The organism is Chryseobacterium echinoideorum, assembly GCF_007474535.1.
Classification (GTDB): Bacteria; Bacteroidota; Bacteroidia; order Flavobacteriales; family Weeksellaceae; genus Chryseobacterium; species Chryseobacterium echinoideorum.
On sequence record NZ_VKNW01000007.1, the window covers coordinates 173,015 to 230,685 of the forward strand.

At 34.8% G+C, this 57,671-nt stretch carries 57 protein-coding genes (2 of these 57 running past the window's edge); 14 read left to right on the plus strand and 43 right to left on the minus strand.

The features are described from left to right. Positions 1–424, minus strand: partial view of a peroxiredoxin gene (locus FOL89_RS10760; protein ID WP_144282802.1) — the 5' portion only. 212 nt of this gene lie to the left of the window's left edge; 424 of the gene's 636 nt are visible here — the first part of the coding sequence; the start codon lies at positions 422–424; the stop codon falls past the left edge of the window. Between the two features lie 96 nt (positions 425–520). Between FOL89_RS10760 and FOL89_RS10765 the strand changes: the two genes are divergently transcribed. Further along, positions 521–1,393 (plus strand): mechanosensitive ion channel family protein, encoded by an 873-nt coding sequence (locus FOL89_RS10765; protein ID WP_144282803.1) that lies wholly within the window; start codon positions 521–523, stop codon positions 1,391–1,393. A gap of 84 nt (positions 1,394–1,477) precedes the next feature. Here FOL89_RS10765 and purF read toward each other — a convergent pair whose 3' ends face one another. The 8 genes from purF to FOL89_RS10805 all read right to left on the minus strand — a co-directional run bounded on the left by purF (position 1,478) and on the right by FOL89_RS10805 (position 7,771). Next, positions 1,478–2,977 (minus strand): amidophosphoribosyltransferase, encoded by a 1,500-nt coding sequence (gene purF / locus FOL89_RS10770; protein WP_144282804.1) that lies wholly within the window; start codon positions 2,975–2,977, stop codon positions 1,478–1,480. Positions 2,978–3,021: 44 nt separating this feature from the next. Then, positions 3,022–3,402, minus strand: coding sequence for a four helix bundle protein (locus FOL89_RS10775; RefSeq protein WP_144282805.1), 381 nt, complete (start codon positions 3,400–3,402; stop codon positions 3,022–3,024). 37 nt (positions 3,403–3,439) lie between these two features. Beyond that, a complete protein-coding gene (gene purC, locus FOL89_RS10780; RefSeq protein ID WP_144282806.1) occupies positions 3,440–4,159 on the minus strand; it encodes a phosphoribosylaminoimidazolesuccinocarboxamide synthase in 720 nt (239 codons plus the stop codon). A 32-nt stretch (positions 4,160–4,191) separates the two neighbouring features. Further along, positions 4,192–4,887: a DUF3307 domain-containing protein gene (locus tag FOL89_RS10785; RefSeq protein ID WP_144282807.1), complete on the minus strand. Its 696-nt coding sequence runs from the start codon at positions 4,885–4,887 to the stop codon at positions 4,192–4,194. A gap of 1 nt (position 4,888) precedes the next feature. Beyond that, positions 4,889–5,494, minus strand: coding sequence for a SatD family protein (locus tag FOL89_RS10790; protein ID WP_144282808.1), 606 nt, complete (start codon positions 5,492–5,494; stop codon positions 4,889–4,891). A gap of 333 nt (positions 5,495–5,827) precedes the next feature. Continuing rightward, entirely contained in the window at positions 5,828–6,331 is a 504-nt protein-coding gene (locus tag FOL89_RS10795; RefSeq protein WP_185146967.1) for an endonuclease V, read from the minus strand. Between the two features lie 4 nt (positions 6,332–6,335). After that, a complete protein-coding gene (locus FOL89_RS10800; RefSeq protein ID WP_144282810.1) occupies positions 6,336–6,701 on the minus strand; it encodes a VOC family protein in 366 nt (121 codons plus the stop codon). A gap of 17 nt (positions 6,702–6,718) precedes the next feature. Next, on the minus strand, positions 6,719–7,771 hold the full coding sequence (locus tag FOL89_RS10805; protein ID WP_144282811.1) for a M28 family metallopeptidase: 1,053 nt from the start codon (positions 7,769–7,771) through the stop codon (positions 6,719–6,721). A 135-nt stretch (positions 7,772–7,906) separates the two neighbouring features. Between FOL89_RS10805 and FOL89_RS10810 the strand changes: the two genes are divergently transcribed. Next, on the plus strand, positions 7,907–9,046 hold the full coding sequence (locus FOL89_RS10810; RefSeq protein WP_144282812.1) for an aminotransferase class I/II-fold pyridoxal phosphate-dependent enzyme: 1,140 nt from the start codon (positions 7,907–7,909) through the stop codon (positions 9,044–9,046). Positions 9,047–9,097: 51 nt separating this feature from the next. Here the strand turns inward: FOL89_RS10810 and FOL89_RS10815 are convergent, their stop codons facing one another. The 11 genes from FOL89_RS10815 to pepE form a co-directional block, all read right to left on the minus strand. Beyond that, complete coding sequence (locus tag FOL89_RS10815) at positions 9,098–11,833, minus strand: sodium-translocating pyrophosphatase (RefSeq protein ID WP_144282813.1); 2,736 nt, start codon at positions 11,831–11,833, stop codon at positions 9,098–9,100. A gap of 171 nt (positions 11,834–12,004) precedes the next feature. Next, positions 12,005–12,616, minus strand: coding sequence for an inorganic pyrophosphatase (locus FOL89_RS10820; protein WP_144282814.1), 612 nt, complete (start codon positions 12,614–12,616; stop codon positions 12,005–12,007). A gap of 21 nt (positions 12,617–12,637) precedes the next feature. Next, the gene (locus FOL89_RS10825) at positions 12,638–13,150 is read right to left on the minus strand and encodes a DUF7935 family protein (protein WP_144282815.1); all 513 of its coding nucleotides are present in this window, start codon (positions 13,148–13,150) and stop codon (positions 12,638–12,640) included. 36 nt (positions 13,151–13,186) lie between these two features. After that, the gene (locus FOL89_RS10830; protein ID WP_144282816.1) at positions 13,187–14,119 is read right to left on the minus strand and encodes a phytanoyl-CoA dioxygenase family protein; all 933 of its coding nucleotides are present in this window, start codon (positions 14,117–14,119) and stop codon (positions 13,187–13,189) included. Between the two features lie 70 nt (positions 14,120–14,189). Beyond that, the gene (locus FOL89_RS10835) at positions 14,190–15,098 is read right to left on the minus strand and encodes a hypothetical protein (protein WP_144282817.1); all 909 of its coding nucleotides are present in this window, start codon (positions 15,096–15,098) and stop codon (positions 14,190–14,192) included. Next, positions 15,095–15,772: a RadC family protein gene (gene radC, locus FOL89_RS10840; RefSeq protein WP_144282818.1), complete on the minus strand. Its 678-nt coding sequence runs from the start codon at positions 15,770–15,772 to the stop codon at positions 15,095–15,097. Before radC ends, FOL89_RS10835 begins: the two co-directional genes overlap by 4 nt. A 26-nt stretch (positions 15,773–15,798) precedes the next feature. Next, positions 15,799–16,371, minus strand: a complete 573-nt coding sequence (locus FOL89_RS10845) for a murein L,D-transpeptidase catalytic domain-containing protein (protein ID WP_144282819.1) — start codon at positions 16,369–16,371, stop codon at positions 15,799–15,801. A gap of 4 nt (positions 16,372–16,375) precedes the next feature. Beyond that, positions 16,376–17,044 carry an ABC transporter ATP-binding protein gene (locus FOL89_RS10850; protein ID WP_144282820.1) on the minus strand — a complete coding sequence of 223 codons (669 nt, stop codon included), beginning with the start codon at positions 17,042–17,044 and terminating at the stop codon, positions 16,376–16,378. A gap of 52 nt (positions 17,045–17,096) precedes the next feature. After that, complete coding sequence (locus tag FOL89_RS10855) at positions 17,097–18,251, minus strand: sensor histidine kinase (protein ID WP_228444899.1); 1,155 nt, start codon at positions 18,249–18,251, stop codon at positions 17,097–17,099. Between the two features lie 5 nt (positions 18,252–18,256). Continuing rightward, entirely contained in the window at positions 18,257–19,630 is a 1,374-nt protein-coding gene (gene dacB / locus FOL89_RS10860; protein WP_144282821.1) for a D-alanyl-D-alanine carboxypeptidase/D-alanyl-D-alanine endopeptidase, read from the minus strand. Between the two features lie 66 nt (positions 19,631–19,696). Next, positions 19,697–20,389, minus strand: a complete 693-nt coding sequence (gene pepE, locus FOL89_RS10865; protein ID WP_144282822.1) for a dipeptidase PepE — start codon at positions 20,387–20,389, stop codon at positions 19,697–19,699. A gap of 123 nt (positions 20,390–20,512) precedes the next feature. Between pepE and fsa the strand changes: the two genes are divergently transcribed. Then, a complete protein-coding gene (gene fsa, locus FOL89_RS10870; RefSeq protein WP_144282823.1) occupies positions 20,513–21,166 on the plus strand; it encodes a fructose-6-phosphate aldolase in 654 nt (217 codons plus the stop codon). A gap of 75 nt (positions 21,167–21,241) precedes the next feature. Here the strand turns inward: fsa and FOL89_RS10875 are convergent, their stop codons facing one another. Beyond that, positions 21,242–21,670: a DoxX family protein gene (locus FOL89_RS10875; protein WP_144282824.1), complete on the minus strand. Its 429-nt coding sequence runs from the start codon at positions 21,668–21,670 to the stop codon at positions 21,242–21,244. Positions 21,671–21,735: 65 nt separating this feature from the next. Continuing rightward, entirely contained in the window at positions 21,736–22,611 is an 876-nt protein-coding gene (gene era / locus FOL89_RS10880; protein ID WP_144282825.1) for a GTPase Era, read from the minus strand. Between the two features lie 123 nt (positions 22,612–22,734). Between era and FOL89_RS10885 the strand changes: the two genes are divergently transcribed. Continuing rightward, positions 22,735–23,061 (plus strand): DMT family transporter, encoded by a 327-nt coding sequence (locus tag FOL89_RS10885; RefSeq protein WP_144282826.1) that lies wholly within the window; start codon positions 22,735–22,737, stop codon positions 23,059–23,061. Positions 23,062–23,106: 45 nt separating this feature from the next. Beyond that, the gene (locus FOL89_RS10890) at positions 23,107–23,808 is read left to right on the plus strand and encodes a T9SS type A sorting domain-containing protein (RefSeq protein ID WP_185146968.1); all 702 of its coding nucleotides are present in this window, start codon (positions 23,107–23,109) and stop codon (positions 23,806–23,808) included. A 36-nt stretch (positions 23,809–23,844) separates the two neighbouring features. Here FOL89_RS10890 and FOL89_RS10895 read toward each other — a convergent pair whose 3' ends face one another. The 6 genes from FOL89_RS10895 to FOL89_RS10920 all read right to left on the minus strand — a co-directional run bounded on the left by FOL89_RS10895 (position 23,845) and on the right by FOL89_RS10920 (position 30,172). Beyond that, the gene (locus tag FOL89_RS10895; protein WP_144282828.1) at positions 23,845–24,612 is read right to left on the minus strand and encodes a class I SAM-dependent methyltransferase; all 768 of its coding nucleotides are present in this window, start codon (positions 24,610–24,612) and stop codon (positions 23,845–23,847) included. Continuing rightward, on the minus strand, positions 24,613–25,422 hold the full coding sequence (gene map, locus FOL89_RS10900) for a type I methionyl aminopeptidase (protein ID WP_144282829.1): 810 nt from the start codon (positions 25,420–25,422) through the stop codon (positions 24,613–24,615). Positions 25,423–25,553: 131 nt separating this feature from the next. After that, complete coding sequence (locus FOL89_RS10905) at positions 25,554–25,985, minus strand: BT0820 family HAD-type phosphatase (RefSeq protein ID WP_144282830.1); 432 nt, start codon at positions 25,983–25,985, stop codon at positions 25,554–25,556. A 96-nt stretch (positions 25,986–26,081) separates the two neighbouring features. Then, positions 26,082–27,059: an acyl-ACP desaturase gene (locus FOL89_RS10910; RefSeq protein WP_143883695.1), complete on the minus strand. Its 978-nt coding sequence runs from the start codon at positions 27,057–27,059 to the stop codon at positions 26,082–26,084. A gap of 225 nt (positions 27,060–27,284) precedes the next feature. Beyond that, a complete protein-coding gene (gene gpmI, locus FOL89_RS10915) occupies positions 27,285–28,826 on the minus strand; it encodes a 2,3-bisphosphoglycerate-independent phosphoglycerate mutase (RefSeq protein ID WP_144282831.1) in 1,542 nt (513 codons plus the stop codon). A gap of 110 nt (positions 28,827–28,936) precedes the next feature. Next, the gene (locus FOL89_RS10920) at positions 28,937–30,172 is read right to left on the minus strand and encodes a DUF2268 domain-containing putative Zn-dependent protease (protein ID WP_144282832.1); all 1,236 of its coding nucleotides are present in this window, start codon (positions 30,170–30,172) and stop codon (positions 28,937–28,939) included. Between the two features lie 80 nt (positions 30,173–30,252). On the opposite strand from FOL89_RS10920, the gene FOL89_RS10925 reads away from it, so the two are divergent. Then, a complete protein-coding gene (locus FOL89_RS10925; RefSeq protein WP_144282833.1) occupies positions 30,253–30,576 on the plus strand; it encodes a translation initiation factor in 324 nt (107 codons plus the stop codon). Between the two features lie 2 nt (positions 30,577–30,578). Here the strand turns inward: FOL89_RS10925 and FOL89_RS10930 are convergent, their stop codons facing one another. From FOL89_RS10930 to FOL89_RS10940, 3 genes are all read right to left on the minus strand, one after another. Beyond that, the gene (locus FOL89_RS10930) at positions 30,579–31,481 is read right to left on the minus strand and encodes a leucine-rich repeat domain-containing protein (RefSeq protein ID WP_144282834.1); all 903 of its coding nucleotides are present in this window, start codon (positions 31,479–31,481) and stop codon (positions 30,579–30,581) included. 64 nt (positions 31,482–31,545) lie between these two features. Then, positions 31,546–33,693, minus strand: coding sequence for an alkaline phosphatase PhoX (locus FOL89_RS10935; protein WP_144282835.1), 2,148 nt, complete (start codon positions 33,691–33,693; stop codon positions 31,546–31,548). A gap of 137 nt (positions 33,694–33,830) precedes the next feature. After that, complete coding sequence (locus FOL89_RS10940; RefSeq protein WP_144282836.1) at positions 33,831–35,672, minus strand: cytochrome-c peroxidase; 1,842 nt, start codon at positions 35,670–35,672, stop codon at positions 33,831–33,833. Between the two features lie 134 nt (positions 35,673–35,806). Here FOL89_RS10940 and FOL89_RS10945 point away from each other — a divergent pair, with 134 nt between their 5' ends. Beyond that, a complete protein-coding gene (locus tag FOL89_RS10945; protein WP_144282837.1) occupies positions 35,807–36,661 on the plus strand; it encodes a nucleoside phosphorylase in 855 nt (284 codons plus the stop codon). Between the two features lie 51 nt (positions 36,662–36,712). Here FOL89_RS10945 and FOL89_RS10950 read toward each other — a convergent pair whose 3' ends face one another. Continuing rightward, positions 36,713–37,858 carry a hypothetical protein gene (locus FOL89_RS10950; protein WP_144282838.1) on the minus strand — a complete coding sequence of 382 codons (1,146 nt, stop codon included), beginning with the start codon at positions 37,856–37,858 and terminating at the stop codon, positions 36,713–36,715. Between the two features lie 290 nt (positions 37,859–38,148). Here FOL89_RS10950 and FOL89_RS10955 point away from each other — a divergent pair, with 290 nt between their 5' ends. Continuing rightward, on the plus strand, positions 38,149–38,448 hold the full coding sequence (locus tag FOL89_RS10955; protein WP_144282839.1) for a hypothetical protein: 300 nt from the start codon (positions 38,149–38,151) through the stop codon (positions 38,446–38,448). Positions 38,449–38,573: 125 nt separating this feature from the next. Then, complete coding sequence (locus tag FOL89_RS10960) at positions 38,574–39,383, plus strand: enoyl-ACP reductase FabI (protein ID WP_089741198.1); 810 nt, start codon at positions 38,574–38,576, stop codon at positions 39,381–39,383. A gap of 237 nt (positions 39,384–39,620) precedes the next feature. On the opposite strand, the gene uvrA is transcribed toward FOL89_RS10960, so the two are convergent. Together uvrA and FOL89_RS10970 are read right to left on the minus strand one after the other, a co-directional pair. Then, positions 39,621–42,455: an excinuclease ABC subunit UvrA gene (uvrA, locus tag FOL89_RS10965; RefSeq protein ID WP_144282840.1), complete on the minus strand. Its 2,835-nt coding sequence runs from the start codon at positions 42,453–42,455 to the stop codon at positions 39,621–39,623. A gap of 191 nt (positions 42,456–42,646) precedes the next feature. Then, positions 42,647–43,717, minus strand: a complete 1,071-nt coding sequence (locus tag FOL89_RS10970; RefSeq protein WP_144282841.1) for a branched-chain amino acid aminotransferase — start codon at positions 43,715–43,717, stop codon at positions 42,647–42,649. A gap of 85 nt (positions 43,718–43,802) precedes the next feature. Between FOL89_RS10970 and mnmD the strand changes: the two genes are divergently transcribed. Further along, positions 43,803–44,477: a tRNA (5-methylaminomethyl-2-thiouridine)(34)-methyltransferase MnmD gene (gene mnmD / locus FOL89_RS10975; RefSeq protein WP_144282842.1), complete on the plus strand. Its 675-nt coding sequence runs from the start codon at positions 43,803–43,805 to the stop codon at positions 44,475–44,477. Between the two features lie 101 nt (positions 44,478–44,578). Continuing rightward, positions 44,579–45,001, plus strand: coding sequence for an NUDIX domain-containing protein (locus FOL89_RS10980; protein ID WP_144282843.1), 423 nt, complete (start codon positions 44,579–44,581; stop codon positions 44,999–45,001). Here FOL89_RS10980 and FOL89_RS10985 read toward each other — a convergent pair. Continuing rightward, entirely contained in the window at positions 44,988–45,401 is a 414-nt protein-coding gene (locus FOL89_RS10985; RefSeq protein ID WP_144282844.1) for a hypothetical protein, read from the minus strand. The two genes, FOL89_RS10980 and FOL89_RS10985, sit on opposite strands and share 14 nt — an antisense overlap. A gap of 6 nt (positions 45,402–45,407) precedes the next feature. Then, a complete protein-coding gene (locus FOL89_RS10990; RefSeq protein ID WP_144282845.1) occupies positions 45,408–46,112 on the minus strand; it encodes a DUF4294 domain-containing protein in 705 nt (234 codons plus the stop codon). Between the two features lie 54 nt (positions 46,113–46,166). Between FOL89_RS10990 and chrP the strand changes: the two genes are divergently transcribed. Next, positions 46,167–47,243 carry a chryseobasin maturation metalloprotease ChrP gene (gene chrP, locus FOL89_RS10995; protein WP_144282846.1) on the plus strand — a complete coding sequence of 359 codons (1,077 nt, stop codon included), beginning with the start codon at positions 46,167–46,169 and terminating at the stop codon, positions 47,241–47,243. 33 nt (positions 47,244–47,276) lie between these two features. Beyond that, entirely contained in the window at positions 47,277–47,927 is a 651-nt protein-coding gene (rpe, locus tag FOL89_RS11000) for a ribulose-phosphate 3-epimerase (protein ID WP_144282847.1), read from the plus strand. 72 nt (positions 47,928–47,999) lie between these two features. Here rpe and FOL89_RS11005 read toward each other — a convergent pair whose 3' ends face one another. The 6 genes from FOL89_RS11005 to FOL89_RS11030 all read right to left on the minus strand — a co-directional run bounded on the left by FOL89_RS11005 (position 48,000) and on the right by FOL89_RS11030 (position 54,344). Next, positions 48,000–48,626 carry a DUF4082 domain-containing protein gene (locus FOL89_RS11005; protein ID WP_144282848.1) on the minus strand — a complete coding sequence of 209 codons (627 nt, stop codon included), beginning with the start codon at positions 48,624–48,626 and terminating at the stop codon, positions 48,000–48,002. A gap of 342 nt (positions 48,627–48,968) precedes the next feature. Beyond that, positions 48,969–49,949 carry a hypothetical protein gene (locus FOL89_RS11010; protein WP_144282849.1) on the minus strand — a complete coding sequence of 327 codons (981 nt, stop codon included), beginning with the start codon at positions 49,947–49,949 and terminating at the stop codon, positions 48,969–48,971. 3 nt (positions 49,950–49,952) lie between these two features. Continuing rightward, positions 49,953–50,879 (minus strand): hypothetical protein, encoded by a 927-nt coding sequence (locus tag FOL89_RS11015; protein WP_144282850.1) that lies wholly within the window; start codon positions 50,877–50,879, stop codon positions 49,953–49,955. A gap of 80 nt (positions 50,880–50,959) precedes the next feature. Beyond that, on the minus strand, positions 50,960–52,156 hold the full coding sequence (locus FOL89_RS11020) for a hypothetical protein (RefSeq protein ID WP_144282851.1): 1,197 nt from the start codon (positions 52,154–52,156) through the stop codon (positions 50,960–50,962). An 87-nt stretch (positions 52,157–52,243) separates the two neighbouring features. Then, the gene (locus FOL89_RS11025) at positions 52,244–52,849 is read right to left on the minus strand and encodes a hypothetical protein (protein ID WP_144282852.1); all 606 of its coding nucleotides are present in this window, start codon (positions 52,847–52,849) and stop codon (positions 52,244–52,246) included. Positions 52,850–52,991: 142 nt separating this feature from the next. Next, complete coding sequence (locus tag FOL89_RS11030) at positions 52,992–54,344, minus strand: tetratricopeptide repeat protein (RefSeq protein WP_144282853.1); 1,353 nt, start codon at positions 54,342–54,344, stop codon at positions 52,992–52,994. A gap of 399 nt (positions 54,345–54,743) precedes the next feature. On the opposite strand from FOL89_RS11030, the gene FOL89_RS11035 reads away from it, so the two are divergent. Further along, on the plus strand, positions 54,744–55,190 hold the full coding sequence (locus tag FOL89_RS11035) for a KTSC domain-containing protein (RefSeq protein ID WP_144282854.1): 447 nt from the start codon (positions 54,744–54,746) through the stop codon (positions 55,188–55,190). A gap of 182 nt (positions 55,191–55,372) precedes the next feature. On the opposite strand, the gene FOL89_RS11040 is transcribed toward FOL89_RS11035, so the two are convergent. After that, positions 55,373–57,671: the 3' portion of an efflux RND transporter permease subunit gene (locus FOL89_RS11040; RefSeq protein WP_144282855.1), read on the minus strand. 890 nt of this gene lie beyond the right edge of the window; the window shows 2,299 of its 3,189 coding nt (coding positions 891–3,189); its start codon lies off the right edge, out of view; it ends in the stop codon at positions 55,373–55,375.

Here is a 57,671-nt window from a genome sequence, read left to right on the forward strand (position 1 = left end):
AAGCCGGATAAGTAATAATAAGCCTTACTTTTTTTTCTGGATCAATAATTAAAAGAGAACGAACTGTAGCCGTAGCCGATGCATTCGGATGAATGAAATCATACAGTTCAGAAATTTTTCGATCTTTATCTGCTATAATAGGAAACTGCACTTGTGTATTCTGAGTGTCATTAATGTCTTCAATCCATTTTATGTGATCTTCTACTCCATCTACACTTAATGCGATAACTTTCGTATTCTTTTTTTCAAATTCAGACTGAAGTTTTGAAGTAAAGCCAAGCTCTGTAGTACAGACAGGCGTAAAATCTGCCGGATGAGAAAACAAAATTCCCCATGAATCTCCTAAGTATTCGTAAAAATCAATGGTACCCAAGCTGGATTCTGCGCTAAAGTCCGGTGCTGTATCTCCTAATTTTATTGACATAATATTTTGTTTTTATTAGTCTACAAATTTAATAGACTTTTTGTAACCGACAAAATAATTCAAAGAATATTTTATATTTTTGCTAAAAAATAAGGTATGGATACAACCAGTCGCAGCTATTATGATATGATCTATCGGGTATTGGAAAATTGGTATGTGAAATTTGCACAGTTTACACCAAAGTTAATAGTTGGGATAGTTGTATTTTCATTTTTCGTGATGTTTAGTAAATACCTGAGCAAAACTGCAGTAAATGTTATGCACAGAATTTTCCCCAATAGTAAAAAGGAAGACTCTGTTGTAACTATCATCGGAATTTTTAGGTTTATCATCATGCTTCTGGGAACTTTTATAGCCCTTGAAATCATGGGATTCAGCAGTTTATTGTGGAAGTTCATCGGGAGCTTGGGAGTTGCAGGAATTATTGCCGGAGTTGCTTTAAAAGATCTTGTATCAAGCATGTTTTCAGGAATGCTCATTGGTATAGATAAAGCGTTTAAAACAGGGGACTATATCACAATAGGAAATTATTCCGGAACGGTGCAGGATATTGGTTTTCTAACCACAAAAATCATTACCGACGACGGCAAAAAAGCATATATTCCGAATCAGGTTATTTTCAATGCTCCTTTTTATAATATTTCCGCATCTCCTCAAAGAAGGATTATATTAGACTTCGAGATTCCTGCAGATGAAGATATTCACAAAGCACAAAATAGCATTTTAGAAGTAATCAGAAATCTACCTTATGCAGACCGTCCCGAAACAGCAGAAGTTAATTTTACCAATTACAAACAGGGAAATTTTACTTTACAGGTGAAATTTTGGCTCGCGATCGGCGCCAATATGATTCAAGTGAGAAGTAATGCTTTATCACAGATAAAAACAAAATTAGACGAAATTAAAATTCCTTTGGTAACTCCTACAAGCATTAATATCGTGGGTGATCCGTTGACAAATGATCAATAATTTTATCTCATTCAAAACCTTGTCAAAACAAAAAAGTTTATTGAAACAATTTCAATAAACTTTTTTAATATGAATATCTGATCTTTAATTAAATAATTCCACTTCCTCACCTTTTCCTACCGGATATTCTTCTGTAAAACATCCGAAACAGTGATTGGCAGAGCCTAAAATTTCTTTTAAATTTTCAACACTCAAAAATTCTAAAGAATCAACTCCCAGATATTTTCTCAGCTCTTCGGTAGTCATATTGGCAGAAATCAGATCATCTTTTGAAGGAGTATCAATGCCTAAATAGCAAGGGGCAATAATCGGCGGAGAAACACTTCTGAAGTGAATTTCTTTTACTCCTGCTTCTTTCAGAATTTTAACCAATCTCTTAGAAGTAGTTCCACGAACTATTGAATCGTCAATGATCACTACTCTTTTACCTTTGATTTCAGAAATAATAGGATTCAGTTTCAGGTTTACTACCCTTTCTCTCATTTCCTGAGTCGGTACGATGAAACTTCTTCCGATGTATCTGTTTTTAATTAAAACAGGACGGAAAGGAATTCCTGAAGCCTTAGAAAAACCAATTGCAGCTGGAACTCCCGAATCAGGAACTCCAATCACTACATCTGCTTCCACAGGAGCCTGATGCCAAATTTTCTCACCGGATTTTTCTCTGATTTCGTAAACATTGATGTTTTCTAATGTAGAATCGGGTCTTGCAAAGTAAATATATTCAAACGAACAGATTCTTTGTTTTCCTTTTTCTTCATTCACCATATAAGAATTTAGTTTTCCAGGTTCGTTTTCATTGGTATAAATGATTTCTCCCGGTAAAATATCTCTTACATATTGAGCGCCCACAGCGTCTAAAGCTACAGATTCTGAAGCTACAACGTATGTTTTTTCGTCAACTGCTCCCAAAACCAAAGGTCTGATTCCGTTGAAATCTCTGAATGCAAAGAATTTGTTTCTTGTCATTCCGACAACAGAATATGCTCCTTCAATTTTTTCCATCGTTGCTTTGATCGCTCCACGAAGTCCAAGATCAAGATTTTTCTGAATTAATCTTAAAATAACCTCAGAATCTGAAGTTGCTCTGAAGACAACACCTTCAGCTTCCAATTCTGTTTTTAATTCTCTCGCATTGGTTAAGTTACCATTATGAGCGATCGAAAGTATAATCTGATCATATTCGTTTTTGGCGAAAAATGGCTGAAAATTATATTTCTTTTTGTCTCCTGCCGTCGTGTAACGAGTGTGACCGATGGCAGAATTTCCCATAAAAGTTTCAGGATCTGCGATCTCTTTATAAACATCCAAAACCAAACCTTCATCTTTCATGTTGGTGATTTTTCCTTCTTTCAGAACGGAAATACCACAAGCTTCCTGCCCTCTGTGCTGTAGAGCAAAAAGCCCGAATTGTGAAAGAGAAAACGTATCCAGATCATTATCAGAATACATTCCGAAGATACCACACTCCTCATTCGGAGCGTCGAATCTTTCTTCTTCCTGCGTTCTGAAAAGATTTCTTCCGTAGGTTTGAGTTTCAAATTGTTTTAAATATTCACTTTTATGAATGTCTAAACTTTTCATTTTTATTTTTTCTAAATTAGAAGTTAGATATTAGATGTTAGAAATTAGTCTAAGTTAACTTCAATTATAATTTTTAAACTTGTCTTTAATGAATAAATCATTTTCTGTATCTCAGCTAAAAGTGCTTTTAAAGGAACTATCTTAGTTTCAGAAATAAAATTTAAATCTATTAATAATTGTAATTGAGTCTGTAATTCATAAGTAGACCCAAATGCAATCCCAAGAAATTGATAAAATTCATTTTTACTATTTCTCCCTGCTCCTTCTGCAATATTTGAAGGTATTGAAACTGCACATCTTCTGATTTGAGAAAGTAAGCCAAACCTTTCATCATTTGGCAAATCGGCAGTAACCAGATAAACTTCTTTTACTAAAGTCATTGATTTACTCCAAACTTTCAAATCTTCAATTCGGTGCGATTTCATACTAAATTCTAATATCTAACCTCTAACTTCTCAAACTTTACTTATTAAGTAAAGTTTTCAATCTGTTGTAGATCTCAACGTAAGCTTCGGTAACTTCACCAAGATCTCTTCTGAATCTGTCTTTATCCAGCTTCTTCATGGTATCTTTGTCCCAAAGTCTGCAAGTATCAGGAGAAATTTCGTCAGCGAGAATGATTTCACCATCAGCCGTTTTTCCTAATTCGATTTTAAAATCAACTAAGATGATGTTCATTTTGTCGAAAAGATCAATCAGGATTTCGTTGATGTCTGAAGTCAATTCATACATTTCATCAAGCTCCTCATACGTTGCAGCGCCTAAGAAAACAGCATGATGATCGTTGATGAGCGGATCTCCCAATTCGTCTTTTTTGTAGCAGATATCGAAGATGGTAACCGGAGATTTAATTCCTTCTTCTACTCCTAATCTTTGAGCCATGCTTCCCGCAGAATAGTTTCTTACCACCATTTCCAAAGGAATGATAGATACTTTTCTTACCAACTGCTCTCTTTCGTTCAGTTGTTTAATGAAATGAGTCCTAATCCCTTTTTCATTCAGGTATTCAAAAATAAGAGTGGTGATTGCGTTGTTCATCTCTCCTTTCAAATCAACAGACCCTCTTTTCTGAGCATTAAATGCGGTAGCATCGTCTTTGAAACGTACTACTACTTCATTAGGATTATCGGTAGCAAAAACCTGTTTTGCTTTGCCTTCGTACAACATTTCTTTCTTTTCCATTTCTAAAATTACTTTTTATTAGATTGATATATTTATTTAATTAAAATTCCTGTTAAAACTGCTATTCCGAAACTTAAAAGAGTTCCGATGAGAACATATTCGGTCAGTTTTCTCTGTTTTGCCTGAGCCAGATCACTGAATCTGAATACAGATTTTGCAGCGATCATAAAACCTACTCCTTCCCAATGATTAACAACAATAAAGGTAAAAATCAGTAACCGTTCTAAAATTCCTATATATTTACCTGCATCTGACAAAGAGTCGGTTTCTACATTGTCTTCAGTTTCCGTTACCGGAGTCCAGGATGACAATAATGTTTTGATAAAAATAGAAGCCGGTACCGTTAAAAATAACACTGCCATGACTATTTTTAAAAATTCCTGATTTTTAATAAAACCGAAATCAAATTCTTTAAAATAAAAGGAAATCCCTGCAATCACCGCAATATGCAAAAACTGATCAACAAAAAACCATATCTTTTTGGTTTGAATATTCTGAAAACTTAATTTGCACAAGTCAATAATGAGATGGGTAATTCCTACCAAAATGGCAATCCACCAAAGTTTACTGTTCCAAAGGAAAATAAAGCTTAATATGGTGTGAATCAGAATATGTAGGTATAAATACTTACTTTTCAGTTTTTTATTTTCTTTCTCTGCAACCCATGAATTTGGCTGAAGAATAAAGTCTCCAAGTAAATGTGCCAATATGAGCTGAACAAAAATCATCTTACAGTTCTGAAATTTTCTTTTTAAAATATTGATTGGTTTCTATGATGAGTTCGTAATTGGCACGCTTCAGCCTTTGACTTACAGAAGACTGAGAGATATTGAACTTTTTAGCTAAATCTTCCTGCGTGCTGTTGGGATTCATAATCAATTCGTGAACAATTTCTGAAGTAGCCATTGTCCAGTTATCAAAATCTTTTGATGCCCATTTTAGTAAAATATTCAGGTCACGGTCAACACCCTCATTAGAAGTTTTTATAGAAACAGTATGCCCGTCACTTTTCAGGTCATTTAATAATCTTCCGGAATTTACGTATGCAGATCCGTTGGATTCTGTAATTTTTTCAGAAGAAAAATTTTCGTGTCCGATGCCAATGGCAATTCTCACATCTAAATTTTCCTGGCTTTTGATTAATGATTTTATGGCTAAGAAATACCAGAAAACGTCATCTATACTGCATTTTAGCTGAAACTCATCACCTCTGTAAATTTCCCATGTCTGTGGTGTGCTTCCCCAGCTTTCGAGAAGGTTTTTAAGTCTGGTAATCCATACTTCTGTCGCAGACTGTTGCGAGTTGATAATATCTCCGGTGATGACGGCAATCATTCTGCAAATATAATCATAATTACTTATAAATAAAAAATATAAGTTTAAAAGCTAATAATAATATTTTATGATGCTATTTGCTTATATTTTTTATTTGTAAAATGTAAATTTTAACATTCAGTTTATATACTTTCTCAATATTTATCTCTACATTTACTATATAAAACAAATCAAATGTATCTAAATTTTGCTTTTTTCGGTTCCGAAATTGCAATTAAATTTAAAATAAAAATTTAAGCACAGCATCGTCGGCTGTGCTTTTTGTTGCTGTCTAATTTAAAAAATGAGATGTATTTATCTACTGGATCCGCTTCTAAAGAGCGGATTCTTTTATTAAGTGATTCTGGTTAACTGATCTAATTTTTTTAAAAGTGCCGGGATTCTGAATTCACCCTGCATTTCCTCAATTTTTAGTTTAATTTCTAAAATATCAGTTCCTGCAACGGTAAGATATAGCGGAGTTTTACTTTCACCTCTATAAACTTCTATTCTATTGAAGTCATCTTGGGAAAATTTATTTTTCGCAATTCCGACAACGGGATATTTTTCGTCCAGCTCTTTAAACAAATAACCGCCTAAACCCAATTTTCCATCTGAATTTAAACTTACATACCCATCAACAAGTATAATATCACCTTTATTCAAATTAATTTTCTTCAATAAATGAAGAATACACGGCAACTCTCTCTTGTAGAAGGCACCACTTTCATAATCAGCGGTAATAGCTATATTTTCTGTATAAACGGCAGCTTCTTCTTCAGAATTCCAGTTTTCAAAAGCGATACAGACTGTTTTAGCAAAATTTTCGTAATAATAAGTATCGAAAGCGTAAATCATATCATCAATTGAAAAATTCTCCGAAATGCCATAGAATACCTGAGGGATCATGCAGGAAACATTCTTTACCCCAATCCATTACCTTTATCTGAACCAATTTAACTGTAGGGTATTTCTCCTGCAAATTCAATGAAGATAATTCTTCCCAAAACTCATCAGTATTTTCTACTTCTACAAAGATCATTGTATTATCAATCCACTCTTTTGCATAATAATCCTGCAGATAGAAAGCAAGGCTCCCCTTTTTGAAAACTGAAAGTTTAGGCTGAAGAATATTTTCTTCAAAACCTAAATTTTTGTAAAACTCTCTGCTGACAGCAAAGTTTTTAGTCCCGATAAATGGGCGTATTGATTTGATATTCTGTTTCATAGGTCAATTTCAGAAAACTATTTTCTATCTACAACAATTCTGTCTTTGCGGTTTGCCAGTTCCCATGCAGTTGCAAAAATAAGCTGAGTTCTCTTCTGCAAAAGAGAAAAATCTATTTTTTCTACATCATCTGTAGGCTTGTGATAATCTTCATGAATTCCATCAAAGAAAAATGCAACAGGAATATTATTTTTAGCAAAATTATAATGATCAGATCTGTAATACAATCTATCCGGATCTTTAGGATCATCGTATTTATAGTTCAACTCAAGATTATTGGTCGCTTTATTGGCTTGCTCGTTAATTACTTTCAGCTCCGAGCTTAGCATTTCCGAACCAATTACATAAACATAATTCTTCCCTCTATTTTCGGGATCATCACGACCAATCATATCAATATTGAGATCTACAACAGTATTAGCCAATGGAAAAACAGGATTATCCGCATAATATTCAGAACCAAAAAGCCCATGCTCTTCTCCCGTAACATGAAGGAAAAGAATTGATCTTTTCGGACCATTTCCTACCTTTTTAGCAGCCTGAAAAGCTTTTGCAATCTGCATCACAGCAACAGTTCCGCTTCCGTCATCATCGGCTCCATTGTAAACAATACCATTTTTGGTTCCTACATGGTCATAATGAGCAGAAATAACAATAATTTCTTCAGGCTTTGTGCTTCCTTCAATAAAGGCGAGAATATTTTCGGAATCGGGTAAATTCCAACCCCCTCTTTGTTTCATATATGAGGCTGGAACTTTCTGATAATAAGAACCCAGCTGTTTTGGATAAGAAATTCCTAAACCTTTATAAAAATTAATAATGTACTCACCTGCTTTTTTCTGTCCCGGACTTCCTGTGTCTCTTCCCTCCATTTCATCAGAAGCAATTACGTTTAAGTTATTCTTTAGGTCTTCTATTTTAATCTCCTGATAAGCAGAGTTAAAAGATTTATTATTTTCATAATTACTTGAAGTTCCAGATCCAGATTTTTTCGAATCGTCTGAAATGTTTGCAGATCCACAACTGCTTAAAATTACCAAAGATAAAAGTGGTATTAATATTTTTCTCATATTAAATATTTGTTTAAATAGATGACTGTATTCAATAAAATTGATCCGGTTGCTCTAAAAGTTATGAGTCTAAAAATACTAAAAATATTTTACCTGCATTACCGAAACTATTTTTTTATATATTTGGTAAAGCCTATGATAAATAATTACGGATTTAATGATTTTACATTTTTCACTGAGATGTCTGAACTTGCTTTAAGACATCAAAGCTATGATTTGTCATTAGGTTTACCTGATTTTGAAGTAGATATTCGTTTACGCAATTACCTTAAGGAAGCAGCAGATTATTGCTCACACAGTTACGAATCGCTTGCTGGAAATGAAATGCTCATTGAAGGAATTATTCGCCTTCATGCCAAAAGAAAGCATAGTTTAATTTTAAACCAAAATGAAGTCAATATTGTACCCTGTTCTACATTTGCATTATTCACTTCTTTAAAGTCAATTTTAGATTTTGGGGACGAAGTTATTGTTATTCAGCCATCTTATTACACTTATGCACCTTCAATAGTCATTAATGGCGGAATTCCGGTGTACTATAATATGGAAAGAGATTTTAGCATAGACTGGGAAAAACTACAAAAATGTTTTTCAGATAAAACAAAAGCAATTATTGTAAATTCTCCTCAGAATCCAACAGGTAAAATATGGAAAAAAGCAGACTGGGATCAGCTTTACGAATTGATAAAAAACCGAGAAATTTATTTAATTTCAGAAGAAATTTATGATCTTTACTGTTATGATTCCGTGGATCATTACAGCTCGTTCCTTCACCCCGAACTAAAAAAAAGAACATTTTGCATCTTTTCATTTGGAAAAATGTTTCATTCAACCGGTTGGAAGGTAAGTTACCTTTTATCGGATAAAGATCTGCTTAAGAATTTCAGAAGTTTGCAGCAATATATTTCTTACAGCAGCAATGCGCCTTGTCAATATGCTATTGCACAATATTTAAAGGTTTTTGAGCCTGAAGAAAACCAAAAAATGATGCAGCATAAAAGAAATATTTTCACAGATCTGATTCAGGAAACTCCACTTCAAGTTGAATCTAAGGCAGAAGGGGGATTCTTTCAGATTGTAAATTTCAGAAATGTGAATAAGACAATGACTGATGTAGAATTTTCGAAATGGCTTACAGTAGAAAAAAAAGTCTCCTGCCTGCCTTTATCTGCGTTTTATACTTCCAGACAAAATTCAGATTATATAAGATTCAGTTTTGCCAAAAAAGACGAACTTATCATTCAGGCATTAGAGCATCTCAAGAAAAACCTATAAAAAATAAAAGCACTGCGGATATGCAGTGCTTTATAATCAATTTATTTTTATTTAGTAAGCTAGAACCCGTACATCTATACGTCTGTTTTTAGCTTGGCATTCATTACTCTCATCCATTGTGCAGACAGGGAATTGTGAACCATACCCTTCTGCTTCTATTCTATCTCCTGAAATTCCCATTTCTAATAGTTTAAGTTTCGCAGTTTGGGCTCTAAGATTAGAAAGTTTCAAATTGGTATCCTCACTTCCTGAATTATCCGTATATCCTCCGAGTTTAACTCTTAGTTCAGGATAAGCATTCATGATTTCTGCCAGATTTTTAAGCTGGTTTTCCGAACCTGTTTTTAAGTCACTTGATCCGCTTTCAAAATATAAATTTTCTATCGTAAACCATTTTTCAGGATTTAATAATTCTTTATTCTTTTTAGCCAATTCACTATTCAGATAGAAAAGCTGGCTGTTTTCACCTAGAGAAATTGTATTTCCATTGCTGAGTTTTACTTCTTTAATCTGTCCTGTTTCATAAACAAAATCACCAAATTCATTTAGCTTTCCTTTGATAATTTCAGGAGAAGACATTGGTTGATAATTTACATTTTCAGTATTTATGATAGAATTGGTATTAGCTCCAGTAAGGCTTTCTATTTTTGCTTTTCGGTCGGCATCAATTTTATCCTTGTGTAAAACCGCTAAAGTAGGCGCAATCACAAGTGAGACAATCGACATTAGTTTAATTAAAATATTCATAGAAGGTCCAGAAGTATCTTTAAACGGATCACCCACCGTATCACCAGTTACAGAAGCTTTGTGAGGTTCAGAACCTTTGTAGTAAGTCTGTCCGTTGATATCAACTCCTTTTTCAAAAGATTTTTTTGCGTTATCCCAAGCTCCTCCAGCATTATTCTGAAAGATTCCCATTAAAACTCCTGATACTGTTGCACCGGCCAAAAATCCTCCTAAAACTTCAGGTCCGAAAATAAATCCTATCAATAGTGGAGATGCAATAGCGATAGCTCCCGGAAGCATCATTTTTTTGATGGAAGCATCGGTAGAAATAGCAACACACTTTTGATATTCGGGTTCTCCCTTCCCTTCTAAAATACCCGGAATTTCTCTGAACTGTCTTCGTACCTCTTCCACCATTGCCATCGCAGCCTGCCCAACTGCTGTAATTGCCAGCGAAGAAAAAATAAACGGAATCATTCCACCTACAAAAAGCCCCGCCAAAACATCTGCTTTATAAATATCAATACCATCAATTCCTGCAATACCGACAAACGCTGCAAACAAAGCCAAAGCTGTTAACGCTGCCGAAGCAATAGCAAAACCTTTTCCCGAGGCTGCAGTTGTATTTCCTACAGCATCCAGAATATCTGTATTTTCCCGAACTTCTTTTGGCAATTCGCTCATCTCGGCAATTCCCCCTGCATTATCTGCGATAGGCCCGAAAGCATCTATAGCAAGCTGCATTGCTGTTGTAGCCATCATTCCTGCCGCGGCAATAGCAACCCCATAAAGTCCGGCACATAAATATGAACCATAAATTCCGCCTGCTAAAACAATGATCGGTAAAAGTGTAGATTCCATTCCCACAGAAAGTCCACCGATAATATTGGTTGCATGACCGGTAGAAGACTGTCTCACAATACTTGAAACAGGTCTTTTTCCCATTGCAGTATAATATTCCGTAATGATACTCATTAAAGTTCCTACAACCAGACCAACAATGATAGCTCCGAACACTCCGTTTTTGGTAAATTCAAACCCTCTTAAAATCATTTTCTCTGGCAGCAAATAAGTAACCAGAAAATAAGATGCAATTGCTGTAATCACAATACTGCTCCAGTTTCCTAGATTCAGAGCATTTTGAACATTTGAAGTAGATGCACCCTCGTTGTCATTAATTTTAACAAAAAAAGTTCCGATAATAGAAAACAAAATTCCCGTTCCGGCAATAAGCATCGGTAATAATATTGGAGCAAATCCTCCAAATGCATCTACCGAAACCGTTTCTCGTCCTAAAACCATTGTTGCCAAAACTGTAGCTACATAAGAACCAAACAAATCAGCTCCCATTCCGGCAACATCACCTACATTATCTCCTACATTATCTGCAATTGTTGCAGGATTTCGCGGATCATCTTCAGGTATTCCTGCTTCAACTTTACCTACCAAATCGGCTCCAACATCGGCTGCTTTTGTATAAATCCCGCCTCCGACTCTTGCAAATAACGCAATAGATTCTGCACCTAAAGAAAACCCCGTAAGAATTTCAATAGTTCTTTCCATCTCATGAGAATCTACAGGTGAATTGGGCGCAAAAATCTGCTTTATAATCAGATATAATGCTCCTAAACCCAGAACTGCCAATCCGGCAACTCCCATTCCCATTACAGAACCTCCAGTGAAGGAAACCTTCAAAGCTTTAGATAGAGAAGTTTTTGCAGCTTCTGCAGTTCGCACGTTTGCTTTAGTAGCGATCTTCATTCCGATAAATCCAGCCAAAGCAGAAAGTACAGCCCCAATTACAAAGGAAACACCGATACTCCAGTGTGAATTGGCATTGCTCATTCCCATGAATGCTAAAAGAATCGCAACAATGATGACAAAATAAGTAAGAATTCTGTACTCAGCTTTCAAAAAAGCCATTGCACCATCAGCAATATATCCGCTGATCTGCTTCATTTTTTCGTTTCCTGCATTTTGCCGGCTTACCCAGTTGCTTTGAATAAAAGTGTAAAGTAATGCAATAACGCCAAAAATTGGCACTAACATAAATAAGCTCATAGTTTAATATTTTTTTGGTAATAGATTTTTAAATATAATAAATTATTTCCATAAAACATTCTAAAACATTATGACTTATTAATAATAACACTAAAATTTTCAATTCATTATATAAAAAAAGCAGATGATTTGCTCATCTGCCATATTGAAAATTTTGAAAATTTCTAAAAATTAACCTCCGAATTTTTCAGAATAGTCTCTTTTGGATGCTTCGATTACTTTTTTTGCGTGATCTGCTCCATAAACTTCCTGAATTCTGCATTTTGCAGGCTCATCCGGCAAGTTTTTGTAAGTAAGGAAATAGTGCATCAAACGGTTAACTTCAGCTGCCGGAAGTTCAGAAATATCTCTGAAATGACCAAATGCATGATCGTTGATCATTACCGCTACAATTTTATCATCAGCTTCACCTCCGTCAATCATTTTGAATCCTCCGATTGGAATAGCCTCCATCAAAAGACCGCCAGCGTGGATATTATGAGAGCTTAGAACACAGATATCCAACGGATCATGATCACCCATTGTTACATCACTTGCACCGCTTTCAACAGCAAGTTTCATTACTTCATTGTGACAGTATGTTCTTGGAACAAAACCATATAATGCAGGAATAATGTTTGAAAATTTCTGAGGTCTGTCTACTTTTAGATAACCCGTTTCTTTATCAATTTCATATTTGATAGTATCTGAAGGAACTATTTCTACAAAAACATTAACAATATTTGGCGAATCTTCCCCTGCAGAAATTCCGTGCCATGGATGCGCTTTAAAATTTGGAATCATTATTTATATTTATTTTTTTAATTAGGCAATTATTAAAATTTCTCGTCTTAAATCTTCAATCGTTGCTCCGATAAAATCGTTTTCATTCATATAATTCATAATGAAAACAGTTTTAAACTCATTAAGATCAGGATTATTGTTTAGACTTTCGTACGTTTTGTGCAGCAGATCAATAATGGCATTTTTAGAATCAACAATATTCTGCCATGAGTTTTTGGTAATATACAACTGCTGCGACGCATTATATTCAAATTCTTCGATGATGGTTTTTTCGGTAAGAAAAATAAACTCATGTATCGCCAGATCTTTGTCAAATTTCTGAATAAGATTGGAAGGTTTTATTCTTTCTAAAAAGAGGGTCATCCTTTCATAAGAATGAGTCTTGTTTTCGGAGTTCGATTTTACAGAAAGTAACTTTAATTCCTGATTTTTTAAATTAATGTAGGTATAAACAAACTGCCTGAGCAAAACCAAAAAAGGAATTGCAATAACTAATGCCGCAGCATACGGAAAATACTCTGAAAAGTCTGACATAATTTAAGGATGCAAAATTAATAATATTTTATGAATTTACAGCTCAAATAGTGCAGGTCTTTGGGTAACCTCATGATAACAGACACTTTTTGCATCAAAATAATGGTAAACAAGGCTTTTCCGCGTTCTGTTTTTATCTAAATGGGGCTCTCCACCGTGTAAAATATTGGCATGCCATATCAAAAGATCTCCCTTTTTTGCTCTGAAAATCTCTTTTTTCAGTCCCAGTTCTTTTACTTTTTCTTCAAGAAATTCTTCGTAGGCTTTGTAGCTTTTTTTTCCAATTTTCAGCGATGTTCCTTCATTATCATAATCAGAATTTAAAAAGTAGGGAAGCTTATGACTTTTAGGAATGTAATGTAATGCACCATTGCTTTCATCCACATCTTCAAGAGCAATCCAAACCCCTAATAATCCGCCTAAAGGATAAGTTGTCATGTGAATGCTGTCTGAATGAGTTTTCTGCTGGCTTCCGTTGATAAAATTGATACTTTGAAAAAGTTTAGCATCTCCATCCATTAAGACAGATAAAAATTCGAGTAGTTTTTTATCATTTCCGATATTTTTTAAGATTTCAGAATGATGAATGACAAACATCAGCTTTCCGGCATATCGGAACTTGATAATTCCGTCTTTCAGAAGCCTGTCTATCTCGCTGTTGATCTGATCTACAGTTTCCGATGAAAGATAATTCCGAAGTACGAGAAATCCGTTTTCATCAAAACCCTGTGCGCTCAGTTTGTTTTCTTCAGATAGATTTTTATAAAATTCAGTATTATAAAGCTTTTGAGCATCAAACTGCCTTTCATGATGAGGAAGATGTGCAAAATCTTTGCTTGAAATGCTGGAAAAATAGCTTTTATCAATTCCGTATTTTTTATAAAGCGGAATATTATGCTCCAATTTTTTTTTGTTGAAAAAATTATAGATGATGTAAGGAAGCTTATACTGACGAATTTTATTAAGCATTTTCTATGATTCAAAAACAGATATAAATGTAGGAAATAATATTTACAAAGAAGTTTAAGACTCCATTAAATTACGATTTTATGATAAATTTCAATTTAAGCATTTTTCTGATGAGCTGTTTCTTTGAATATTCTAATAAACGATACGGACGCAATTCCGGACGAAAGCCCCGAAAAAACTCTTCCACATTGGGAATTTCGCCTCCTTCAAAATCGAAAATTCTATTGCCGATATTCTCTTTTATAGCATGATCAATCAATACGGAAGCTCCTGAAATTTTCACATATTCTTTGTCATTGAAAGTTCCTAAAAGCGCAGCTGTATCATCATCAATGTAGGTAATAATGGTATTGATTATTTTTCCGTGAAAACAGAATGCAGTAATTTCAATACAATTTTCATCCGCCATCTTTTTAAAAATACTCAAAAAAGAATCAATATCCTCTTCTTTGCTTGCTCCCAAAAAGTTTTGTCTGATAAAACTTTCAGATTCACTGAAACTTATTTTTTTGATTTCAGAATGACTGATCACTTCCTCATCAAGCCTTAGCTTTCTTTTTCTTTTGGGTGAATATCCGGAATATACTTTCTGATAATCTTCTGGAGTAATAAGAAAATTCTTTTTCGTTTTTAGATGAGTTTTAAATTGATTGTATTCATTAAAAGTATAAATCCTGATCAGATAATTCTGTTCCAGAAAGCGTAGAAAAGCTTCATTCATATCAACATCATCTGCTTTGGAAAAAATACCGAGCTGCTGACAAAGCATCGGGTTATGAACGATTTTTTTACCCAATTTAATGACATACGGAACCGGCATTACAGCTTCATAATCTTTATAAACCAAAAGCTCCCATTTCTTATCAGAAGTAATATCTAAAAATAATCTTGTTGCAGAATATTTCCGCTGAACGGAATTTTCAAGACAATTTGAATATTTATCAAAATCAATTTCGTGATACTGTAATCTTTTAATCATAATAAACCTTCATCGGCAAAGCTAAGATAAGCGTTTTGAGTAATAATCAAATGATCCAGAAGCTGAATATTCATCAGGTTTCCGGCATCTTTTATTTTTTTGGTAATATTAATATCTTCGGTACTTGGTTTTTTGTTTCCTGAAGGATGATTGTGTGCCACAATAATTCCCGTCGAAAAATGTTCTAAAGCTGTTTTAAATAAAACTCTTACATCTACAATCGATTGACTGATTCCGCCCTGTGTAAGCTGTGCAATATGTATGACTTTATTGCTCTGATTCAGAAAAACAGCCCAAAATTCTTCTGTTCTTAAATCGGATAAGTGAAGTTTCAGGACATTATAAGCATCTAAACTTCCGGAGATCTGAGGTTTTTCGGGAATTTCCTGGGCGGCCCTTCTTCTTCCGATTTCCAAAGATGATGCAATTGTAATTGCCTTCACTTCTCCTACGCCTTTAAATTTCATTAAATCTTTAATCGTAAGCAAACTGAGCTGATGCCAATTATTGTTTACAGAACCTAAAATTTTTCTTGCCAATTCAACAGCAGTCTCATCACGGCTTCCGCTTCCCATAATAATCGCTAAAAGTTCAGAATCCGAAAGCGCATTTCTACCTTTCAGCAGAAACTTTTCTCTTGGTCGGTCATCTTCAGCCAAAAATTTTATAGACATTTTTTTGTGTTTTTATCAACACAAATTTAGTAAAAAGCATATAATATTACAGGCTTTTTTGATGAATCCAGAAATTTTGCGGTTTCTTGAAAGGCTTTTTTTGAAAGCATCGGACATCCTAAACTCAAACAAGCAGACCGAGAAGATTCCTGATCAGGAATGCAGCTATAAGAATGCAAAACAATGGCTCTCTGCCTCGCATTGCTGTTGCTGGAATCCAAACCTTTCATTCGGTATGATTTTCCAAACTTTCCTTCATAGCTTTCCTGAACTTCGTATTTCCCTAAAGAGGATTGGTAAGAGTTTTCTGTATTGGAAAAACGCAGTTTATCTGAATTGGGAATCACAGAACCTGATCCATGAGAAACGATTGCTTTTTGTAAAACTTTATCATTTTTCAGATCATAAACAATGTATCTGTATTTACCTGAATGGATTTTAAAATTGATGAAAATTGCGAGATCCTGATTATAATTTTTATTTTTCAGAAAACTTTTCAGTTCGGTAATTTTTTCTTTTGGTAAAACATCCTTTTTTTCCTGAGCTTTTCCAGCATTACAGGATAAAAAAAATATAAATATATAAACTAAAAATCTCACAGAATTATTCTATAATCATTCCATCTTTCATCACCAGCTTCCGATCGGTAATTTCCGCAAGTTGCGGATTGTGGGTTACAATGACAAAAGTTTGGTTGTATTTATCTCTCAGATCAAAGAAAAGACGGTGAAGATCATCAGCATTTTTTGAGTCCAGATTTCCGGTTGGCTCATCTGCATAGATAATTTTCGGAGAATTGATCAACGCTCTTGCTACTGCTACTCTCTGCGCCTCTCCTCCTGAAAGCTGATTGGGTTTATGATGCAGTCTTTGTGCTATTTTAAGATCTTCAAAAAGCTGATGTGCTTTTTCTAAGGCTTCTTTTTCGCTGCTTCCTGCAATTTTAGTAGGCAGCAACACATTTTCTAAAGCAGTAAATTCAGGCAGCAATTGATGGAACTGAAAAACAAAACCAATATTCTGATTTCTGAATTTTGAGATTTGCTTATCATTCATATTGATAAACGATTCTCCGTTCAGGGTGATTTCTGTATCGTAATTTTTAGGATTTGACGGGCTGTCTAATGTTCCTAAAATCTGAAGCAGTGTAGATTTTCCAGCACCTGACTCTCCTACAATAGAAACAACCTCCCCGGTTTTTATGTGAATATCAACTCCTTTTAATACCTCCAGATCTCCATACGATTTATGGATGTTTTTTGCTTTAATCATGTTTCAAAAATAGTGAAATTTTTGCTTTTTGCCTTTCGCTTTTATTCTAAATTTATTTCTTGATCAAAATCCTGAAAGTACTTCCTTTTCCTACTTCAGTCTGAGAAATTCTGATGTCGCCGTTGTGATATTCCCGCACCACTCTTTTAGCTAAGCTAAGACCTAATCCCCAACCTCGCTTTTTAGTAGAATATCCAGGTTTAAAAGCATTATTTGCCTGATACTTCGTCATTCCGCTTCCGTTGTCTTTTACTTCTACCAGAATATTTTTGTTTCGTTCAAACACCGACATCTGCAAAATACCTTCTCCCTTCATAGCATCTACAGCATTTTTTACCAAATTTTCAATCACCCAGCTCATCAGAATTTTATTGTGGGGAACCAAAATATTATACGTAGGAATCTGCAACGAAAAATTGATTTTTTTTGAAATTCTTGTTCTCAAATAATCAAAATTTTCCTGAATAGTTTCATTAAAATTCATATCATTCAGCTCAGGAACCGAACCTATTTTTGAAAATCTTTCTGAAATAGTCCTTAGTCGTTCAATATCCTTTTCTATTTCTATAATACCGTCCGAATCGGGATTTTCCAGTTTCATAATTTCCATCCAGCCGATCATTGATGATAGCGGAGTTCCGATCTGGTGTGCCGTTTCTTTTGCAAGTCCCGCCCACAAATAGCTTTCATCAGTTTTCTTAACCGTTCTTAAAAACCAAAATGAAAAAAGAAAATAACTCAAAACAAATAATCCCAGCAAATAAGGTGAATACTGAAGATAATTAAGCGCTTTGGAGTTGTCGTAATATACAAACTGATCGTTTCCGCCTGTCACCTTTATCTCAATAGCAGGATATTTTTTTTCCATACTTTTGGCAAGAGCAACCACATCTTTGGTTTCAGAGCCCAACTCTTTTGGTAAATTTTTAAATTCAATAACCTGATCATTTCTATCTAAAATAATAACAGGAATGGTGGTATTTGAGCTGTAAATATTCAGCAATAACTCCTGAACTTCCAGACTGGGTGTGACTGCATCCTGCTGGAATTTGATGGCATTAACCAAAATATCAACTCTTTTAATCTCTTCTCTTTTCAGATAATTGATGACCAAAGTAGAGGATATAACAATTGAGATCACCACAAGAGTCATCATCGCAAAAATAAACCAGTTGTTTAACCTGCCTAAAATGGTTCTTTTCTTCAATATTTTTATTTTAAAACATTTAAAATTTTCTGCAGTTCTGCACTTCCACTTCCCTGAAAATTATTGATAATGATAGAATATACATATTTCTTCCCGTCTTTTGATGTATGATATCCTGCATAAGATTTGGTATCTCTCATTGTTCCGCTTTTCATTTTCATCCCATTATCCTGAGTTGGAAAGCCCTCATAATATGTATCAAACCAAGGTTGTTTTTTAGCATAAATCAAAGCCTGAACTTCAGCTTTTGCCGAAACATAATTCTGTGGAGAAAGCCCGCTTCCATCGGCAAAATTAATCATATTGGGATTGATTCCCTTTGACTTCCAGAATTCTTTTAAAAAGGAAATACCACTTTTAAAACTCGGGTTTGATTTTTTTTCTTTCCCTAAAGTTTTGATTAAAGTTTCACCATAAAGATTCACACTTTTTCTCAAAAACCAATAGACAATTTTATCTAAAGTTGGTGACTGATAATTTAAAATAATATTATTTTTGGGTGCTTCTAGCGTCTTTTTTCCTTCAATTTCCAGTTGTGAGCTTGTCATTACTCTACCTGAAAATTCAACTCCTGATTCCCGCAACCATTTTATCGCCTCAACACCCAATTGTAAAGGCGGGTTGGGTACAGATCCTGAAACAGTAGTCACTTTTCCCGCAGGTAAACTTCCGTTGATTAAAGCGACATCTGAATGAGGGGCAGTAAAAATCAAACTCTGATCAGAATTTCCAGCTGCTTTTAAATCATTCAGCCATTTGATTCCTTCCAGAGGATACGAAAAACTTTTAAAATCGGTTCCGCTGATATTGATATCAAACTGGTTTTCACGCCAGTTTACACCCCAGACTCCGGCTCCGTAATAATTTCCCAGATCATCCCATGGCCACCCTCCCGGAATGGTCTGATGGTCAAAATAAGAATCGTCTATAATCAAATCACCTGAAATCTTTGTAATTCCTGATTTTCCAACAGCTTCCAAAAACTTTTGCTTAAAGTTTTCCGGTTTATAGCCATTATATCTCCAGCTACCTAAAGTGGGATCACCATTGGAGGTGATGTACAGGTTTCCGTTCAGATTTCCATCTGAAATTTTTCCTGAATAGGAAGATGTGGTTGTATAAGTATAATTATTACCTAAAATTTCCAAAGCAGCTGCAGCAGTAAAAATTTTTTGTGTTGAAGCTGTGGAAAGACCTTTATTTCCGTTGAATTCATAGATCAGATTTCCGCTTTCATCGGCAACGTAAAACGATATGTTTGATGAAATTGCCGAAGAAGAGTTCATCAGGTTTTTTGTAACATTGTCTAATTTCTGCGCGGTGTTTTGAGCAAAAATAATTTGCGTGGAAAGAATAGATATAATGAGTACGTTTTTCATTTAAAAAAATTAATAAATTAAAAATGCTTCAACTTTTCTCAGCATCATGGGTATATTCATACAAAATTACAATTTGCTTTGCGCCTCAATTTCGTAAGGTTCTTTATTTTTCTCAAAAATTCTTGTCAGTTCGCTGCCTTCAACGGTAATTTTATCTCCTATTCTTCTGATCCAGTTTCCTTCACGAAGACCTACAACTTTACTATCGTTTTGCGTTAAAAATTCTTTAATTCTGGTTTCTCTTGTTTCTCCGTTATGCTTCAAATCAGGATTCGGATCAAGATAATGAGGATTGATATTGAAAGGAACCAACCCCATGCATTCAAAACTTGATGGATAAACGATCGGCATATCGTTGGTTGTTTTCATGTTTTGTCCTCCGATATTGCTTCCGGCACTGCAACCAAGATAGGGTTTTCCGTTTTCTATATTTTGTTTTAGAACAGACATTAGATTTTCTTCATGTAAAGTTTTAACCAGCAAAAAAGTATTTCCGCCGCCGGTAAAAAATGCTTTTGCAGAATTGATTGCTTCAACTTTATTTTCAAATTCATGCAGACCTTTTACTTTAATATTTAATGTTTCAAAAAAAGATTGTGCTTTCTGGGTATATTCTTCATGAGAAATTCCTCCGGGTCTTGCAAAAGGAATGAAAATAATTTCATCTATCCCATCGTAAAGCTTTATTAATTCTTCTTTTAAATATTCCAAATAATTTCCGCCAAAAACTGTAGAAGTTGAAGCCAATATGATATTCATGATATAATTTAAGATTAAATTTATTTCTGATGAAAACAAAGATAATTAAAACTAATCATTTTCTTGATGAAACCATGAATTACAAAGGAATGATTATCTTTGTGCGAATAAATCTATAAACGAATGAAATTTTTTATTGACACTGCCAATTTAGAGCAGATTAAGGAGGCGAAAGACCTTGGAATTCTGGATGGTGTAACGACCAATCCTTCATTAATGGCTAAAGAAGGAATTCAGGGGGCTGAAGAAATCAAAAATCATTACAAAACGATCTGCGAAATCGTAGACGGAGATATTTCTGCCGAAGTGCTTTCTACAACGTATGAAGAGATGATCAAAGAAGGTGATGAACTGGCGGCAATCCACCCGAATATTGTGGTAAAGATCCCAATGATTAAAGACGGAATTAAAGCTTTAAAATATTTTTCAGATAAAGGTATTAAAACCAACTGCACATTGATTTTTTCTCCCGGACAAGCTCTTTTGGCAGCAAAAGCCGGCGCAACTTACGTTTCTCCTTTCCTCGGAAGATTAGATGATATTACGACAGACGGTTTAAATTTAATTCAGGAAATCAGATTGATTTTTGATAATTATATGTATGAAACTGAAATTTTGGCTGCTTCTATCCGTCATTCTATGCATATTATAGATTGTGCTAAAATCGGTGCAGATGTTATCACTTCACCACTTTCTCCAATTTTGAGCTTGCTGAAGCATCCTTTAACGGACAGCGGACTGGCTCAGTTTGTAGCAGATTCTCAAAAATTAGCTTAAATTTATTTTAAGAATAAAAAATCCCGAAACATATTTTAATGCTTCGGGATTTTTATTTATATCAAACAAGTTAGATTACCATTCAGAAGCTCTTCTTCTTTTTTCGATCATGTGATCTACAGAAACTTTACCCGCTCCCAATGAAATAATAATCAGATAAATTGAAAGATACAAAAGACTCATCTCTCTTTTATCGAAAGGATCTGATGAGTGTACTACAAATGCTGCTATCATCATGGTGAAAACCAGGAAACCTGCCGCAACTCTTGTGAAAAGTCCTAATATGATAAAAATTGAACAAACAAATTCAGCAAAGACTGTCAATCCTAAAGTTATTTTCGGACCTAATCCTATAAAATCAAAAAATTGTATATCTCCTCCTTCAATCAACATCTGAAGTTTGGGAAATCCGTGAGAAATCATCGCAAATCCCACCAATAATCTGACCATAAAAATAACAATATCAAAAATTAAAGGATTGGTTTTTGAGTTAAAATAGCTCATTGAATAAAATTTAATTTAAAGATAATAAAATCTATTAATACAACGATGGATATTAGGTTTTTAGTTTACCGGTAACCAAAATTCTTAAGGTCACGATCGTTTTTCCTCCAGTCTTTTTTTACTTTGACGAAAAGGTTGAGATGAATTTTTTTGGCAAAGAATTTTTCTAAGTCAATTCTCGCTTCGGTTCCCACTTTTTTGATAGCTTCACCTTTATGCCCGATTAAAATTCCTTTTTGGGTATCTCTCTCTACATAAATAATAGAATCAATAAAAATAATTCCCTCTTTTTCTTTGAACATTTCAGTTACAACTTCTACCGAATAAGGAATTTCTTTATCATAGTTTAAAAGAATTTTCTCTCTGATGGCTTCATTTACAAAAAATCTTTCTGGTTTATCAGTATACATATCTTTATCGTAGTACGCCGGACTTTCCGGAAGCATTGATTTTAGCTTTGGAAGAATGATATCTGTATTGAAAGCATTTAATGCCGAAATAGGAAGAATTTCAGCTTTCGGAATTCTTTCGTGCCACTCCGTTACCAATTTTTCCAAACCTTCCTGATTCGTTTGATCTACTTTGTTTAGCAAAAGTAACACCGGAACCGGAATTTTATTCAGCTTATCAATAAGAAATTCTGAAGGTTCAGCCTTATCGGTAACGTCTACAATAAAAAGAAAAACATCAGCATCCTGCAAAGAATCTTTAACGAAATCCATCATTTTTTCCTGAAGACCGTATTTGGGATCCAAAACTCCCGGTGTATCAGAAAATACAATCTGTAAGTCTTCCTCATTATAAATTCCAAAAATTCTATGTCGTGTTGTTTGGGCTTTTTGTGTTACAATTGCAAGCTTCTCTCCCATCAGCTGATTAAGAAGAGTAGATTTTCCCGCATTTGGTTTTCCAACGATGTTTACAAATCCTGCTTTGTGCATTTATTTTGTTTAAAGTTTAATGTTCTATGTTTAAAGTTTTACAAAGTTACTAAAACAAAATTTGCCTGCCTTCATCATTATATTTAAAAGGTTTATTTTTGGCATTTGAAATAAAGATAAATTATGAACTGGATCATTCTAATCATTGCAGGACTTTTTGAAGTAGCATTCGCATCATGTCTCGGAAAAGTAAAAGAAACCACGGGAAACGAAATGTTCTGTTGGTTTGCAGGATTTTTGATTTGCTTAACAATCAGTATGTTATTATTAATCAAAGCTACCCAAACTCTTCCCATAGGTACCGCTTATGCAGTCTGGACCGGTATTGGAGCTGTAGGAACCGCATTGGTCGGAATTTTCTTTTTCAAAGATCCTGTAAGTTTCTGGAGAATATTCTTTATCAGCACTTTAATTGGTTCTGTCATCGGATTAAAAGCAGTTTCTCATTAACGCTTTCTTAAAAAAATGTTTATAACTTTGGTAAAAAATAATACCATGAAGAAAATTTTATTCTGTCTTACTCTCATTGGCGGATTGATTTCCGCACAAAATCCTGAACTTTTCAGCAACAGCTGGTATATTTCCCAAATCCAGATAAGCGGACAGACGACCAACTCACCCGCTATGAGTCAAAGTATTGTTTCTTCATCATTTATGCAAAACGGATCTTTGTATACTTTTAGCTCAAGATATTTCAATACCGCAGGTGTACAAATAGTTTTCTCGCCAACTCAAAATTCTTTTACAAAAACTGACGGAGGTTGCACTTTAGTAGATTATTGGGGAAGTAATTGGCAGAATGCAAGACCTTATGATCAGAAAAACTGTGATTTTTATTTGTTTGCCAATGGAACTGTTTTTAATTATGAAATTCTGAATAATGGAACTGCAAAAACATTGATCATAACTAATCCTACCAACGGTAATCAAGTATTTTACAACAATTCTTTTCTCAGTACCAAAGAAGCTTCCGTAAAAAAAGCGTTTAAAATATTTCCAAATCCAGTCTCAGAATTTGCTATGATAGATTCTGTCGAAAAAAATCTTGCTTTGAAGATTTATGATATTTCAGGTAAGATATTATTTGAAACGCTCACTTCGGGGCAACTGCAAAAAATAGATATGAGTAAATTCCCAAAAGGACAATATATTCTAAGTATTGAAAATCATACATCTGAATTTATCATCAAAAAATAATAAAAAAGAGACCTCAAAATTTGGTCTCTTTTTTTATTACTTTTTAATTACAACCGGTAAAATTTCATTTTTTCTTAAACCATATTTTTTGACTTCTTCATCAGAAAACTTTTGAGAATAATAATTGGCTTCAGCTTCAAATCCTGCATTTCGCAAACGGTCAAAATAATCCATCCCATACCAACGAACATGGTCGTACTGTCCAAAATGTTTCTGCCTTTCTTTAGGATCTGTAATAGAAAAATCTTCATATGTTTTTTCCAGAGAATTTTTCATAGGAACCTGTAAAATTCCCCAACCTCCGGGTTTCATTACACGATAAAGCTCCTGCATGGCTTTTGAATCATCCTGAATATGTTCCAGAACATGATTGCAAAAAATAATATCAAAACTTTCATCGGGAAAGGGCAAATCTAAAATATCTGCTTTCACATCTACAATCGGAGAATATAAATCTGCCGAAATATAGTTGATATTGCTCATTCTTTTGAATTTTCTTAAAAATTCCTGTTCGGGAGCAATATGCAGAACTTTATAATTCTTAATAAAAAAATCGGTTTCATTCTGCAGATAAAGATACATTTGACGATGTCTTTCCAAGCTTAAAGTTCCTGGAGACAAAGCATTTTCTCTTTGTTTACCATATCCGTAAGGAAGAAATTTTCTGTATGATCTGCCGTCAATAGGATCAAAAAACTGATCCCCTTTAAAAAACTGATAAATAAGCGGACGCGCCCAGACACTCATCTGAATAAGCATCGGACGGGGAATTTTATTAAGCAAAAACTTTGTCAGCTTTTTCATTTAAAAATCTAGTTGAAAAGCTTTTTCTTCATCAGTCACAATTCCTAAAGCTTCATAAATATACTGGAAAGTAGACAGCAAAACCGGTTTACCGTTAATTACCGCCACATCATGCTCAAAGTGGGCAGAAGGTTGATTATCTAGTGTAGTAACCGTCCATCCGTCGTTATGGAACTTTACTTTTTCTGTTCCAAGGTTGATCATCGGCTCAATAGCGATAGTCAAACCATCTTTGATTACTTTTCCGCTACCTTGTCTGCCGTAATTCGGAACCTGAGGATCTTCATGCATTTGTCTTCCTACACCATGCCCAACAAGCTCCCTTACAACTCCATATCCTTCTTTTTCACAATGTGCCTGAATTGCATGAGAAATATCTCCTATTCTTTTTCCTCTTACACACTGCTCAATTCCTTTATAGAGAGATTCTTTAGCAACTTTTAATAATTTTTTGGTTTCAGGTTTTACTTCGCCAATTTCAAAAGTATATGCATGATCACCTACAAAACCATTGAGAATGACCCCGCAATCTACAGAAAGTATATCTCCTTCTTTTATTTCTTCTTTGCTTGGAAAACCATGCACCACCTGTTCGTTAGGAGAAATACACAGTGAATAAGGAAACCCACCGTATCCTAAAAAAGCAGGTTTCGCACCATGATCTTTTATAAATTCGTGTGCTAATTTATCTAAATGCAAAGTAGTAACTCCTGGCTTGATTTCTTTTGCTAACATTCCTAATGTTTTGGAAACCAGTTGAGCGCTCTGCTTCATCAGACGAAGTTCGTCTATATTTTTTAATTGAATCATTTATTTTTGATGTTAGATATTAGATGCTAGATATTAGTTTTAAATAACAGCAAACATCTATATTTTCTGACAAGTAAATTTGAAATATAGTCTAGAATTATTTTCTAATTACTAACTTCTAATTTCTTGATTTACCAGAACAGTCCTTTTTTCTTTTCTTTTTTAAGTTTTGAGTAAGCCAAAACCTCTTTACCTTCAACCCGAAACTCAATTCTCTCATTGATGATATTGTAGATTTCTCCCCATCCGGGAAAACCTCCCAAGTTTCTATCATCTATAAACCAGTCTGCATCAAGCTTTCTTGACTGGGTCTGAGGATCAAAAACTTCCCCTTCAAAACTAGAGTTGACTGCATAAAACTCAATACCATTTTGTCTGCAGAATTCTACAGCTTCATCTAAAGTCTTGCCATGTCTATACGTCCAAAGTATCAATCTGAAGCCTTGAGACTGAAGTTTTTTGAGTGTTTCGAAAGCGAAAATCTTAGCTTTACCAATTGCCGGATAAGCATCGTCTACGATAGTTCCGTCAAAATCAACAGCAATTTTCTTATTATTTAACATTTTGTTGCGTTTTTAGCTTTGCAAAGATATGAAATAAATAAAAGAGTGCCGAAAAACTATCAGCACTCTCTTTTATAATTTAATGTTAAAAACATTCTAGTTTTTTACCCAACTGAATTCAAACTGTAAATCCGGTGTAGAAAGCCTATCTGTAATTTTCTGAAGCCTTGAAGGAAGTTTCATTAAATACTCCTGTGCTTTTTCTGCTTTTTCGGTAAGACCTGTTACATGCTCTATTTTCCATTCATCAAGAAGTTCTTTCATGATATTAATGTAATCCTGACCTGTATAGACCATACATCTTTGCGCTGCATCTGAAAAATGTCCCCAAAGTTCTCCTGCTTTCTGACCAGATTGTCTCATCATGTGTGCAGGCATCACGATTTTTTTTCGCATCATATCTTCAAAAGCCAGAATCATCTCCGAAGGATCCAATTCTAAAATTTTGGTTACAAAATGCTTATAAGCTTTGGCGTGTCTTGCTTCATCTGCAGCAATCACTCCGCACATTTTCGCTAACTTACCGTTTCCTGACTGTTTTGCCAAGGTTCCTACTCTTCTATGGGAAATATTGGTTGCTGTTTCCTGAAAGCTTGTATAAACAAAATTTCTGTAAGGATCCATGCTGGTTCCTAAATCAAAACCGTCACTGATAAGATATTGTGTAGTGATTTCAACTTCTCTCATATTTACCCTTCCACAAAGATAAAGGTATTTGTTGAGCAGATCTCCGTGTCTGTTTTCCTCAGCAGTCCATGATCTCACCCAGCTTGCCCAGCCTACTTTTTCTTCCTGATTGACGCCATCAACTCCCATTAACCATGATTCGTAAGACGGTAAAGCTTCTTCTGTAATACAATCACCAATTAAGGTAACGAAAAGATCATAAGGCATTTCGCGTGCAAAGGTCTGAATCTCGTCTAAATCGTGTTTGAAATCTTCGCTTGAAGGATCAGGTAAAAAATCTGAAGGTTGCCATATTTTTTCTATCGGAGTCAAAAATTTATCAAGAAAAGAACTGACTTCCTTCTCCAAAATACTCATTACCTCTTTTCTTACCAGCTGATTGTACATTTAAAAATAAAATTTATAATTTACAAAGATATGATTTATTTATTATTTGGGGCATAATATTGTATGTATCTCATATGATGCCTGACATAAATCATTAAAAATAGCATTACTACTAAAGTTTGCTTATTGAAACCTTTTTAATTAACATAATAATAAAAAAATTTTACACAAACAAAATTAAACGCGTTCTTATTGTAACGCTATTTTACGATTATTATTTTGTATTTAAGATACCAAAATATCTCCTGTCATTACTGCAGGAATTTCAATACCCATTGTATGTAATATAGTAGGAGCTACATCCCCCAATTTTCCTGGTTTCAGTTTCCATTCTTTATCTTTATCCATAACAATCAAAGGAACCAGATTGGTTGAATGCTGTGTGTTGGGTGATCCGTCTTCATTAATCATTACATCAGAATTACCATGATCTGCTAAAATAAAGACCGCATATCCTTGCTCATAAGCCATTGTGGCTACTTTTTCTATACATTGATCAACAGTTTCGGCAGCTTTTACAGCAGCTTCAAAAACACCGGTATGACCTACCATATCTGTGTTAGCAAAATTTAAACATATAAAATCTGCTGTTTTGTTTTCCAGCTCAGGCAAAATAGCATTGGTAATTTCGTAAGCTGACATTTCCGGTTTTAGATCGTATGTAGGTACATCTTTAGGACTTGGGCATAGTAATCTTTTTTCACCGTGAAACTCTTCTTCCCTGCCTCCGGAAAAGAAAAATGTAACATGAGGATATTTCTCCGTTTCAGCAATTCTGATTTGTGTTTTACCGTTTCTTTCCAACACTTCTCCCATTGTTTCTTTCAAAACTTCTTCGTCAAAAACAACATTTACATTCTGGTAAGTCTTGTCATAATTGGTAAGCGTAATGTAATGGAGATCCAATTTATGCATGAAATATTCAGGCATATCATGCTGGCAAAGTACCTCGGTGATTTCTCGCCCTCTGTCTGTACGGAAGTTGAAACAAATTACCACATCATGATCTACTATCTTTCCTATCGGAACAACATTTCCAACCTGCGTTGTATTTACAACCACGATTGGTTTGATGAATTCATCTGTCACATTTTCTTCGTAGGAAGCTTTTATTGCCGTAACAGCATCTGTAGTCTGAAGACCAATACCTTCCACCATAGCGTCATAAGCCAACTTTACTCTTTCCCATCTTCTGTCTCTGTCCATCGCATAATATCTTCCGATCACAGAAGCCAGTTTTCCTGTCGTCTGGAGCATATGATTCTGAAGTTCCTCAATAAAACCGAGTCCTGAGTGAGGATCACAATCTCTGCCGTCTGTAAATGCATGAACGTATACATTTTCATTTAAACCAAATTCTTTGGCTGCAGATAATAAGCCTTTTAAATGATTAATATGTGAATGTACTCCGCCGTTAGAAACTAAACCGATGAAATGCACATTTTTATTTTCTTTTTTTGCATAAGCAAATGCCTGCTGAATAACTTCTTCGTGTCCTAAAGTTCCGTTTTCTACTGCCATATTGAGCTTCACCAGATTCTGATAAACAACCCTTCCTGCTCCAAGATTCATATGTCCCACTTCGGAATTCCCCATTTGTCCCGCCGGAAGCCCTACTGCTAAACCGCTTGCTTCTAAAGTTGTATGAGGGAATTTTTGATAACAGCTATCTATAAATGGTGTATTTGCCTGAGCCAATGCTGAAACATTAGGATTTGTTCCTAAGCCCCACCCATCCAGTATTGCTAATATTGCTTTTTTTGACATTTTAAATTTATTTAACAAACAAATTTATTGATTTTAAAGCGAATTGAAGAATTTGCAGGACTTAAATTTATATGAAAATATTACTGACTTTGACAGATTGAAACCATTGTTTAATTCTTATAACCTTTTATCTGATAACGTATTGTTTTTGAAGGTAATGTTTGTATTTTTATATTGTTGCCTTTATCAATTCCTGAAACTTCAGCTTCATTTTCCCAATTGCCTTTTGTAAATTTTAATTGTGCAGGAAGGTGAATTTTTAAGGTAATGTATCTTTGGTAGTTGCTTTTTCTTTTTAATTTCAAAGAAGAGGGATTCCAGCTTCCCAGTTCCGGCTGATTTCCGGTAATATAAATTTCATCATTTTTGTCAGGAACATTTACTATAAAAGTTACTTCATGAGTTTCGTCAGAATATTCTTTAAAAAAATCATCGAATTTTGAATTTTTATTTTTAGTGTATTCTCTGATGTAAGGACCCAGAAAACCGCTTTCTTTGAGAAACAATAAAGGATTCTCTATATTAAGAATATTGTGAATTGCTTTGTGTTTGTCTGACTGCTTTTCAAAATAAGCTTCAGTAATTTTGTAGCCAATCCAGTATCCCAAATCATTAGGTCTGTTATCTTTCCCACTTGTTCCGTAAAGCCAATCCTGATAATCGTCCTCCTTCAATTTTGTTACAAATTCCTTATAAAGTTTCTCAGAATTTGCTTCTCCATATTTAAAATGTGCGTTGCTGATGTTTTCTCCGGATACCAATTCGCTTACAAAATCTGCACTGCCTTCAGTCAAAGATTGCTTCAATAAAGAATCATCTCCTTTATTATTCTGCTGAAAATGAATCAGCTCATGTGCAATAAGTCCGGTAATTCCGTTAAGATCTTTAAGCTTTTCCGTTCCGATAATTATTCCGTCCTGGGAAACCGTACCTCCGGAATTAAAACGTCCGTAAACAAAATATACCGGTGGAAATTTAGCTTCAGGATACCAATATTTCAATGCGCTGTATATAGCTTTTATCCTTTTTTCTTTAGAACTGATCTCAGACAAGACATTTTTACTTTTAATATAATCTTCTTTCCTATGTTTTACCATGGCATATAAAGAGTCGGCATTCAATATCCTATAGGGTGTGAAACCTTTCACTCCCGGTGAGCCGTTTTTCATGTATTCTTCAAAAGGGTTACTTTTTGAGGTTTCCATAGCATCAAATGCTTTCCAGAAGTTTTTAACATCTTTTGTTTCAAATACAGCATTCAGAGGGCTTTCTGAAAACCCTGACTGCGCTTTTGTCATGCCGAAAGACAATAATATGGCTGCTAAAATGTAAATTATATTTCTCATAAAGGTAGAATTATTATAAAAGGACAATTAAATATAAGGAAAGGTTACATCCAATTACAAATAATTTTTAATTTTGCTGTATGGACTTACGTGATCAACTCAAAAACCTCTTCCCGGAACATCAAGAACAGGATTTTCAAATGCCTGAAGAAGAATTTAAGCAAAAAGAACCTTTGGTCTGCAAATTTGAAAAAAAAGGCAGAAACGGAAAACCTGTCACCATCGTTGAAGGTTGGGAAGGAAGTGAAGAAGATCTGAAGAAAATTTCAAAAAAAATAAAAACCACACTAGGAATCGGTGGTTCTGAGAAAGACGGGACAATCATTATACAAGGTGACAACCGGGATAAAATAATGAATATCCTGAAAGAAATGGGCTATAAAACCAAAAGAGTGGGCGGATAATTTTAAAAATAGATTTGTGTCTGAGGCATCAATTCTCTTAATTTCTTAATAGTTTCCTGATTCATTGGATTTCCTGCTAAGATTAAGGTTTTCAGATTTTTGAGCTTACTAAATTCTTTCGGAAGATCTTTAAGCTGATTATTTGCGAGATTCACACTGACAACAGATTTCAGTTTTTTTACATTTTGTGGAATTTCCTTAATCCTGTTATCACTTACATTCAAAAATTCTAAATGTTCCGATTCAAAAAGCTTTTCAGAAAGGCTGATAATTGAGTTATGCTGTAGCTCCAGATATTTCAGTTTTTTCGGAAGCCTTACATTACTGAAATCATTAATCTGATTAGCAGAAAGATTCAGATATCTTAAATTTTCAATCACGCTCAGATCATGACTGATAAAACTGATCTGATTGGATGACAGATTGATTTCTTCAAGTCCTTTTATTTTCAGTAAAACTTCAGGGAATGTTGTGATATTATTGGCATCAAACTGTACTATTTTCAATTTTTGAAGATTTGCCAGATTTTCATTGATTTTTACCAGCTGATTGAGATTCATAGAAAAGTTGGTAAGATTTTTCAGGTTTCCGATCTCGTCAGGAATAAATTTGATATTGTTGGAGTTGATATTCAGAATTTCAAGCTCATTAAGCAAAAAAATTTCCTGATCAATTTGCTCAAGGTTATTTCCCATTAAATTCAGAAAAAAAAGATTTTTGAATTTCGATATTTCGGGAGAAACATTATAAATTCCTTTATCTCTGAAGCTCAAACTGTAAACTGTATTTGTACCAGCCAATGCTTCCTGAATATCTGTAAATGTAGGATATTTAAGGGGATCAATCTGTGCATTGATTTTAAAAAAAGCAAAAAAAGTAATTGTGAGTAGAAACAGGTTTTTCATATTCTATCAATTAAAAAGCCACCGACAAAGAAACTGCCGGCAGCCGTGAAAGAAAATTAGTAATTTATTTTTTGAGGATTTTTACCGTTTTCTGGAATCCTTCTGCTTCGATATTAAGCATCAACACTCTTGTTGTCTGGAGTTGTGTTGTAAAATCCAGCTCTAAAGAAGTATTTGATCCGTTGAAGGTTTTGCTGTATACAATTTTACCCTCCATGCTATAAGCGGTTACCGAAAGATTTTTCAATGCTTTTGGCGAATTGATTTTTACAAGTCCGGCAGTAGGATTTGGTGATACTGTTACATCTGACTGAGCAACAGTTTCCGTTGTTCCAAGAACCTGCTGATTTCCTAAAAATTGTTTAAGAGCGATAACCATGGTTGCAGATTTACCTCTGTAATCAATTGTATTTCCTGTTGCATCAATATCAGTAGAAATTGTAGAACTCGGATGCTGAACAGAGAAGAATCCGAATTTGTGATCTGGTGTAAACGTTAATCCTGTTGGTTCTGATCCTGCCGGCATAGAAGCAAATAATCTTACTTTCGGATTTGCCTGAGTATGATCCGGAGCAACTACCCAGATGTAGTTTTTGCCACCGTCCTGAAGCACCCAAAGATTACCAAGCTCATCAAAAGTAAGGTTATCATTTCCATCTCCCCATGTTTCGGTTTTTACCCCCTGTAGAGTGTTGAATGAATATTGTGTGCTGAGTCCCCCGACAAATGTTTCTACCTGAGAAACTGTGGTTCCGTTATCCTGAAGACGGTAAACTTTATTCAAACCTTTTGCGGCAAAGTAAATCTTACCGTCAATCGGGCTGATCTCTACATCTTCTACTCCATTGAACTGAGTTCCGCCTAATGACTGCGCCAATGTTGACGTGTTGTTTTGGTCTGCTTTTGTTTTATTCGGAATCTGAATCCAGCTTCCTGTAGTGGTTACAGGATTTCCGCTTGATAATCCCTGATCTAGTTTTAATACATATAAATTTCCTGAACTAAGGTTATTGGGAGTATCCATCACATATTTGTAAACCATATGAGTTCCGCCATCTTCCCCATAATACGCAGTAGTTCCGGCATTATTGATAACTACATTTTCATGGTTCATAATTCCCATCTGCCAAAGTTTTCCTTTGCTGCCATCCGTATTGGTTGTAATTACCTGTGCTGTTACCGGATCTATTTCAATCAGCCAGCCGTAATCTCTGTAACCGTCTGCGTTGGTATCATTTCCTGTTACCGATTCTTCCGCAGTAACAATTGTTCCCCAAGGAGTGACTCCTCCAGAACAGTTTCTGATGGTCTGAACCAGACTAGGAGCAGAAAAACTAACTCCTCTTGACTTGCTCAACTGCCAAAGTTTTGTTGTGGAATTATAATCAATTTCAGCTATCGTAACTCCTCCCGGATTGGTCTCGTGGTTTACGGACAGATAACCATCTGCACTGCTTGAGTTTTTTGGTACATATCCTGTAAAGTCATTCAGACCACCTATCATTCCTCCACCTTCGGTATAATTGTCGCCTTCTTTCAAAATCATCTGAAATGCGTGGTCTGCAGGAATAATGAGTTTAGAAGTCTGGCTTGTAGGTACAATAGATGTAAAACAGCTGATATGCGTTCCCGTACATGTATTAACCGGCGGCGTTACAGGCACGGTCGTTTTCAGATAAGCATCTATTGTCAGATCAGAACTTGTGGTACTTCTGTTATGCAATTCAATAGAAATTCTGTTGACACCCTGTAGAAATTTATTTTTCGGAATGGTAAAAAGATTAATTGCAGTCTCCGCGGCTCCGTCTATGGTAGTACTTGAAAACGTATTGTGGGTAACAGTTCCTGAAGGCATATTGTCTCTTATCACTTCCTGACCATTCAGATACACAATAATACCATCGTCTCTTCTCACCCCAAATTCCATATTGTCACTTAAGTCTGCAAGATTTACCGTAAAATCTTTTGCAAAATAGGCTGTAGTCAATCCCGAACTAATTGTTGTAGTTACCGGATCACCATACCCTAAAGGTCCGTTTCCGGAAGCCCAGGAAGTAATATTGTAATCTGCATTTTTCCATTGAGCCGGCAACGCCACATTGCTGTCATTGTAGCTCCATGATGATCCTTGTCCGAAAATGGTAGTCTGCGCATGAATCAGTGAGCCTGCCATTGATGCAAGCATAGCAACTGTAAGTAGTTTTTTCTTCATTTTAATACTTTTTATTTTTACTGTTGCAAAACTATCTGATCTTTGCCAAGTCTTTATTAATAAGGTTTTAAATAAACTCATTCAAAAATTAACAAATCAAAAACTGAATATTACGAGGATTAAATTATTGTTAAAATCTATTTCCTTTCAGAGTTTACTTTACTTATATCCGTAAGTGAATTAAGGAAAGAAATAAGCTGCTGCTTTTCTTGAGACGAAAGATTCAGTTTATCTGCAGGTAAAGTCTGATTATTTATCTTAAAACCCAAACCTTCTGCACCGCCTTCATTATAAAAATCTACAACTTCTTCCAGTGTGCTGAATGCTCCATTATGAAAATAAGGTTTCGTGAGTTCAATATTTCTTACCGACATTGTTTTAAAAGAATTTTCATAAATCCAAGAGTTTTCTTTTTTCACGTTACTGTTGATTCTTCCTTTGTCAGCATCTATCTCAAAAGGAAATTTCTGAATTGGATTTTTTGTCACGCCCAAAACTTCAGATTCATTTTCATTAAAAAAAGGAGGAACAAGTCCTGAAAAGTGAGGTGCAAAATGGCAGGTTGCACAATTGGCTTTTCCCATAAAAAGATTATATCCCTTTTTTACATCTTCAGAAACCTCCAGTTCATTTCTCATAAAACGATCAAAATCACTGTCAAATGAATAGAGCGATGCGACATAAGAACTTAATGCCTTAGAAAAAGTTTTTTGATTGATTTCTGAGTTTTTATATGCTTTTCTGAATGCTCTTTTATAGTCTGAATCTGCCTTAAGCTTCTTAATGATGCTTTCATAGCTTGTATTAAACTCATCACTGTTATAAATTACATGTTCAGCCTGCTGCTCAAGATAAAACGCCCTCATATCGTAAAAAAATCTCTTCGCAAAAACAGCATTATAAAGAGACGGAGAATTTCTGAGAACCGTTTTCCCCTCAATGTTACTCAAAGATTTTGGTTGTAGATCTGTAAAAGCGTTTTCCGGTAAATGGCAGCTTGCACAGCTCATTTTTCCGTTATTGCTTAATGTTTTGTCGTAAAAAATTCTTTTGCCCAGACTTCTCAGCTCATCATTATCTTCAGAATCTTTCAGAAGTGTATAAAAATATGGATTCAGAAAATCACTGCTGAAAATATTCTTACTGGAAGGATTCCAGCCTGAAAATTCCTTTAATTCATCCGCATTTCCATCCCACTTTCCCATTTCTTCATAAATTGGCTGAAGATGTTTTTTGTAAAATTCAATTCGGTCAAAACTTTCAAAATCTGTATGAGAAGAAAGATAAGCAATGGCATCAGAAAGCATCCGATCTGCTTTTTCTGTTGCGAAGTTTCGGAAATACAGCTCGTCTTTGATGTATTTTTTTATTCCCAGTAAAGCATGTTCCGCTTCCTCTGAAATATTGAGCGAGCCGGGAGTATCAAATCCGGTAAGTCCTAAGGTGTAAATCCTGATCAGCTCAATCCGTAAAGGAAGACTTTTATTGACCCCTCTGCTGAGTCCGTTTTTGGCTGAACTCAGATAAAAATTATTAAAGTTGTTATATAAAAAGTCTGTGATTTCGATAATTTTTTGTTTGTTATCCGAAGCTTCATCAGAAAAAATCAATTCGTCCAAAACCTGTAATCCTTCGGGAGGCAAGGTAAAAGCCGAAGTTCCGGCTGCTTCTATTCTGAATAAAGGAGCGGCATTCAGATGAGTTTTGGCAAACTCGGGATAGTAATATGCAATGTAAAACTCAATCTCTTTATATGAGTTTCTTGCAGATGAAAGCGATTGGCGAACGGTTTTAATATCTGATTTTTCATCCTGATAAAGATATACATCAGTTTTAAGCTGCTCTAGTTTAGTTTTAAAATCAAGCAAAGCAAAAGAAATAAAATTGTTTTCTTTTTTTATTCCTTTATCAGTGGTTTCAAAAGACGTTACAAAAAAAACAACAAAAGCTGCAAGGATCAATAAAGGATATACTTTCATGCCGCAAAGCTATTATCTGAACATTACAGAAGTTTTAACAGCGAATTAAATAATGTTTATCTTTTTATTCACCTAAAATTTAGTAATTTTAACTCCCCTAAATTTAAACTGAATACATAAATCTATAATAAATTATGCTCAATAAACTTGCTGCTTCAGAACTGGTGCTTAATGCAGACGGAAGCGTTTATCATTTGAATCTTTTACCTGAAGATATTGCCGAAAAAATAATACTGGTAGGTGATCCTGACAGAGTTCCTAAAGTATCGCAGTACTTTGATAGTATTGAAATCAAAAAAAACAAACGTGAGTTTTATACCCATACCGGAACTTTGCGTGGTGAAAGAATCTCGGTGATGTCTACAGGAATTGGTACAGAAAATATTGATATCGTCATGAATGAGCTTGATGCTTTGGTGAATATTGATCTGAAAAACAAAGAATTCAAAAAAGAACATCAGTCGCTAAGCCTTTTCAGAATGGGAACATGCGGAAGTGTAAATCCTGATGTAAAGGTAGATAATATGCTGGTTACCCAGAATGTTGTAGGTTTGGATGGATTGATGAATTTTTATCAGGATCATCATTTTGAGAATGATTTTTCTAAAAATTTTTACGAAAATTTTCCTTATCACAACATCAAACCAATGCTTTATTTCTCAGAATGGTCTGAAGAATTAAGCGAATTGTATAAAGATGCAGCTTATCACGGAAATACCGCTACTTTTCCGGGATTTTATGCACCGCAGGGAAGACAGCTTCGCTTAAAAGCTCTGGATGAAAAATTTCTTGAAACCTTAAATGATCTGGGCATCACCAATTTTGAAATGGAAACTTCGGCAATTTATGCATTTTCAAAACTATTAGGGCATAAAGCAATTACGGTCAACAATGTAATCGCCAACAGAAGGCGCGGTGAATTTTCTTCTGATCATCAGGCTTCCGAAAAGAAACTGATTGAATGGGTTTTAGAAAGAATTATAAAGTAAAAACAAAGGATTGCAAATTGCAATCCTTTTCCATTGTATATTGGTTTTAGCTTAAAATTCATTAATTGTTACATAAAAATGCCCTGAGTTTAAATTGGCTGTTCCATTGGTAATATTGGTGACATTGATCGTTATGTTGGAAGTCGAAGTAAGACGTGGATTATTAATCCCAAACTCTGAAATTCCTGCAAAATCATTTGCCGGAGAAACCACAATACTTGCCCGGGTTGAAGTTGGCTGTAATGCTGCAGGGATCGGGATATTGATGGTTGTGGTTCTTCCTGCCTGCAATCCGGATATTGAAACAGACGGAAATACTTCAAAACTTATCTGATTTTTGTGAATACTTCCCCTCTCTCCTAGCTTGTACTGTCCGTTTACATCTATTTTTGCAGTAGTATTGGGCGTGCCTGTTCCGATCCCTATGTTAGCAGTATTATTACCTATTACAATTGCATTAGCTTGTGCTGTTGATGCTCCAAATCCCAATGCAGTAGAATTTTGACCGGCAGCATTAGTTCCTGAACCCAATGCAGTAGAATTTTGTCCACTGGTTTGAGCATTATTACCAACCGCAATTTCATTATTAGAAGTTGTTTTGGAATTATATCCCAATGCAAGAGATTGATATCCAGAAGCATTTGAACCCGATCCTATTGCAATACTTTCGTTATTATTTGCGGTTGAATTGTTCCCTAAAGCAACACTATTTTGAGAACCTGAAGTACCTGTTCCAAAAAGTACCGAACCGTTGGTACCAAGGCGACCTGCATTTGCATTATTCACTTTAAAAACCAAATCATCATATGTCGAAGTTCCAATGGACAGCGCAGTAGAAGCGCCCGAGTACGACCCTATATTATTTCCGTTTGTATTCCAACCTGTTGTTGAACTTCCGCTGCTTGCATTGGATAGAAAATTCCATTGAGAATTATTCCAGTAATATAATCCTGCAGGAGTGAGTCCGCCACTTCCGTTATTCCAAACTAAAAGTCCTGTTGCAGGAGAAGGAATGGTAGATGAATCTGTGGTTGATGTAAGAGAAATGCTTGTCAGCAAAAGCCCTTTACTGGTGCTATTTAGATGTAAAATAGATGATGAATGAGGAGCTGTAGTACCTATCCCAACCTGTCCAAAAATATTCTTAGAATACAAGACAGTAATAAGAAAAATAAGAGATAATAATTTTGTTTTCATTAGTTTTTATTTAATACAAAAATATAAAAATTATTTATAAATTAAACAAAATCAACAAAAAGCATAATTATTAATACAAAAATCAACGTAAATTAAATAAATTCATAATTATAGTGATTTTTATTAATAAATTAAACCTTACTGTTATAAAATAAAAATTAGAGAGCCAATATTTAATGGCAATAATTATAGAAGCTAAAGATTTATGAAAATTTTAACAAATTGATTTTTCTTTAGGAACACTTCTTGTCTCTATTGTTATAATTCAATTAACACTAAATATCAATATTATGAAAAATCAAGATTACAACAAAGCTGAAAAAGCAGTTGACAATACGGAAAACTCTTTAAGAAATACAGCCAATGATGCTAAATGGAAAGTAAGCGACTTGGCAGACAGAGCAAGAGATTACATCAACGAAAAAAGAAATAATGATCAGGAAGCCACTCAGGAAGACTGGTTCGACAGAGTAAAAGCCAATGCATCAGAAACCTGGGATGACATCAAAGACGGAGCGAATGATGCTTGGGAGAAAACCAAAGACGCTGCTGAAGACGTAAAAGCAGAATGGAGAAAGAAAACAAATTAATAGTTTTTTAGTCTTTTATATATTATCAGAGAAAAACGAAGTCTTTTTTACGAAGGCTTCGTTTTTTATTATGCTCTAAACACAAATTATTGTTACATTTGTAATCAAATTAACATTAAAAAATTATGTCATACGGTTTACTTAAAGGCAAGAAGGGAATTATTTTTGGAGCCCTTAATGAACAATCTATCGCATGGAAAGTTGCTGAAAGATGCCACGAAGAAGGTGCTGAATTTATTTTATCTAATGCTCCCATCGCTCTGAGAATGGGCGAGCTGAACGGATTAGCAGAAAAAACAGGCTCGGAAGTAATTGGTGCAGATGCAACTTCTATTGAAGATCTCGAAAAGCTTTTTGATGCCGCTATTGCAAAATTTGGTAAAATTGATTTTATTCTACACTCCATAGGGATGTCTATCAATGTAAGAAAAGGCAAGCATTATACAGAAATGAACTATGACTGGTTGGAAAAAGGATGGGACATCTCTGCTGTTTCTTTCCACAAAGTAATGAGAGTAGCTTACGAAAAAGACTGCATGAATGAATGGGGAAGTATTCTGGCGCTTACTTATATCGCTGCTCAGAGAACATTCCCGGATTATAACGATATGTCTGACAATAAAGCATATCTTGAAAGCATTGCAAGAACTTTCGGAAACTATTGGGGAGAAAGAAAAGTGCGTGTTAATACTGTTTCCCAGTCTCCTACTCCAACTACGGCAGGAAGCGGCGTGAAAGGTTTTGGAGGCTTCCTTGGATATGCCGAAGATATGTCTCCTCTTGGCAACGCAACTGCTTTGGAATGTGCAGATTATTGTGTAACACTTTTCTCAGATCTTACCAAGAAAGTTACCATGCAGAATCTTTTCCACGATGGCGGATTCAGCAGCTCCGGAGTTACCCAAAAAGTAATCAGCAAATACGATACAGAATAATTTCTGTTTTTAATTGTAATAAATATGAATCCGTCTCACTTGTGAGACGGATTCTCTATAATATTAATATGTCAGTTTACAATTTTCTACTTAAAGATTGTTCGTTGTTCAGCTTCTCGAAAAGACAATGCGAACCATGATTGCGAAAGAAACAAAGTGAAAAGGTGAGAATCCAAATCTTAAAAAGTAAATTTCCTTCAGCCTTGTCAAGGTTGCAAACCTTGACAAGGCTACTGATTATAATTCCATTTCCTTCTTCAAAAACTTCCCTGTCAGACTCTTCTTTGACTTTATAATTTCCTCCGGTGTTCCCTGTGCAACGATTTGTCCGCCGTGTTTTCCACCTTCGGGACCTACGTCGATGATATGATCTGCCAATTTAATAACATCCATATTATGTTCAATAATAATAAATGAATTGCCCAATTCAACCAGTTTATTAATGGCTTCCATCAGAATTTTCACATCTTCAAAATGAAGTCCGGTTGTCGGTTCATCCAGAATGTATAAAGTGTTTCCGGTCTGTCTTTTAGAAAGTTCCGTCGCCAGTTTGATACGCTGGGCTTCTCCTCCCGAAAGCGTGGTAGACTGCTGACCAAGCGTAATATATCCCAAACCAACATCATGCAGCGTTTTTACTTTAGCAAAAATTTTAGGAATCGGCTGGAAGAACTCTACGGCTTCATCAATTGTCATCTCCAATACATCAGAAATTGATTTCCCTTTGTAACGAACTTCCAGTGTTTCTCTGTTGAAGCGTTTACCGTTGCAGGTTTCGCAGTGAACATACACATCAGGCAAAAAATTCATTTCGATTACTTTCAAACCGCCTCCCTGACAAGTTTCGCATCTTCCGCCTTTTACGTTGAAAGAAAATCTTCCCGGTTTATAACCACGGATTTTAGATTCCGGCAATTCGGCAAAAAGATTTCGGATGTCGGTAAACATCCCCGTATAGGTTGCAGGATTTGAACGTGGGGTTCTTCCAATCGGAGTCTGGTCTACATCTACAATTTTATCAATATTGTCAAGACCTTCAATTTTTTTATACGGTAAAGGTTCCTGAACAGCTCTGTAAAAATGCTTGTTAAGAATAGGATACAAAGTTCCGTTGATCAAAGAAGATTTTCCACTTCCGGAAATTCCCGAAACCACGACCAATTTTCCCAACGGAATATCAAGCGTAACATTTTTAAGGTTGTTTCCTGTAGCGCCTTTCAACACAATATTTTTACCATTTCCTTTTCGTCTTTCCTCAGGAATTTCGATTTTTCTTTTTCCGTTGATGTATTGTGCAGTAATCGTATCAGCCTTTACAAGATCTTTCGGTTTTCCCTGCCAAAGAATTTCGCCGCCAAATTTTCCGGCTCTCGGACCAATGTCTAAAACTTCATCGGCTTCCAGAATCATGTCTTTATCATGTTCTACCACCAAAACGGAATTCCCGATGTCACGAAGATTTTTTAATGAATTAATCAATCTTTCGTTATCTCTTTGGTGCAGTCCAATCGAAGGTTCATCCAAAATATAAAGAACATTCACCAGCTGCGACCCGATCTGCGTTGCGAGGCGGATTCTTTGGGATTCTCCACCAGAAAGTGTTCTGGAACTTCTGCTAAGACTCAGATAATCCAAACCAACATCCAGCAAAAACTGAAGCCTGGTTTCGATTTCTTTTAAAATCTCATGAGCAATAATTTTATTTTTCTCTGAAAATTTATCTTTTATATCAGCCAACCATTCTTTTAAATCAATTAAACTTAAAGCATTGACTTCTGCAATATTTTTTCCGTCAATTTTAAAACTCAGACTTCCTTGCTGAAGACGGGTTCCTTTACACACCGGACAGGTTTCTTCTGTCGTAAAATGTCTTTCTAACATGATGGCTTCATAAGATTCTCTTTCGTCAATGATTTCTTCCATGAAAGGAATCAGCCCATCAAAATTTACCTTTATTTTTTTGGTAATTCCGGCATATTTTAAGTCTTTATTAAATTCTTTATGGCATCCGTTATAGATATAATCCAGTGCTTCTTCGGGTATATCTTTGAAAGCTGTTGATAAATCCAATCCAAAAATTTCCAGAATATTTTTAATTTGGGAAAGAATGTATTTGTTTGATTTAATGTCTTCCAAAGGAAGCAAACCTCCCTGATTGATCGAGAGTTTCGGATTTTCAACAAAATAATCGGTGTTGATTTTTTTGATGGTTCCCAAACCTTTACAATTGGGACAGCTTCCTTTCGGTGAATTGAAAGAAAACGTATTCGGTTCCGGCAATGCCAAAGAATGACCGGTTTCTGCATCCATCAGATTTTTAGAAAAATATTCAATATCGTTGCTTCCTAGTTTCTGAATACCGATCAAGCCCTCTCCCATTTCCATGGCGGTACGCAAAGATTTTTCCATTCTTGTTTCAGAAGCACTTTCTCCGATAATCCAACGGTCGATTACAATGTCGATATCGTGAGTTTTATAACGGTCAAGTTTCAGATCGTATTCAATATCCTGCAATTCACCGTCAATTCTTGCCTGTCCGTACCCTTTTTTAGCCATCTGTACGAAAAGCTCGTGGTAATGCCCTTTTCTGGAACGCACCACAGGAGCCATCAGCATAATTTTTTCGCCTTTATAATTTTCTTTGATGGTTTCCAGAATCTGATCTTCGGTATAGCTTACCAGTTTTTTTCCGGTGGTTTGTGAGTATGCATCTGAAACTCTTGCGAATAAAAGACGAAGAAAATCGTATAATTCTGTAACAGTTCCTACGGTTGAACGCGGATTTTTATTGGTGGTTTTCTGTTCGATGGCAATTACAGGAGACAATCCTTCAATTTTATCAACATCTGGACGTTCCAGCCCTCCCAAAAATTGTCTTGCATAGGCAGAAAAAGTTTCAATATACCTTCGCTGACCTTCAGCAAAAATAGTATCAAAAGCCAATGAAGATTTACCACTGCCGGAAAGCCCGGTGATCACTACCAATTCGTTGCGCGGAATTTTTACATTGATATTTTTAAGATTGTGTTCACGTGCACCGTAAACTTCTATATATTCTGTTGATTTACTCATAATTTGGGGTGATTTTACCAGAAAATCACGATGTGCAAAATTACGGAATTTTATGGTAATTTTTGTGTCAAACTTTCCGGTTATTGTTTTTGAAAAACATTTGAGTTTAAAACAAATTACAGTCCAAAAAAATTATGCCCGTAATAAAAAAAGCCGGAAAAATCCGGCTTCAATCAATATTTTATTTGAGATTATACAGTTTCCATCGCATGATCTACCAATACTCTCCATCCGAAAGGATCTTCTGAAAGATTAGTCTGTAAGTTTACAAGATCATTTTTAAGTGTTACTGCATAACTTTCTTCATCCGAAAGTCTAGGAAGTTCAAGTTTTTCCCCATTGTAACCCAATGCCTGAAAAACAGTGGTAACAACTGCAGTTCCTACTCCCCAAACTTCTTTTAAAGTTCCGTTTTTCTGAGCTTCTATCACATCTTTTACTTTTACAGGCTCTATTCTCACTTCTATCCCTCTTTTTCTTGCAAGCTGTATAAAGCTGTCCCTTGTTACACCATCAAGAATTTTTTCTGAAGTAGGCGGTGTAAAGATAGTATCGTTAATTCTTACGAAAACATTCATAGTTCCGCTTTCCTCAAAATACTCATGTGTTGCATCGTCTGTCCAGATAATCTGCTCATAACCTTCTTCGATGGCTAATTGTGTAGGATAAAATGCTGCTGCATAATTTCCTGCCGCTTTCGCAGAACCTACGCCTCCGTTAGCTGCTCTGGAATAATGATCTGAAATTTTTACCGAAACAGGTTCCGTGTAATACATTTTTGCCGGTGTAGCTACAATAGCAAACATATATTTATTGGCAACTCTTGCTTTCAGAGCTTCTTCGGTTGCAAAGATCAAAGGTCTTATATATAAAGACATTCCTTCACCTTGGGGAATCCAGTCCCTATCAATGTCTACCAATGCTTTTAGTCCTTCAAGAAATATCTCTTCAGTTACTTCCGGCATAGCAAGTCGTTTTGCAGATTTATTGATACGTTCAAAATTCTTCTCAGGCCTGAAAAGGAAAACCTGTCCGTCTTTATCTTTGTAGGCTTTCATCCCTTCAAAGCATGCCTGTCCGTAATTTACCCCCATCATTGCCGGTGTGAATTGCAAAGGACCGTAAGGAACCAATTTTGCCTCGCCCCACTTTCCGTTTTCGTATTCACAGATTATCATATGATCTATGAAAGTATTTCCAAAAGAAAAATTATTAGGATCGAAAGCAGAAATTCTGGAGTTTTCAGTTTTTTGAATTATCATTTCTTAAAATTTTTATGATGTTCTACAAATTTAACATAATTTTTTAAATATAAAAATTTTAGGTTAAATTTGAAAAAAAAATACCTTGAACAGAGAAGTTAAAACCACAAAAGACGGTAGCAAAACATTATATATCAATGGATTAGATGAAAACTACCATTCCCATCACGGAGCACTGCAGGAGGCAGAACATGTGTTTATCAAAAATGGATTAAATTTAATTTATGATTATGAAATTAACATTTTAGAACTCGGTTTTGGAACAGGTTTGAATGTTTTAGTAACAATTAATGAATATTTAAAAACTGACAAAAATCATATCATCAATTATTATTCTCTTGAAAAATACCCCATAAATGAAACCGAAATTAAGGATCTTTCCTATTTTGAATTATTTCATAACCCTGAATTAAAAAATATTTATCACAAAATTCATGACTGCGAATGGGAAAATTCGGTTGAAATCATTAAAGGTTTTAATCTGAAAAAGATTCAATGTGATTTTTTTGATCTTAAGAACATTGACTTACCAAAAATCAATCTGGTGTATTTTGATTGTTTCGGAGCCAGAGTTCAGCCAGATTTATGGGAAAAACCTTTATTTGAAATGGTTTCCGAGAAAATGAATACAAACGGACTGCTTACAACATACTCCTCAAAAGGTAGTGTAAGAAGAATTTTGGAAGAACTCAATTTTAAAGTAGAAAAAAAACAGGGACCACCGGGAAAAAGAGAAATGATCAATGCAGTGAAATCTTAACCTGGAAGTCTGATTGTAAATATAATCATGAAAACTCTTTAGCTCAAGCTTTAGAATATCATCCTATTTTTTTTCTTATTTTAGCTTTACAAATTATTATTATGATCAACAGTTTTAATGTAAGAGTGTATGCATGTGTTGTAAAAGACATGAAAGTTTTGACACTTTTTGAAGAATATGCAGGTCAACCCTTGATGAAATTTCCCGGCGGCGGGCTGGAATATGGTGAAGGTTTAATTGACTGCCTGAAAAGAGAATTTGAAGAAGAACTGAATGTAAACATAGAAATTACCGAACATCTTTATACTCAGGAAGATTTTTTAGTATCCAGATTCAGGGATAATGAACAGCTGATCACTGTATATTATCTTGTCAATATCATTAACGAAGAAGACTTTATTATTTTGGATCCGTGCATTGAAAAAACAGAATGGATTCCCATTGATCAGGAAGAAAATCCTTTTTCGCTTCCGGTTGACAGGATTGTTTTTGATAAACTGAAAGAACGATTTAAATATCAATAGTATATCTGCCGTAAGACAAGTCTGAGGATCTCTCTGCTTTTACGTATTTCTGAACCCAGCCGACAACCGAAGAAACCACGCATACATCCTCCAAACCGTCTTCTCTTCTCGCATAAATTACAACACCGTTTTTGTTTACAATGTAAAAGATGGTAATTTTTCCGTGACTGGTCTCACAATCCAACGGAGGTCTGTTCTTTTTATCCCTGCCTAAAGTCCCGGGAATAAAGCCAATCAATCTTCGGTCAGATCCAACCTTACTTTTGATTTTTTCTTCATCTATGAAAGTGATACAATCACTTTTATCAACTTCAGAACTCTTATACCCTCTTCCTAGCTGCTGAGAAAATAAAGAGCCTGCTACAAAAGCGACAAGGTAAATAATGAGTATTTTTTTCATTAAATGTTATTTTGAAACTCTAAAATCTTTTGCTCCAGGATAAGGCTCCAAATAACCCGAGTTCCAGTTAGATTGCAGCAAAGACTCCAGATACTCATCAGTACGGTTTCTATGCGGATTATACTGGTCTTTCAAATCTATATCTGCCATTTTCCCCTTCAGATTCCACCAAAAGGCACTCCATCCTCCGCGAAGTTCTTTTATAATCTCAAAAACATTTTTGCCGGTAGCGCGGTTCATCAGTTTTGCAAAAATCTGACCTTCCGTTGTCGTTAAGTCTCTCAATTGTTTTTCATACTGATCGGCAAGCATATTTTGCCTGTCTCTTACATATTTACGTTTTGCCGCAGTATCCATATCATCCATTTCCACTTTAATATCCCGGTATTGCTGCAATGCCGTTAAAAAAAGCGGATAAACTCTGTATAATTTTTTATTAAGAAAATAATAATAATTTTTATCTAACTGATTATTGAATCTTGGCTTGTTGAGAAGAGTAAGCTCATCCATTACTACCACAGTTTCACCATTGATTTCGTAGATTTTTGCTTTCTGTCTTTCATCATAATAATAAAGATTGCCAAATTCGTCCTTCTGAAGCTGGTCTTGAGGATATTGATCCAAAGGCTTAGCAATTACAGAATCTTGCTGCCCAAATATATGCACTCCCAAAAAGATCAGAAAAAGGAAGGCAATTTTATGAAATTTCATTATTTTTACAGGTATTAATAGCAAATTTTAATAACAAAAATCATTCCTTTTATAATGAAGTTTGAAAAGAAATCAATCAAATTCCTTGAAAAATATTTAAACACCTCATCACCAACAGGTTATGAACATGAAGGACAAAAAATATGGATGGAATACATCACTCCTTTTGTAGATAAAGTTGAAGTTGATCATTACGGGACCTGCTACGGAATTATTAATCCTGAAGCAGAATTTAAGGTCGTCATTGAAGCACATGCTGATGAAATCTCATGGTATGTCAACTATATTACCGACGACGGTTTGATATATGTCATCAGAAATGGCGGCTCAGATCAAACTATTGCACCGTCAAAAGTAGTCCATATTCACGGAGAGAAAGGGATTGTAAAAGGAGTTTTTGGCTGGCCCGCTATTCACACAAGAAGCACCAACCAGAATGAACCCACTCCCAAAATTGAAAATATATTTATTGACTGCGGAGCTACATCAAAAGAAGAAGTGGAAGAACTTGGAATTTTCGTAGGATGCATGATTACCTATCCCGATGAATTTTTTGAAATGAATGATCGGTATTTTGTGTGCCGTGCTTTGGACAACAGAATCGGCGGATTTATGATTGCAGAAGTAGCACGCCTTTTAAAAGAAAATAAGAAAACGCTTCCTTTTGGTTTATACATTACAAACTCGGTGCAGGAAGAAGTAGGCTTGTATGGAGCTGACATGATCGCAGACACCATTAAACCTAACATTGCTATTGTTACCGATGTTACTCATGACACCACCACCCCAATGATTGAAAAGAAAAAAGAAGGAGATCAAAAATGTGGAAACGGACCTGTAGTGTTTTTTGCCCCGAGTGTACATCATAAAATAAGAGAACTGATTATCGAAACTGCAAAAGAAAAAGAAATTCCTTTTCAGAGAGCTGCCGCAAGCAGAGCCACAGGAACAGACACAGACGCTTTTGCCCATTCTAACGGGGGTGTCCCAAGTGCATTGATTTCCTTACCTTTGCGATATATGCATACAACAGTGGAAATGGTTGCTAAAGAAGACGTAGGAAATGTCATTCAATTGATTTACGAAACAATTCTGAAGATTACACCGGAAATGAAACTGAAGTATCATTAATAAAAGTAAAAAGAGACAAGTAAAAAAGTAAAAATGAAAACGAAGCTTATTGCTCCTTCCCTATTAGCCGCAGATTTTGGGAATCTGCAAAGAGATATTGAAATGCTGAACAATTCTCAGGCAGACTGGTTTCACATTGATGTAATGGACGGCAGGTTTGTCCCGAATATTTCCTTCGGGTTTCCGGTTATGAAAACCGTACAGCAACACGCCAGAAAGTTTGTAGATGTTCATCTGATGATCGTAGAACCCGAAAAATATGTAGATGAGTTCGTTGATCATGGAGCAGATCTTATTTCGGTACATTACGAAGCCTGCATTCATCTTCACAGAACTATTCACCATATTCAGAGTAAAGGGATAAAAGCCGGGGTTGTATTAAATCCTTCAACACCTGTTTTGATGTTAGAAGACATTATTGCAGATGTAGATCTTGTATTGCTAATGAGCGTTAACCCAGGGTTTGGCGGACAAAAATTTATTGAAAACACCTATAAAAAAATTGCTGAAACTAAAGACCTGATTATCAGCAACAATTCCACAGCGTTAATACAAATTGATGGTGGAGTTAATTTAGACAATGCTTCAAAATTATTTGATGCGGGAGCAGACGTTTTGGTTGCAGGAAATGCGGTTTTCTCTGCAGAATCTCCGGAACGAACTATTGAGCTGCTGAAAGTATAATTTAATTTTATAAATAAAAAAGGCTGTTTCAATAATTGAATCAGCCTTTTTGTTATATATGAGAATGATTGGTTAATCAATTTGCTGGAATTTAAAGCTTAAGTCTCCTGCATTATAATTAGAAGATACATTGGTGGGCCAATTCTGACCCGTACCTGAAACCCATCTGTACTCCAAAAAAGTAATATTTCCTGCCATTACAGGATATACTGCATTAGAATTATCCGGTTTATTTCTTTTAAACCAATCGTTTGAATTCATTGATATAAAATATTTTTTATCTTTTTCCAAAACCAGTTCAGGAATACTTTTTACAATTTCTGTATTGGCACTTCCTACATTCACAGTTTCTGATCTTATTACTGTTTTGGTGGTATAATCCCAAATAGTAACTCTCAAACTAGGGTTGACAGCAGGGAGCTTTGCCACCAAAGCATTCATTTTACCTTTCACTTTAGGAGTAAAAGCGAGTCCGAATTCATAATCTCCTGCATTAATAAAATCCGTGGATGTCGTGAATCCTGTATTCTCATAATATTTTGCAAGTGGGTTTTCCTCTGCATAAACTATTGGTACAGGCTGCTCAGTTTCATCATCTTTACTGCAGCTTACTGACATCATCACTACAGCTGCACTCACTGATAAGATTAAATTTTTAACTACAAATGTGTTTAACGGGAGGTGTTTCCAATTTTTCATGATTTTTTTATTTTAAATTAATAAGACAAAGTTGCCTCAAAATCAGAATTTTACCACAGGGAAAAACACCTTTTTAAGAATAGTTATTTACCCCAAAAAACATACTGCAAAAAAAGACAGCCTTTTAAGCTGTCCTTTTTCTCACAAATAAAAAGAGAGTTATATGGTCATTAGTTTTGAAAATTGATGCTTAGATTTTTTTATTTGTTTACGACGTAAAGATGCGCAAATTTTAAGCTGAAAACCATCCGTAAAAACACGGTATTTTATCAAGATATCTTAGGATTACTTTTATCATTAAAACATATTATAAATCTATCATCGTTTCACTAAATATTTTTTTTAAATTTTAGAAATAATAAAATAATAGCTAAAATTAGAACCTCCGGGAATATTGAAAAAACATTCATTATTATTAAACCCGTTATCACCGCCTGCGTAGTTAAAAAATAAAGCAACTTTTTGATTGGGCTGGGTAGTTTGATAAACTACTGTAAGAGTTTGTGGATTCCCAAGGCTGTAAGAGACATTGGTTGTAGATCCGTTGTCTCTTCTCATTCCATCTAATCTGCCTCTGAAAATAGTATCAGTAGTGTAAGCAGTGCCGCTGGCTGAAGCAAATATAGTGTTCACATCAATCTGACCATTGAATGTATAAGTTTTGGTATTATTAAATCTGTCGCATCTTGCAGTTCCGTAAAACTCGAATAAGTAAACACCTGGATTCGGAATTGTAATGTATTGGACGTTATTTACTGTTATGCCGTTTATGGTAGCATTTGGATCGGTACCAAAACTTACGCCGATAGTATTTCCCCGTAATCCGGCATCATTTCTGATAGGTATATTAAAATAATCATTGCTATTTGATAATGAAAATCCGCCTGTATTATTGGTAAGATCATAAGTCGAAGGTAAAGGATTGTCGTTTTGATAATAAAGATATTTTACTGTGGTAAGTTGCCCTGTAGCATTACCGCTTGATGTGACACCTAAATTATTAAAAGGAGGAGTATAATCTGTCTCATTAAGTACTGGTAAATTCTGATGTCTAATGTTTTTTACTCCGCTAGAATTAACGTGAAGCACTGCAGCCGGAGTATTTGTACCAATATTAATTCCAAGTTTACCTGCATCTGTTACCTTTATAAGCTCTGTGTTGGATGAGTTATTGATCTCCAATGCTTTTGAAGCATCAGTATTTCCTTTAGCAACAATATCTAACATTGCAGAAGGAGTTTCGGTATTGATTCCCACATTATCAGTTTGTGAAAACGCAAAGCCGAAAACAAAAAAGCAAACTATTGTATTAAAATCTCTCATCTTTTAGAGTTTTGAAATGATTAAAGTAACTCTTTTATCTAAACCTGCCGGCGCAGGAAAGGTGCAAGAAGAGCCACTGTATTGATCTCCCGTACCCCAATTAACAAACAATGCGACCTTTTCATTATTGGTTGTAGTTTCTACAATAGAAAACACATTATGAGAAAAAGGGTAATTATAATAATCTGTTGCCAAAGTTCCTGTATTGGTTCGTTTCGGCAAAGCATTGTAACGGATGGTCGTAAGTTCAGAATAATTGGTACTTCCTGAATTTGCTTTATACACTCCGGTTCCGATTCCCAAAAGATTCTGCCCATTCAAATTACCTGTTCTATCTCCTGCACACGAGGTGTAGTAATTAAGATTGATCTTATAAACACCCGGGATGGGAATGGTAATAAAACGAACATTTACTCCCGAAACACTGGTTCCATTACTTCTGGTAAGTGTCGAACTGGCATCTGTGCCTATAGAAACGCCTAAAGGATTATTTAAAATCCCAGCATTAACAAAAGGTAATGCTGTAAATACATTGTTATCATAAAGAGAAAAACTATTTACAGCCTGTGTGTTATCAATGGTGAGATAAGAGTATAAAACTGATGGAATATAAGTTCCTACATAACCATTGGCATCTATGGCTAACGGAGTAATTCCTGCGCTAATTTGAGGTAAATTTTCGTATCTAACTCCTCCATTGGTATGCAACTTTGCTGCTGGAGCCGGAACATTGATTCCGACATTCCCGTTGTCTAATATTGTCACAAGTTCTTTAGCATCAGAATTGTTGATTTCCAAGGCTTTGGTTGCACTGCTGTTTCCTTTAGATTTAATATCTAGTGCTGCAGATGGATTAATTTCGTTGATTCCTACCTGAGAAAATAGAATTCCAGATATCATTAATGATAATGATAAAACCGTTTTTTTCATTTTTTGTAATAAATTTTTTGTGTTATCAATACTCCCCCTGTAGTTAGCAGGGATAGTGTAAATTATTTTTTTATTTAGATTTATTGTCCTAAATACACAAACATATTGACGCTCATTGTCTGTGGCTGAATATTAAGTGATTGCTGTGTTACTCCCCCATTTATACTTTCCGTAGTAATCGTATGATTATGAGAATTTTGGGATAAAACAGGCGTATTCACTACATTATCATTGTATACTCCTATGCCATCAGTATTATCTGCGGCTAGAAAAACAGTAGAACCGCCATTAGCAATTTGTGCTCTGTTGGGATTAGTACCATTTTTAATATCATAATTGATATTAGGCTGTACAGAACTGGTATTTCCACCCAAAGTTACATTTGGCAGATTATTTTGATTAATTACTCGGCTATTAGAATTAGCAATACTTCCTAATGCTGTTCCATTTTGTGATAGATATGAGTTGGTCGCATTGGGTAAATTTGTTCCAAAGCCTAACGAAGTAGCGACAGTTTGCTGTGACGCAGATAAACTACTTTTTAATCTGCCATCCAATCTTACCCACCCGGAATGATCTGCTGTCTGGAATCCAGGCTTTATATCACCTAAAACTGCACCAACCGGTAGACTCACCGTTTTTAAAATTCCGGTTGCATCAGCCACTACTGCTCTGTCGGTGGATGTACCTACATTCGCATTGATCGTTCTTACTCTTACATTGCCGTCAACAACATCAAGTCTTTCTTCTGCTGGGGTTGTGTTAGGATTACCTCCTATTCCGACATTTCCATTATGATAAACAGACATGACCGATCTTAAACTACTGCTTGCATCATCTGATACAGCCTGATAATTTAAAAAAGAATTTCCTAAGGTATTTTTTGAATAATTTAGTTTTAAAAGCTTTTGACCTACTGTACCATTTGCTTCTTCCAAATAGAATCCGGGACCACTCCATCCCACACTGTTTGCATCCGCTGTGATGGTAACACCGTCTACAAAAGGAGTTACAATACCTGTCAAACTTCCCTTTTTACTTATGTGAAGTAAATTTTTGGGAGCGGTTATACCAATTCCTATTTTGCCATCATTGGTAATAATGACATCATTTGCTTGCTGAGCATCTGATGGTGCTCCTGTAATTGGGTTATCCCGACCTCCATCTATGTGGAGTGTATTTTGTGGGTTTTCTGTATTAATTCCCACTCTTCCTGTCTGAGAAGAAGCGTATACTGATACAACAAGTGATAATAAGGTAAAAATGTTAGATTTCATAGCAATTATTTTTAATTTTTAAACAATACAATAACAGTTCAACATAATATTATGCTGAAATAGCTGAATTGGAATAATAAATTTTGGTTATGAAATTTTTACCGGAGGAGGTCTCGCAAAATTATTTTGTGAGATTATATTTTGACATATAAAAAATTTCTCCTCAAAATTATTTTCTGAAACTACACAAAAAATATTTAAAGAAATTTGCGTAACAGCAATACAAGAAGCATTTTTTGAAATTGAGATATTATTGCTGATTATGGCAATATTTTTTACTTCGCTTTCGGAAGTGAAATGAGAATGATTAGGAAATGCTTTATACGTAAACTCATTGGGTGTTGTAGCTTTCTTTGCCGCTATTTTAATATATTCTTTCCTTTTCTGTTTTTTATTAACTACAACTTTGGCAATGCGCTCTTGTTTCTGAGACTTTTTTTGAACTTCTACAATATGAATATTGCTGATGTTTTCAGAATTAAAAATAAAAGTTCCTTTCGTTACGTAAAGAATCGGATTTGAATTATTTGACTTTGGAACATTCGAAATATTTTCTTTTTCGAAGGATTTTAACTCGTTGTTTTGATTAAGTGAATCGGAAATAGTTTTTTGGGAAAATAATAAAGAAGTAGACAACAAAGCAAAAAACATTACTGCCCTTACAAGAAGAGTGTAATGTTTCTTTGTTGTCATATATATATCCATTTGTGTAAATTGTAATACAAATAAATAAAAACAGACTTTCAAAACAAAAAAAACACCTACCCTCAATCTACCCCAATAAACAAACAACTAAAAATCAAATACTTATACCTAATAATTACTTGACTTTTTTTTACTGGCAAAAAACTTTCAACCATATATACATATCTTCATTAGTCTTTATATCCATCTTTTTTCTGATATTATATTTTTTATTTTGAATAGTTTTGGGAGACAAATAAAGGATATCGGCAATTTGTTTTGTTTCAAAATTCAAATAAATATAAGCCAGAATATGAAGTTCATTTTTTTGTAAATCAGGATTGAATGCCGTGAGCTTTCTAAAAAAATCGGGATAAAACATTTGAAATTTATTGTAAAAATTGGGATCCCTAGATTTGGCAGATTCATACAATTCATCCATAGTAACAGATGATGATGTTTCATCATTTCTTTCAATGTCTGCAAGATCTTCATGAGCATTATCTATTCGTTTAGCCGAACTTTTAATGATTTTATTGTAATAAAAAAGAAGTAATATGCCTATTAACAATAAAATAAATGAAAAAATAATGATCATCTTATTTGTTCTTTTATTTTGCTTAAGTGATACCTCTTTTTCTAAATTTTGTATGGTAATATCAACACTTTTAGCCTGAGTATCTCTGTAAGATTCATTGAACTTTTTATACTCTTCCAATATTTTTTTCTCCCTATCAATATCGCCATTTTTTCTGTAAACTTCTGCAAGCAGATTATACACATTCAAAAGATGCTGCCTGTTTTTTCCATTGGAAGCGTATGCGAGTGATTTTTCTAAATATTCAATAGCTTTTTTATTATTTTCTTCGTTTGCATACAGACGGGCAAAGTGGTAATATAATACAGATAATTTATAAGGGTTTACTTTTTTCTGCTGGCTAAAAAGTGTTTCAGCATTTTTTAAATAAAATCTGGCAGAATCTGCTTGCATATTATCATTAATATAATATCCTCCTATAGCTGAATATGTTCCGGGATCTTTAAAAATTGCAGAAGACTTGTGTAAATAATAAAGAGCTGAATCTTTATCTGACATCAGTAGATTCCCTGAACGGGAATTGTAGACAAAACTCAGAAACTTATTTCTCTTGTTACTTTCCGTAATTTTTCTGCCATAATACATGGCTTTAGAATTATACTTTAAACTTACGTCATACATTCCTAAGGTATAATATGTTTGTGAAAATTCCTGAAAAATCCTGCCATAAGTTTCGTTATCAGCAGATATTTCATCGGCAATATTTTTGGCTTTATTCAGATATTTGAGGCTTATATCTGGCTTTGCAAGATTATAATTTTGTATTCCTATATTAATATTACCCAAGACCATTGCTTTTTTGCAGCTTTGTTTCCGGGCTTTTTTAATCATTAATAAATTCCATGAGATAATCTGTTGTCTGGAAACATTTTCAGACAGCATTCTATCAGGTTCAGTACACATCATCGAATCCAATTTCGCACAAAAATTCTGCGAATTTGCTTTAATGAAAAGAAATATTAGTATAAAAAAAAGTTTAATTTTTATCACCCCATTTTGTTTTTGAATAGTTTCAATAAATATTGCAAATTGGTGATAAATGATGAGACCATTTAGAAATGGACGATCTATTTTAAAGAATTATTAAACTTAGGTAGCTTTGCAAATTTAATTCAAAATTATGATATTTTAGTTTTTTCTTTAAAAAAGTATTATTTACAAAAAATTATCTTCAATATTTTAAATTTATGTTAAACTAAGAGTTATAATGTTATGACTATAAAACAAAAGCAACTAAAATTATATAACTTACAGTTTATCAATTAAAAAGCGTAATTTTGCATCCCGAAATAAGGATTCAACCATATGAAAAAATTAGGCGAATACAGAAAGCTTCTGGAAGTAGATAAAAACGTCACTCTGAAGGAACTAAAAAATATCTACAGAAATGTAATGAAGGATACTCATCCTGATAAATTCATCAATGATGAGGCAGGAAAACTGGAAGCAGAAGAGAAAAGCAAATCTGTAATTGAGGCTTATCATTTTTTGGTAAGCATTAACGAAGAAACTCAGGAAAAGTATAAAGAGGAATATACAGAAACCATTACAAAATCAATCATTACAGATTTTTATCTGGAAAAATCAATTCTGAAAGTTCAGCATCTGAATGGTAAAATGTTTGAGTACATTGGCGTACCAAGAAATACTTATATCAAGATGGTTAATTCAGATTCTCCAAGCCGTTTTGCAAGAAGACATATCTATGGAAATTTTATGTACAGAAAATCAGGGGAAGTAATGGCAGATTAATTTTTTATTTTTAAGTAATCAATCAAGGCTTTCAGAGGATTCTGGAAGCTTTTTTGATGAATGCAAATAGTAATTTTCTCATAAAAATATTGCTACTACTAGACATTCTGTTTTTATCAATTATAAAAAAACCGCATCATTTCTGATACGGTTTTAAGGTTAATTAGTGGCTGTTATAAAATTTAATCTACGTGTTTAGGAGTAAAACCATCTTCACTTAGTTCTCTGTGTTCATAATCTGCCTTCATTTCTGCATCATAGTCTACTTTTTCATATTTACCCATTCTTCTTAAAATAGAATCAAACAATGAATAAACTACCGGTACAATAATTAAGGTAAGGAATAAAGATGATGTTAAACCACCGATCACTACCCAAGCTAAACCGTTATTCATCTCAGCACCTGCTCCTTTCGCAATAGCAATAGGAATCATCCCGAAAATCATCGCAATCGTTGTCATCAGAATCGGACGGAGACGAGCGTGGTTTGCCTGAATCAAAGCGTCATGTGTATTTGCACCTGCTGCTTTTCTCATATTGGCAAAGTCGACAATCATAATTGCATTTTTCGCCACCAAACCAATCAACATGATCATACCGAGCATGGTAAAGATATTCAAAGAGTTACCGGTGATGGCAAGAATTACCATTACCCCAATCAATGCTAATGGAATTGAGAATAATACCACAAACGGATAAACAAACGAGTCATACAAAGAAACCATTACCAAGTAAACCAATACAATAGCCGCCAACAAAGCGATTCCTAAAGTACCGAAACCTTCGGTCTGGTTTTCCATATCTCCACTCCAAATATAACTTACACCTGCAGGTTTTGTTTTTTCATTATCCATAAACTGAGCTGCCCATTCATTGGCAACATCTCCTACAGGACGACCAACAACCTTAGATTTTACTTTTACAGAAGGTGCTTTATCTCTACGTTCTAGCAAACTTGGTCCAGAACCCATTTTCACTTCAGCAAACTGACTTAGTCTTACCTGCTCTCCCTGAGGATTGGTAAAAATCAGGTTTCTTACATCTTCAATAGATTGTCTGTTGGCATCACCAAAACGGATATTAATATCATATTCATATTCACCAGCTCTGAATTTTCCGTCTGTATTTCCGCTGAATGCCGTCTGCATGGTCTGACCTACACTTGCGAGATTCAGTCCTAAAGAAGACATTTTATCTCTGTCAATATTTACCTGAACTTCAGGATTTCCGGAATCGGTAGATAACTCTGCATCCACAGAACCAGGTACTTTTTTAAGTAATTCTAAAATTCTGTTGGCTTCTTTGTTCGCCGTTTCATTGTCCTGAGCAGTTACTACCAACTCAATTGGTGCGTTGTCTGCTCCCATTAAACCGATTGGTGCTGTTTTAAATTCAACTCCGGTAAATTTCTCTTCTAAAGCTCTTTTGATTTTAGCAGATTTAATATCGGTACTTTCGTTACGTTCTGATTTGTCAACTAAAATCACCTGGATTTCTGATTGATACAAGGTAGCCTGAACACCACCAAATCCAGAAGACTGCTGACCTACTGTTGTAATCATATCTACAACATCTTTATCATTTCTAAGATATTTTTCAACTTCCAGAGTTACCTGATTCGTTTTTTCTACAGAAGCATCTTTTGGTAACTCCATTTGAACCAGAAACTGCCCTCTATCCATTTTAGGGAAGAATTCGCCCCCAATAAATCCGAATGCTACCAACATAAATGAAGAAATCAAAATAATGAACGTCACGATTACCGTCATTACTCTTCTTAAAGTTGTTTTAAGACACCATTCCAAAATTCCACTGATCCAGTGTGTAAATTTGTCCAGCTGCTTTTCAAACCAAAGAATAAATTTCTCAAAAGGGTTTTTCCCCGTTAAATGTACCAGTTTACCAAACCTTGACGATAACCAAGGAATAATAGTAAACGATGCCAATAATGAAAACATGGTTGCAATAACCACCGTTACGCAGAACTGCGCCAAAATATCAGAAACCAAACCGGAACTCATCGCAATCGGCAAGAATACTACCACGATTACCAGAGTAATAGCTGTTACCGTAAATCCAATTTCTGAAGCGCCATCATACGCTGCACGGATTCTGCTTTTTCCCATTTCCATGTGACGATATACGTTTTCCAAAACCACAATCGCATCATCCACAAGAATACCCACCACAAGCGAAAGCCCGAGTAAACTCATTAAGTTGAGAGTATATCCCATCAAATACATTCCGATCACCGTTGCAATCAATGATACCGGAATTGAAACCATAACAATGAATGCGTTTCTGATATTGTGAAGGAATAATAACATTACCACTGCCACCAAAATAATAGCTAAAAACAAATCGAAAATTACATGATCTGCTGCTTCTAAAGTGAAGTTGGTACTGTCATCAACGATATTAACTTTCAATGCCTGATTTTTGTAATCTTCCTGAACCTGAGCGATGGTCTTTTGTACTGAT

Bases quoted from the DNA above. Each gene is read 5' to 3' on its own strand.
- FOL89_RS10765 (WP_144282803.1), top strand. From the start codon at position 521: ATGGATACAACCAGTCGCAGCTATTATGATATGATCTATCGGGTATTG.
- purF (WP_144282804.1), bottom strand. From the start codon at position 2,977: ATGAAAAGTTTAGACATTCATAAAAGTGAATATTTAAAACAATTTGAA.
- FOL89_RS10775 (WP_144282805.1), bottom strand. From the start codon at position 3,402: ATGAAATCGCACCGAATTGAAGATTTGAAAGTTTGGAGTAAATCAATG.
- purC (WP_144282806.1), bottom strand. From the start codon at position 4,159: ATGGAAAAGAAAGAAATGTTGTACGAAGGCAAAGCAAAACAGGTTTTT.
- FOL89_RS10785 (WP_144282807.1), bottom strand. From the start codon at position 4,887: ATGATTTTTGTTCAGCTCATATTGGCACATTTACTTGGAGACTTTATT.
- FOL89_RS10790 (WP_144282808.1), bottom strand. From the start codon at position 5,494: ATGATTGCCGTCATCACCGGAGATATTATCAACTCGCAACAGTCTGCG.
- FOL89_RS10795 (WP_185146967.1), bottom strand. From the start codon at position 6,331: ATGATTTACGCTTTCGATACTTATTATTACGAAAATTTTGCTAAAACA.
- FOL89_RS10800 (WP_144282810.1), bottom strand. From the start codon at position 6,701: ATGAAACAGAATATCAAATCAATACGCCCATTTATCGGGACTAAAAAC.
- FOL89_RS10805 (WP_144282811.1), bottom strand. From the start codon at position 7,771: ATGAGAAAAATATTAATACCACTTTTATCTTTGGTAATTTTAAGCAGT.
- FOL89_RS10810 (WP_144282812.1), top strand. From the start codon at position 7,907: ATGATAAATAATTACGGATTTAATGATTTTACATTTTTCACTGAGATG.
- FOL89_RS10815 (WP_144282813.1), bottom strand. From the start codon at position 11,833: ATGAGCTTATTTATGTTAGTGCCAATTTTTGGCGTTATTGCATTACTT.
- FOL89_RS10820 (WP_144282814.1), bottom strand. From the start codon at position 12,616: ATGATTCCAAATTTTAAAGCGCATCCATGGCACGGAATTTCTGCAGGG.
- FOL89_RS10825 (WP_144282815.1), bottom strand. From the start codon at position 13,150: ATGTCAGACTTTTCAGAGTATTTTCCGTATGCTGCGGCATTAGTTATT.
- FOL89_RS10830 (WP_144282816.1), bottom strand. From the start codon at position 14,119: ATGCTTAATAAAATTCGTCAGTATAAGCTTCCTTACATCATCTATAAT.
- FOL89_RS10835 (WP_144282817.1), bottom strand. From the start codon at position 15,098: ATGATTAAAAGATTACAGTATCACGAAATTGATTTTGATAAATATTCA.
- radC (WP_144282818.1), bottom strand. From the start codon at position 15,772: ATGTCTATAAAATTTTTGGCTGAAGATGACCGACCAAGAGAAAAGTTT.
- FOL89_RS10850 (WP_144282820.1), bottom strand. From the start codon at position 17,044: ATGATTAAAGCAAAAAACATCCATAAATCGTATGGAGATCTGGAGGTA.
- dacB (WP_144282821.1), bottom strand. From the start codon at position 19,630: ATGAAAAACGTACTCATTATATCTATTCTTTCCACGCAAATTATTTTT.
- pepE (WP_144282822.1), bottom strand. From the start codon at position 20,389: ATGAATATCATATTGGCTTCAACTTCTACAGTTTTTGGCGGAAATTAT.
- fsa (WP_144282823.1), top strand. From the start codon at position 20,513: ATGAAATTTTTTATTGACACTGCCAATTTAGAGCAGATTAAGGAGGCG.
- FOL89_RS10875 (WP_144282824.1), bottom strand. From the start codon at position 21,670: ATGAGCTATTTTAACTCAAAAACCAATCCTTTAATTTTTGATATTGTT.
- era (WP_144282825.1), bottom strand. From the start codon at position 22,611: ATGCACAAAGCAGGATTTGTAAACATCGTTGGAAAACCAAATGCGGGA.
- FOL89_RS10885 (WP_144282826.1), top strand. From the start codon at position 22,735: ATGAACTGGATCATTCTAATCATTGCAGGACTTTTTGAAGTAGCATTC.
- FOL89_RS10890 (WP_185146968.1), top strand. From the start codon at position 23,107: ATGAAGAAAATTTTATTCTGTCTTACTCTCATTGGCGGATTGATTTCC.
- FOL89_RS10895 (WP_144282828.1), bottom strand. From the start codon at position 24,612: ATGAAAAAGCTGACAAAGTTTTTGCTTAATAAAATTCCCCGTCCGATG.
- map (WP_144282829.1), bottom strand. From the start codon at position 25,422: ATGATTCAATTAAAAAATATAGACGAACTTCGTCTGATGAAGCAGAGC.
- FOL89_RS10905 (WP_144282830.1), bottom strand. From the start codon at position 25,985: ATGTTAAATAATAAGAAAATTGCTGTTGATTTTGACGGAACTATCGTA.
- FOL89_RS10910 (WP_143883695.1), bottom strand. From the start codon at position 27,059: ATGTACAATCAGCTGGTAAGAAAAGAGGTAATGAGTATTTTGGAGAAG.
- gpmI (WP_144282831.1), bottom strand. From the start codon at position 28,826: ATGTCAAAAAAAGCAATATTAGCAATACTGGATGGGTGGGGCTTAGGA.
- FOL89_RS10920 (WP_144282832.1), bottom strand. From the start codon at position 30,172: ATGAGAAATATAATTTACATTTTAGCAGCCATATTATTGTCTTTCGGC.
- FOL89_RS10925 (WP_144282833.1), top strand. From the start codon at position 30,253: ATGGACTTACGTGATCAACTCAAAAACCTCTTCCCGGAACATCAAGAA.
- FOL89_RS10930 (WP_144282834.1), bottom strand. From the start codon at position 31,481: ATGAAAAACCTGTTTCTACTCACAATTACTTTTTTTGCTTTTTTTAAA.
- FOL89_RS10935 (WP_144282835.1), bottom strand. From the start codon at position 33,693: ATGAAGAAAAAACTACTTACAGTTGCTATGCTTGCATCAATGGCAGGC.
- FOL89_RS10940 (WP_144282836.1), bottom strand. From the start codon at position 35,672: ATGAAAGTATATCCTTTATTGATCCTTGCAGCTTTTGTTGTTTTTTTT.
- FOL89_RS10945 (WP_144282837.1), top strand. From the start codon at position 35,807: ATGCTCAATAAACTTGCTGCTTCAGAACTGGTGCTTAATGCAGACGGA.
- FOL89_RS10950 (WP_144282838.1), bottom strand. From the start codon at position 37,858: ATGAAAACAAAATTATTATCTCTTATTTTTCTTATTACTGTCTTGTAT.
- FOL89_RS10955 (WP_144282839.1), top strand. From the start codon at position 38,149: ATGAAAAATCAAGATTACAACAAAGCTGAAAAAGCAGTTGACAATACG.
- FOL89_RS10960 (WP_089741198.1), top strand. From the start codon at position 38,574: ATGTCATACGGTTTACTTAAAGGCAAGAAGGGAATTATTTTTGGAGCC.
- uvrA (WP_144282840.1), bottom strand. From the start codon at position 42,455: ATGAGTAAATCAACAGAATATATAGAAGTTTACGGTGCACGTGAACAC.
- FOL89_RS10970 (WP_144282841.1), bottom strand. From the start codon at position 43,717: ATGATAATTCAAAAAACTGAAAACTCCAGAATTTCTGCTTTCGATCCT.
- FOL89_RS10980 (WP_144282843.1), top strand. From the start codon at position 44,579: ATGATCAACAGTTTTAATGTAAGAGTGTATGCATGTGTTGTAAAAGAC.
- FOL89_RS10985 (WP_144282844.1), bottom strand. From the start codon at position 45,401: ATGAAAAAAATACTCATTATTTACCTTGTCGCTTTTGTAGCAGGCTCT.
- FOL89_RS10990 (WP_144282845.1), bottom strand. From the start codon at position 46,112: ATGAAATTTCATAAAATTGCCTTCCTTTTTCTGATCTTTTTGGGAGTG.
- chrP (WP_144282846.1), top strand. From the start codon at position 46,167: ATGAAGTTTGAAAAGAAATCAATCAAATTCCTTGAAAAATATTTAAAC.
- rpe (WP_144282847.1), top strand. From the start codon at position 47,277: ATGAAAACGAAGCTTATTGCTCCTTCCCTATTAGCCGCAGATTTTGGG.
- FOL89_RS11005 (WP_144282848.1), bottom strand. From the start codon at position 48,626: ATGAAAAATTGGAAACACCTCCCGTTAAACACATTTGTAGTTAAAAAT.
- FOL89_RS11010 (WP_144282849.1), bottom strand. From the start codon at position 49,949: ATGAGAGATTTTAATACAATAGTTTGCTTTTTTGTTTTCGGCTTTGCG.
- FOL89_RS11015 (WP_144282850.1), bottom strand. From the start codon at position 50,879: ATGAAAAAAACGGTTTTATCATTATCATTAATGATATCTGGAATTCTA.
- FOL89_RS11020 (WP_144282851.1), bottom strand. From the start codon at position 52,156: ATGAAATCTAACATTTTTACCTTATTATCACTTGTTGTATCAGTATAC.
- FOL89_RS11025 (WP_144282852.1), bottom strand. From the start codon at position 52,849: ATGACAACAAAGAAACATTACACTCTTCTTGTAAGGGCAGTAATGTTT.
- FOL89_RS11030 (WP_144282853.1), bottom strand. From the start codon at position 54,344: ATGATGTGTACTGAACCTGATAGAATGCTGTCTGAAAATGTTTCCAGA.
- FOL89_RS11035 (WP_144282854.1), top strand. From the start codon at position 54,744: ATGAAAAAATTAGGCGAATACAGAAAGCTTCTGGAAGTAGATAAAAAC.